The sequence below is a fragment of the Variovorax sp. P2_H12 genome, assembly GCF_056403395.1.
In genome coordinates, this window is record NZ_JBFUFO010000038.1 from 56,036 (window position 1) to 109,388 (window position 53,353).

Genomic DNA, 53,353 nt, shown 5'->3' on the forward strand with positions numbered 1-53,353 from the left:
TCCAGCTTTTCCGCGGCAAACGCCAATCCTTCCTGGCGCTTCACCGGGTCGCCCGTCAGCGCACCGCCGACCGCGTGCTGCACCACGTTCATGACGTGCAGGTCTAAAAAGCGGTCGAGAAAGCGCACGTCCAGCGCGGCCATCGGATCCGCAGGCAGCAGGCGCACCGGCCCGGGGTGCGCGAGCTGCAGGTACTCGATGATGATGCTGGTCTCGACGACGCTGCGATCTTCGTCCACCAGCAGCGGGAACTTGCGCAGCGGCCAACGGCGCAGCCACTCGGCCGCATGCTCCGGCGTATCCGGCCCGAGGCAGCGGAATTCGAAGGGCGTGCCGTTCTCATACAGCGCGATGAGCACTTTCTGCGTGTACGAGGAGAAGGGATGGCCGTAGAGCGCGAGCGACATGGTGGAATCTCCTTGTTCATACCACTTGTATTGTGCAAGTGGTCGAATCCTACGCATGCCGCTTGCATAATGCAAGTACTAATCCAAGGAGAGTCGCCGTGACGCAAACAGGACGATCAGGCTGCCCGATCAACCTGACGCTCGAACAGCTCGGCGACCGCTGGAGCCTGATCGTCATCCGCGACCTCATGTTCGGCAACAGGCGCAGCTATGGCGATCTGCTCACGCAGAGCGAGGAAGGCATCGCCTCGAACATCCTCGCAGACCGGCTCAAGCGCCTGACCGACTCCGGCCTGCTGACGCGACGCCCCGATCCGAACCACCGGCAGAAAGGGATCTACAGCCTCACGGAATCGTCCATTCAGCTCCTGCCCCTGCTCGCGCACATGGGCGCATGGGGCCGCCGACATACGCACCCGAGCAAGGAATTGTCGGTGCGCGCGGAGCTGCTGGAAAAGGGCGGCGCTCCTCTTTGGAATGCCTTCATGGACGAGCTGCGCCACCTGCACCTCGGCGCACCGCGTCCGGCGCGCTCGGTGTTCAGCGAATTGCAGGCCGCCTACGAGAAGGCACTCGCGCGCCCTGCTCCGATCGTCGGACTCAATTGACGGGTAGGCGATAAGCAAACTCGTAGCAGTGCGTGCCCTCTGCGATCACGATCTTGAACTCGCCCTCGATACCGGTCAGCGCTTGCGTTCCAGAGTCGGGAACGACGGTCACGGACAGGGAGGGTACGCCGCGGCTCATGATGCCCGTGTGCTGCAGCACGAACGAGCCGCGTTGTCCCGCCAGAACGCCGGTGACCCTCTCGATGGCCACGTAGCCAGCCGAACCCTTGATGCTCGTCCCTGCGCTCAGCATCTGTCCCTGGGTAGTGGCTTCAAGATCACCGGAGATCCGCTTGTTGATGGACATGCGGCCCAGCAGCTTCGGCTCGGCGTCCTCGCCTTCGAACGGCATGGATTGGAGTGAGACGACGAACGTGCCTTTGGCGATTTGGGTCATGGAGATTTCTTGAGCGCACGATTCACCCGGTTGGGCACGCAGGCCGCCGCTTCAGGTTCGCAAGAAACGATTAGAGCACCCTGCAGTTGCCGAACTCGCACCGGATCGCGATCGCGCGGCCGTCGCTGCAGGGCACGCTGTAGGTCTCGAAGCCGGGGCCCTTGGCAGTGAGGCTTGCCAGGGGCTGGGCGGCGCAGGCCCGGTTCTTGGCAAGCTTCTCGGCGTTGTAGGTGTCCCGGCCGGTGGGCCTGGATGCAGGCCTGTACGGAACCGGGGCAGCTTGCGTGGGCGCTTGCCCGGGCGCGGCGCCGGCCATGGCTTGCGGGCCGTAGTCGGCCTCCGGCGTGTTCGGTGCTGCGCAGCCTGCAAGCAGCGCGATCACGGCCAATGAACAAACGATCATGCGCATCGTCTACTCCTCGTTGCTTGGGCGCATCGTAGGGCAATGTTCGGAAACACGCGAGATCGAACCCTCGGCGGTATCTCGGCGAGCGCATGCGGCAGGAGCGGATCGCCTTGGCGCAAGATCGAGCGGGCGTGAAAAAAGACCGCGGTCAGCGCAGTGGCGCACGCGAGCGTCACGCAACCATCACAGTCAGGGTGTAGCCTGAGGGCAGATGGTCCGCTGGCGCTGGTAGAGGACGCTTCGGCACCCGCCCATGGAGGGCGGTTCCTCGATGCCGGCGGCCGTCGCCACTTTCCTTTCGCCAAGCATGCCGGAGCAGCGCCCGGACTTTGCCCTCAGCACCCGGGCACTTTGGGCTTGCGCCGCCGAGGGGCGCCGTGACCCGGCTCAAAAGCGGAACTAAGCCACGACCCTCCGGTTTTCCTTCGGCTGTCTCCGGGTAGCGCCTCCGTCCCGGCTACATTCGGCCAAAGGTCCCGCATCCCCGCAGCCGCCAACGATCGCGCGATGCCCGTTGAAGAAACCGCCTCGCGCGCGAACCAATGGGAGAAGCTGGCTGCAGATGCCAAGACCGCGGGGCGCGCCGCATACCGCACGGCGCTCGTACTTTCAGATCCTGCCCTAGAGGGTGAATGAGAAGGAAGGTGAGAACGGCCATGCAAACCCCAGACCTCGAGACAGTTGTGAGGGTCAGAGTCGCGCTACAGCAGGTCATCTCGGCGCGCGAGCATGGCGTCCAGGCTGTTCCGTACTTCGCTCCCACCAACATCGGCGTGCTTTCTCCCGACGAGCAGGAGAAAGAGTCGAACGTGAAGGAAGAGACCGACTACGGCAATCGCGTGCGCGCTGGCATCCATCTGACACTGTCTGCGGCGGTTGCAGCGCTGGATGTTGCAGAAGCGCTCATGAAGGATTTTGCGACTGTGGACCCAAGGGATCGGAAGCGCCAACTGGTTCGATGCTCGCTGGATGCCCGCGTTGCCAGGGACGCCGCAGCTGAAGCCGCCGCAGTCTTGTCGGGGCAGCAGGCCCCCAAATCGGATGCGATGGTGGAGATCAAGCGGCTGAAGACGGCACTCTTTCAGCGATTCGGGATGGGCAAGTAAGAAAGTGGCGCGCCATGGCTCACAGGCGCTCGTCGACTTGGTTCTGCCAGACGCGGAACGCCGGATCGCATGACGCCCGCAGGAGCCCCACTATCACCGAGCAGGAGGAATGACCATGACGGAGCCAGGAAATCTCGAAGATGAAGAGCTGCTCAACCGAGCCCATCAGCTGCGCCTGCTGGCTTTGCGCGGTCATTCCGAGTCGGGAAAGCGTGCCCGGCTTCACGAGGTCGAGGTGCGCCGACGCTTCGGTCTTGCCACCACGATGAGCGCCCCACTCGAATCGGCGCCGTCGCGCCGCCGTCCGTTCTGGCGAATCTGGTGAACCCCCTTGACTTGCCTTTATTGGTGGATTGCGGGCAACGCAAGACGATGTCCCGGCGGAGAGTGTGAGATTCGAACTCACGGACGGTTGCCCGTCGGCAGTTTTCAAGACTGCTGGTTTAAACCACTCACCCAACTCTCCTGGACTGCCTTCGTCGCGCGGGAAGGCAGGGTCGCAATTTTAGTCTGAGCCGTGGGCGGCCCCGGCCGCGGAAGCCGGCGCCCATCCCCGTAGCACCAGGTCCGCGATGCCTTCGGCCCACACCCGGCGCTCCTCCGGCCCCGCCAGGGGTTTCGAGATGAAGAAGCGCACCCCGCCGAAAGCCAGGTTCGACAGCTGCACCGCGGCCAGTTCGGGCGACGGCACGCGCAGCCGGCCCGCGCGGTGCGCCTCGGCCAGGTACTCGACCACCGGCGCGATCACGTAGCTGTTCTCCACGTAGAGCGACTTCGCCAGCTCGGGGAAGCGCATCGCCTCGGCGATCACCAGCCGCATCAGGGCCAGGGTCTTGGGCTCGGTGGCGCTCAGGTACAGCCGCTCGACCAGGTCGATCAGCGTCTGGCGGTCGTCGCTGCCGGGGTGCACCAGGGCGTTCTGCATGGTCTCGCGCGCATTGCTGACCGCACGGTGCGCCACTTCGCGGAACAGCGCCTCCTTGTTGTCGAACTGGCGGTAGATCGTGATCTTGGCCACGCCGGCCTCGCGCGCGATGGCCTCGATGCTGGTGGCCGAGTAGCCCTTCTCCAGGAAGGATTCCAGCGCCGCCGCCAGGAAGGCTTCGCGCAGCGCAGCCGCCTGCTCGGGGCTGGGCCGGCCGCGCGAGCGGCGCTTGGTTGTCTCTGTTGTCTCTGAGAGGTCGGTGTCGTTCTTGTCCATGGGCTGTTGCTCGTCGTCAGTCCGGCAGGAAGATGGACTGCAGATCGCTCAAGAAGTCGAAGCCACGCGTGGTCGGCCAGACGCGCGCCAAGTCTCTTTGTATCAAACCTTTGCGCTCGGCCTCTTCAAGACCGCGCTGGATGGAGGTAATGGCCAGGCCGGTGCGCTCGCCGAACTGCGCCAGCGTGAAGCCGTCTTTCAGCCGCAAGGCATTGAGCATGAATTCGAAGGGCAGCGCGCCGATGCCGACGTCGTCGCTCTGGGCGACGGCACGGCCGGCGAGCGCGTTGTCCATGTACAGCCGCGGCTCGCGAAAGCGCACCTGCCGCACCACCCGGTGCGCGAAGCTCAGCTTGCTGTGGGCGCCGGCGCCGATGCCCAGGTAGTCGCCGAACTGCCAGTAGTTCAGGTTGTGCGCACAGACGTGGCCGGCGCGCGCATAGGCCGAGATCTCGTAGCGCTGGAGGCCGCTGGAGGCCGTGCGCTCCGTGATGCGGTCGAGCATCTCGTAGGCCGCGTCGTCCTCGGGAATGACGGGCGGAAACTTGGCGAAGTAGGTGTTGGGCTCGATGGTCAGGTGATAGACCGACAGGTGCGGCGGCTGCAGCGCCAGCGCCTGGTCGAGGTCGGCGTCGAGGCCTTCCAGGGTCTGGCCCGGCAGCGCATACATGAGGTCGAGATTGAAGGTGTCGAAGGAGGCCGCGGCCTCCTCCACCGCGGCGATCGCCTGGGCGCGGTCGTGCACGCGGCCGAGCGCCTTCAGATGCTCGTCGTTGAAGCTCTGCACGCCGACCGACAGCCGCGTGACGCCGGCCGCCCGGTAGGCGCGGAAGCGGTCGCGCTCGAAGGTGCCGGGGTTGGCCTCCAGCGTGATCTCGCAGTCGGGCGTGAGCTTGAGCCGCGCGCGCAGGTCGCCGATCAGGCGGTCGATGGACGCCGGCGAGAACAGGCTGGGCGTGCCGCCGCCGATGAAGATGGTGTGCACGGTGCGGCCCCACACCAGCGGCAGCGCGGCGTCGAGGTCGGCCACCAGGGCGTCGAGGTAGCGCTGCTCGGGCAGGGCCTGGTCGGTGGCGTCGCCGCCGCCGCGCCATTCGTGCGAGTTGAAGTCGCAGTACGGGCACTTGCGCAGGCACCACGGCAGGTGCACGTAGAGCGACAGCGGCGGCAGTGCCGCGAGCTGCAGCGGGCCCGGCCGCATCAGGTGCAGCACGTCGTTGGCGCCGGCCGCGCCATCGGCCGCCTGCTCGGCGCCGGTGGCGATCGGGATGACGGCGGTCACGGCTGCAACCAGCGCTCGCGCATCAGGGCCAGCATGGCGCGCGCCGCCTGGCCGCGATGGCTGTTGGCGTTCTTCACGTCGGTCGGCAGCTGGGCGAAGGTCTTGCCGAACTGCGGCAGGAACATCACGGGGTCGAAGCCGAAACCGTTGTCGCCCACGGGCTCGCGGGTGATCTCGCCGGGGGCGCGGCCGACCGCGATCAGCGGCTCGGGGTCGTCGGCGCTGCGCAGCGCCGACGCCCGGCAGGCCACCGAAGGCGTCGACGCACAGGCCCGCATCGTCGGCGATGGCCGGCAGGCCGGTGGCGGCCGCGGCATGGCGGGCCTTGGCGAGCGCGTTCTCGACGAAGGTGCGAAAGGGTTCGTCGGCCTCGCCGACGCCGAGTTCGGACTGCCGCACCAGCTCGACGCCGAGCGGCGCGAACAGGGCCTGCAGCTCGGCGAGCTTGCCGGCGTTGTTGGAAGCCAGGACCAGTTTCATTGCCACGGGGCGCAGGTGCGCGGGGTCGTTTGCTTCAACTGGCGAGCGCCTGCGTCTGCAGCACGGTCAGCTCGACGATGCCCTTCTCGGCCAGGGCCAGCAGCGCGTTCATCTCCTCGCGAGAGAAGGCGGCGCCTTCGGCCGTGCCCTGCACTTCGACGAAATGGCCGGCGCCGGTCATGACGACGTTCATGTCGGTGTCGCAGGCCGAGTCTTCGGTGTATTCGAGGTCGAGCAGCGGCGTGCCCTGCACGATGCCGACCGAGATGGCCGCCACGTGGCCGAGGATCGGCGTCGCCTGGATCTTGCCGGCGGCCAGCAGCTTGTTGACCGCGTCCTGCGCGGCCACGAAGGCGCCCGTGATGGCCGCGGTGCGGGTGCCGCCGTCGGCCTGCAGCACGTCGCAGTCGAGGTGGATGGTGCGCTCGCCGAGCGCCGCCAGGTTGAACACCGCGCGCATCGAGCGGCCGATGAGGCGCTGGATCTCCTGCGTGCGGCCGCTCTGCTTGCCCCGGGCCGCTTCACGGTCGCTGCGGGTGTGGGTGGCGCGCGGGAGCATGCCGTATTCGGCCGTGACCCAGCCTTCGCCGCTGCCGCGCTTGTGCGGCGGCACCTTCTCTTCGACCGAGGCGGTGCACAGCACGCGCGTCTGGCCGAACTCGATCAGCACCGAGCCCTCGGCGTGGATGGTGTAGCCGCGGGTGATGCGCACGGGGCGCAGCTGGTCGGCCGCACGGCCGCCGCTTCGAACGAAAACTGTCATGGTGATCCGGGAGAAGAGGTAAGAAGGTTCAGGCTTTGCGGGCGGCCGAACGCTTGATCGCCTCGTTGATCTCGGCGATCGAGCGCTCGATGGCATCGTCGTCGAGGTCGTCGAGCTCGCTGTCGGACGGCATGCCGGCCTGGATGGTGGAGGCGAACACGCCGTCGCTGATGCTGTCGGTGGAAACACCGCGCTTCTGCCCCGCCTCGTCGGCGGTTTCCCATTCGAGCGCGATCAGGGTCACGTTGTCGCTGTGGGAGCCGCCGTTGCGCAGCGCCATCTCGGCCAGGTCGGGCGCGGCGTCGGACACCGGCTTGCCGGACGAGAGGATGTGCACGATGACGCTGTCGTCGAGCACGCCCCAGACGCCGTCGGAGCACAGCATGACGCGGTCGCCGCGCTCCAGCTGCAGCGGGGCCGAGATGTCGAACAGCGGCGTGGTGGGCGAGCCCAGGCAGGTCAGCAGCAGGTTGCGGTTGACCGGCTCGGGGCCGGCGTTGGCGCGCGGGCGCTCGGCATGCGAGTGGTCGCGGGTGCGGGTCAGCAGCTCGCCGTCGCGGATCACGTACAGGCGCGAATCGCCGCAGTGGATCCAGCTCGCGGTGTTGCCCTGGATGACGGCCGCCACGACGGTGGTGCGCGGCGTGTCGAGCATGCCCTTGTTGCCGGCGTAGCGCATGATCTGCTGGTGCGCGGCCATCACCGAGGCGGTGAGGAAGGCCTTGACGTCCTTGACGACCGGCCGCGCCTCGCGCTGGTAGAGCGCCGCGATGGTCTGCAGCGCCAGCTGGGCCGCCACTTCGCCTTCGGGATGCCCGCCCATGCCGTCGGCCAGCACGAAGAGGCCCGACTCCCGCGTGTAGCAATAGCCCATGCGGTCTTCGTTCTTGAGACGGCCGCCTTTGCGGCTGACTTGGAATACGGAGAATTTCATGCTGGGCGGGTCGTAGGAGCAGCGGCCTTAGGCAGGCCCTTCTTCTCGAAGGAGCGCATGTTGTCGATGGAAAGCCTGACTTTCTCGCCGACCGTGAGCTTGGTGTAGCGGCGCTCGCCTTCGCGGCTGAGCTCCTTCTGCAGCGCGAACACCGATTGCGGGCGCGACAGCGGGTCGAGCGACATGCACCACTCGACCACCTCGATCAGGTTGTCGGAGTAGACGCCGCGCAGCCGCGAGAGCGACAGGCCCAGGCGGTCTTTCTCGATGCGCTGCGGCGCGTCATTTGGGGGATAACCCTGCATGCAGGCGTAGATGCAGGCGCCGATGGCGTAGATGTCGGTCCAGGGGCCCATCGACGAATCGCGCCGGTACATCTCGGGAGCCGCGAAGCCGGGGGTGTACATCGGGCGGATGAAGTTGCCCTCCTTGGACAGCACCTCGCGCGCGGCGCCGAAGTCGATCATCACGGCGCGGTCGTCGTCGGTGACGAAGATGTTGGCGGGCTTGATGTCCAGGTGCAGCATCTTGTGCTGGTGCACGATGCGCAAGCCGCGCAGGATCTCGTCGAAGAGCGACCGGATGGTCGACTCTCTGAATACTTTCTGTTTCTTGAGGTCGCGCGCGGTAACGATGAAATCCTGCAGGGTCGCCCCCTCCAGGTAGTTCATGACCATGTAGACGGTCTCGTTTTCGCGGAAGAAATTGAGCACGCTGACCACCGATGCGTGCGAGATCTGGGCCAGCGAGCGCCCTTCCTCGAAGAAGCTCTTGAGGCCCAGCCGATAGAGCGACAGCTTTTCGGGCGGCACCTGGGGCGCCAGCTCGCCGGTGGCGCGGGTGGCCAGCGACGAGGGCAGGTACTCCTTGATGGCGACCTGCTGGCCGCTCGAGTCGACGGACAGGTAGACGACACCGAAGCCGCCCGCCGACAGCCGGCGCACGACGCGGTATCCCCCGATCACCGTATCGGGAAGCAAGGGCGAAGGTTTGACCTTTGACATAATCAGGGAGTTTCGCCCGAAGGCGATGGTGCGGCAAGCGAACGCTGTGCCGAGCCCTCGGTGAAAAGCAAACAAACCACAGCGAGGCGCGATGCCAGTTTACAGCATGACCGGCTATGCCAGCGGCCAGAACGGCCCCACGGGCAGCCACTCCGACGCCGAAGCGCGCCCCTCCACGGCGGGTCGTCTCGGGGTCGAGATCCGCTCGGTCAACAGCCGATTCCTCGACCTGAGCTTCAAGTTGCCCGAGGAACTGCGCCAGCACGAACCGGCGCTGCGCGAGCTGCTCACCGGCCAGCTCAAGCGCGGCAAGGTCGAGGTCCGGGCCGCGATCGAGACCACCGCCACCGCGGGCATCGGCGACCCCTCGCCCAAGCTGCTGCAGCGGCTCAACAGCGTGCAGGACAGCATCAAGGCGTGGCTGCCGGACGCCCGCGACCTCAGCGTGGCCGACGTGCTGCGGCTGGCGGCCGGGGATTCGGCGCCGCGCGGCGACTGGGGGCCCGAGCTGGCCGAGCTCACCGAAAAGACCCTGAAATCCCTGCTGGCCGCCCGCGAGCGCGAAGGCGCCCGGCTGGCGAAGATGCTGCTGGACCACCTCGCGCAGCTGCGCAAGCTGGCGGCCCAGGCCCTGCCGCTGGTGCCCCAGCTGGTGGAGCAGCAGCGCAACCGCTTCCTCGAACGCTGGCAGGACGCCATGGGCCTGGGCGGCGGCACCACCCCGCCCGAGGCGGCGCAGGACCGCGCCCTGTCGGAAGCCACGGCGTTCGCAATCCGCATCGACGTCGCCGAGGAACTGACCCGGCTCGACTCGCACCTCGACGAGATCGAGCGGCTGGTCAAGAAGGGCGGCGAGATCGGCAAGCGGCTCGATTTCCTGATCCAGGAGCTGCACCGCGAGGCCAACACCCTGGGCTCGAAGTCGGCGACGCTGGAGCTGACGCGCATCGGCGTGGACATGAAGGTGCTGGTGGAGCAGATGCGGGAGCAGGTGCAGAACATCGAGTGAGGGGGGCGCGTCGGGCTCCTGTCACAACACGAAGGCCTCGAACGTCTGAGTGCATATGACGACTGACGCCACCGCCACCTTCAACCGCCTCCGCCCCCGCCTGCAGGGCATTGCCTACCGCATGCTCGGCTCCGTGGCCGAAGCCGAGGACGTGGTCCAGGACGCCTGGCTGCGCTGGCACGAGGCCGAGCAGGCGAGCATCGACAACGCCGAGGCCTGGCTGGTGACCATCACCACGCGGATCTCGATCGACCGGCTGCGCGCCGCGAAGGTGCAGCGCGAGCATTACGTCGGCTACTGGCTGCCCGAGCCGGTGCTGACCGACGCGCCCAGCACGCCCGAGCAGACCAAGGAGCTGTCCGACGATGTCTCGGTGGCCTTCCTGTTCCTGCTGGAACGCCTGGCGCCCGAGGCGCGGGCCGCCTTCCTGCTGCGCGAGGTGTTCGACGCCGACTACGACGAGGTGGCCCAGGCGATCGGCAAGAGCGAAGCGGCCTGCCGCCAGATCGTGCACCGCGCCAAGACGCAGCTGCGCCAGGAGCGGCCGCGCTTCGCGGTCCCGCCCGACACGCACCGCCAGCTGATGCGCGGCTTCGCCGAAGCGCTGTCGCGCGGCGACTTCGCGGCCATGAACGGCATGCTGGCCGAAAACGCCGAGCTGATCGGCGACGGCGGCGGCATCGTGCCGAGCTTCGGCAAGCCGCTGCTGGGCGGCCGGCGCATCGCGCAGCTGTTCTATGCCACCCACCTGCGCTTCGGCAGCGGCGTGCGCGTGGAGCTCGCAATGGTCAACGGCGAATGGGCGTTGCTGCGCTTCATCGACGGGGTGCTCGAATCCGCAGGATCCTACGAGACCGATGGCGAACGCATCACGCGCATCCACGTGCAGCGCAATCCCGAGAAACTGGCGCGGCTGGCGGCGTCTTTCCAGGGCCATTGACGCGGGGTCTGTCACAAACCGGCGAGCTGGCGCGTCTTGTGGGTATGGATGCAAGAAAGCTGTCCATGCAGCGAAGTTTCGCGAAGCGGATGCCTCAGCCGTTCTGGGGCTCTCTAGGAAGTGACCATGACCCAACGCATCAACCCCATGCAGCAATCACCCGCGCTGTACAAGAAGTTCGTCGAATTCAGCATGCTGCAGAAAGACAGCGCCATCGAGCAGACGATCCAGGACCTCGTGCACATCCGCGCCTCGCAGATCAACGGCTGCGGCTTCTGCCTCGACATGCACGTGAAGGAAGCCAAGCTCCACGGCGAGCGCGAACTGCGCCTCTACCACCTGCCGATCTGGCGCGAGTCGGCCCTGTTCAGCCCGCGCGAGCGCGCCGCGCTGGCCTGGACCGAGATCCTGACCCGGCTGCCCGAGCACGGCGTGCCCGACGAGGTCTACGACCGGGTGCGCACCCAGCTGTCGGAGAAGGAACTGTCGGACCTGAGCTTCACCGTGATGACGATCAATGCCTGGAACCGCCTCAGCATCGGCTTCAGGAATGTGCCGGGCTCGGCCGACAAGGCCTATGGCCTCGACAAGGCAGGACTGGAGTGAACACCATGAAAATCGTCGTCATCGGCGGCTCCGGCCTAATTGGGAGCAAGCTCGTCGCCAACCTTCGCCAGCGCGGCCACGAGGTGCTCGCGGCCTCGCCGGCCTCGGGCGTCAACACGATCACGGGCGAAGGCCTGGCCGAGGCGCTGGCGGGCGCCCAGGTGGTGGTCGACGTGGCGAACTCGCCTTCGTTCGAAGACAAGGCGGTGCTGGAATTCTTCGAGACCGCGGGCCGCAACCTGCTGGCCGCGGAGGCCACAGCGGGCGTGAGGCACCATGTCGCGCTGTCGGTGGTCGGCACCGACCGGCTGGCCGAGAGCGGCTACTTCCGCGGGAAGATCGCGCAGGAGAAGCTGATCCGCGCGGGCTCGATCCCCTACACGATCGTCCATTCGACGCAGTTCTTCGAATTCCTCGGCGGCATCGCGCAGTCGGGCAGCGACGGCCAGACCGTGAGGCTGTCGCCGGCCTTCGTGCAGCCGATCGCCTCGGACGACGTGGCGGCGGCGATGGCCGAGTACACACTGGGCGCACCGGTCAACGGCGTGGTCGAGATCGCCGGGCCGGAGCGGGTGCGGATGCCCGAGCTGCTGCAGCGCTACCTGGCCGCGACGAAGGACCCGCGCCAGGTCGTGGCCGATCCACAGGCGCGCTACTTCGGCGCCTTGCTGGAAGACGACACGCTGGTGCCGGGCGGCAAGAACCCGTGGCTGGGCTCGGTGGGCTTCGAAGCCTGGTTCGGCAAGTCCGCCGCCTCGAAGTAGCCCGCTCACGGAGTGCGCAGGCCCAGCCCCCCGACCCGCTCCACCCGCTTGCGCACCGCGCCCTGCATCACCTCGGGCGCCGCCGCCAGCGTGAACCAGTGCCGGGCCCGCGTGATGCCGGTGTAGACCAGCTCGCGCGTCAGCACCGGGCTCGGGCGCTCGGGCAGCAGCAGCGCGGCGTGCGCGAACTCGGAGCCTTGCGACTTGTGGACCGTCATCGCGAACACGGTCTCGACCGCGCGCAGCCGGCTCGGCAGCACCCAGCGGATGCCGCCCTGGCCGTCGCCGGCGGCGAAGGCCACGCGCAGGGTCCAGCGCGGGCGCTGTTCGCCGGGCACCGAGGTCGGCAGCGCCAGCGTCACGCCGACGTCGCCGTTCATCAGGCCCAGGCCGTAGTCGTTGCGGGTGACCAGCACCGGGCGGCCCGGGTACCAGCCGCCGTGGTCGGCCTCGAGCAGGCCCTCGGCGCGCAGCAGGCCCGCGATGCGCAGGTTCAGGCCCTCGACGCCCTGCGGGCCGCTGCGCAGCGCGCACAGCAGCTGGAACTGGCCGTAGGCCGCGAGCACCTCGCGCGCCCAGGCGTCGAACCCGGCCTGCGATGCATCGATGCCCGGCTTGCCCGCGCGCATCAGCGCCAGGTAGTGGCGGTAGCCCGCCGGCGGCGGCACCGCCTTGCCGCCATCGACCCGCCCCTGGCCCTGTCCCGCGAAGCCCTCGGGCGCGCCGTCGATCACCAGCCGGCGCAGCGCCGCGTCGTCGAGGCTGCGCTGCTGCGACAGGTCGGCGTAGCCGCGCTCGAACACGCGCCGCACCTGGCCGCCATCGCCCGCGTTGACCGCCTCGGCCAGCTTGCCGATGCCGCTCGCGGCACTGAAGCGATGGCTGACGCGCAGCTTGACCACCGCCTGGTCGAGCGCGCTGCCGTCGGCGTCGCACAGCCCGGGCTCGAGCAGCTCGCCGGTGACGGCCTGCAGCCATGCGTCGGTGTCGATGCGGTAGTGGCCCGCGTCGGCGCGCTGGCAGAGGTCGCCCAGCACCGCGCCGGCCTCGACCGAGGCGAGCTGGTCCTTGTCGCCCAGCAGGATCAGCGGCGCGTGCGGCGGCAGCGCGGCGAAGACGGAGGCCATCATCTCGAGGTCGAGCATCGAGGCCTCGTCGATCACCAGCAGGTCGAGCGCCAGCGGATTGCGCGCGTCGTGGCGGAAGTGGCGCGTGTCGGGCCGGCTGCCCAGCAGCCGGTGCACCGTCGTCACGTCGGTCGGAATGGCCGCGCGCACGGCCTCGGGATCCGAGAGTCCTTCGAGCGGCAGGCGGGCGACCGCGCCGGCGATGGATTCGTTGAGCCGCGCCGCCGCCTTGCCGGTGGGCGCGGCCAGGCGGATGCGCAGGCGGCGGCCCTTGCCGCCCGCCAGCGCCAGGTGCTGCAGCACCGCGAGCAGGCGCACCACGGTGGTGGTCTTGCCGGTGCCCGGGCCGCCGGTGATGATGCCGAAGCCCTGCCGCGCGGCGAGCGCGCAGGCGATCTTCTGCCAGTCGACGGCGGCGCCGTCGCGGTGCGGGAACAGCACATCGAGCGCCGCGGCCAGGGTGGTTTGAGCCTCGGGCGCGGCCGCCGCGGTGGGCGTCGCCACCCGCCCGGCGATGGCTGCGCGCACCGATTGCTCGTACTGCCAGTAGCGGCGCAGGTACAGGCGGCTGCCGACCCGCACCAGCGGCGTGGCGCCCGGGCCATGGCCCACCAGCGCGGGATGCGCGAGGGCCTGGGTCCAGCGCGCCAGGCTCACGCCGGCCAGCAGGGCGGAGGGCGCGGTGATCGGCGCCGCGCCTTCGACCGCCGCCCGCGCCGCGCCTTCGGGCGGCATCGACAGGGCCAGGCCGGCATCGGCCAGTGCGGCCTGCAGGTCCAGGCAGGCGTGGCCGCGGCCCAGCTGGTGGCTGGCGAGCGCGGCGCCCAGGACCAGCAGCGGATCGGCATCGGGCGCCTTCTGCGCCAGGAAGGCGGCGAAGCTGCGGTCCAGCGCGCGCAGCCAGCCCTCGGCGACCCAGCGTTCGAGGTCGGCGAGCAGGGGCGCGTGGCGCGCCGGGAGCGGGCCGAGGAAGACGTCGGTGGTCACGGTCGGTGCTTTCATGCCGGCAGTTCCGCCGAAGGCTGCGCCGCGCCGCTGAAGAGCGCATCCAGCGCCTCGATCAGCGCCCGCGGCGGACGCTCGCAGTGCAGCCCCTGGCCCGGCGCCGCATGGCCGCGCAGGAACAGGTAGACGGCGCCGCCGACGTGGCGCTCGTAGTCGTAGTCGGGCAGCCGCGCGCGCAGCAGGCGGTGCAGGGCGAAGACGTAGAGCACGTACTGCAGCTCGTAGCGATGTGCCAGCACCGCGTCGCGCAGCGCCGCGGCCGTGTAGTCGGCATCGCGCGGGCCGAGCCAGTTGGACTTGTAGTCGGCCACGTAGTAGCGGCCCTCGTGCTCGAACACCAGGTCGATGAAGCCCTTGAGCATGCCGTTGAGCTGCTGCGGCAGCAGCGGCGCTCGCGGGGCGCCGCCCAGCGTGTGGCGGCAGACCAGGGCGTCGAGCGCGCGCAGGTCGACCTGCGTCACCGCGAACCAGAACTCCATCTCGATCTGGACCCGGCCCAGCGCCGAGGGCGCCACGGCGCCGCCCCCCAGGGCGCCCAATGCCAGCGGCGTGGCCAGCCAGTCCAGCATCCAGGCGCGCAGCGGCTCGGTCCAGGCGCTCCAGCCGCTCAGGTTGCAGCGCCGGGCGATCAGGTCGGCCAGGTCGGCCTGCGCCGCCGGATCGGACGGCACGCGCGCGAAGCCCTGGCGGCCCACCCACTCGAGCAGGCCGTGCAGGAAGCTGCCCGGGCCCGCGCCGCGCGGGAAGTCGTGCAGGCTGCCGGTTCGGGGCTCGGGCGCGGTCGACTCGTCTTCCGGCACCGCCGCATCGGCGCGGCTGTCGGCGTAGATGTCCTCGGCGGCGCTGGCGGGCGTCGGCGGCAGGGCCAGCCGCGTCGCGGGCTCGCCCTGGGCCAGCGCGGCCTCGTCGTCCAGCGTGTCGCCGGCCCGGCTCAGCGCCGAGTAGCTGGCGATCCACCAGCGCTCGCGCGGGCCGGAGGGCAGCGCGGGCTCGGGGGCGAGTTGCGGCGCGGCGGCGACCGGGCGATAGCGTTCGTCGCCGGCCGCCGGCGCGGCCTGCACCGAGATCGCCCGGGACTCCCGTGCCAGTTCACCCAGCGCGTCCGCCAGTGCCGCAGGGGGCAAGGATGCGCCGCCGCCCAGCAGGTAGCCCAGCGCGCTGCGCTCCACGCCGGCCAGCGGCGCCACGCCGACCCAGGTGGCGTAGCGGGCGCGGGTCAGCGCCACGTAGAGCTTGCGCAGGTCTTCGCCCAGCCGCTCGCGGTCGACGCGGGCCAGCGACTCGGGGTCGGCCTGCAGCGCCACCACGAGCCGGCCGGCGTCGTCGTGCCACTTGAGCGGCAGGTCCTCGGCCTTGGCGGCCCGGAAGGCGGTGGCGAAGGGCAGGAAGACCAGCGGGTACTCGAGGCCCTTGGACTTGTGCACCGTGACCACCTTGACCAGGTCGGCATCGCTTTCGAGGCGCAGCTTGCGCGCGTCGTTGTCGCTGCCGCCGTCCTGGCGCTGCTCGGCCAGCCAGCGGATCAGCGCGTGTTCGCCGTCGAGCTGCGCGCTGGCCTGCTGCAGCAGTTCGGCCAGGTGCAGCAGGTCGGTCAGCGTGCGTTCGTCTTCCGCGGCCAGCAGGCGCTGCGGGACGCCGAAGTCGTTCAGCAGGTGGCGCAGCATCGGCAGCACGCCCTGGCGGCGCCAGGCCTGCTGATAGCGGCGGAACTGCAGCACCCGCGCTTCCCATTGCAGCTCGTCGTGGTTGAGCCGGTCGAGCTCGGCCCAGCCCAGGGCCAGCGTGGCGCTGCCGAGCGCGGCGCGCAGCGGGCGGTCGTCGTCGGGCTCGGCGCAGGCGGCCAGCCAGCGCTGCAGCTCGGCCGCCACCGGGCTCTGGAAGACGGAATCCTTGTCCGAGAGATAGACGCTGCGGACGTCGCGCCGGGACAGCGCCTGGCGCACGGCGGCCGCCTCGCGCCCGCTGTTGACCAGCACCGCGATGTCGCCGGGCCGGACCGGGCGCAGCGCGTCGCCCTCTTTCGCGAAGCCGGTGCGGCCGGCCTGGCCGTCGTTGAGCAGGCGCACGATCTCGGTCGCGCAGGCGGCGGCCAGCAGGCGCTGGGCCTCGCCGTTGCCGGGCGGCGGATCGCCGTCGAGCGTCCAGCAGGTGAGCGCCGGGGCTTCCTCGCCCGCCACGCACCAGCGCTCGCTGCGGCCCCGGGCCTGCACCACAAGGAAGGGCAGCGGGTTCTCGCCGCGCTCGCGGAACAGGAAGGCGCCCTGCCCCGCCTCGCGCGCCTCGGCCTGCAAGAAGACGCGGTTGACCGCCTCGACCATCGCCGGCGTCGAACGGAAGTTGGTGCCGAGCGTGGCGTGGCGCGCCTCGGTGTCGCGCCGCGCCGCCAGGTAGGTGTGGATGTCGGCACCGCGAAAGGCGTAGATCGCCTGCTTGGGGTCGCCGATCAGCACCACTGCGGTGTCCTGCGCGTTGGCCGCGATGCCGTAGACGGCGTCGAAGATGCGGTACTGCAGCGGATCGGTGTCCTGGAACTCGTCGATCAGCGCGACCGGGAACTGGCGCCGGATCAGGGCCGCCAGACGCTCGCCGTTGGGGCCTTGCAGCGCGGCGTCGAGCCGGGTCAGCAGTTCGTCGAAACCCATCTGCGCGCGCCGGGCCTGCTCGCCGGCCAGGCGCTCGGCCGACCAGCGGGCGGCATGGCGCAGCAGGTCCTGGCGGCCGTCGGGCAAGGCCCGCGCGGCCTCCTGCAAGGTCGCGAGCGCCTGCAGCGCGGGGTGACGGAGCAGCGCGGTGTCGCCGCTCCAGCCCTCGGCCAGGCCGGTGGGCGTGAGCCGGTCCCAGGCGGTCTTGGTCAGCCCGGGCAGCCGCCCGTCGCCCTCGGCCCAGTCGCGCAGCTTCTGCAGCCACTCCTTGCGCTTGGGCAGCTTGCACTGCTTGGCGGCGGTGGCGACTTCGAGGCCGGCCAGCAGCTCGACGGCCCAGCCTTGGTCGCCGGCCCAGGGGGCCTTGAGGACGGCAAGCTCGCGGTCGGTGTGCTCGCGTGCCCGCTGCAGCGCGGCGGCGGGCGGCAGGCCCTCGCCCAGCGCCTCGCTCAGGCCCATCAGGCTCTCGACCGCCTTCAGCAGGGCCCCGGGCGTCGCCCACCAGCCGTGCACCCGCTTCGCGTCCGCGGGCGACAGCGGCGTGAAGAAGCTGCGCCAGTAGTCGCGCATGACTTCGGCCTGCAGCTCGCGCTGGTCGGTCTCCAGCGTCTGGTTGAACAGGCTGCCGCTGTCGAAGGCGTGCTCGCGCAGCATGCGGTTGCACCAGCCGTGGATGGTGGAGACCGCGGCCTCGTCCATCCACTCGGCCGCCAGGCGCAGCGTGCGGGCGCAGGCGTGCCATTGGGCCGGCGGATAGTCGGCGCGCAGGTCGTGCAGCAGGTCCTGGCCCGGCGGCTTCGCCGGCACCGCCGCGGGGTCGGCGAGGAAGGCTTCGGCCGCTTCGGCCAGGCGGGCGCGGATGCGGTCGCGCAGCTCCTTCGTCGCGGCATCGGTGAAGGTGACGACCAGGATCTCGGGCGGCGCCAGCGGGCGGCTGAACGCGGCCTCGCCGCCATGGCCCAGCACCAGGCGCAGGTACAGCGCGGCGATGGTGAAGGTCTTGCCGGTGCCGGCGCTGGCTTCGATCAGCCGGCTGCCGCGCAGCGGGAAGTGCAAGGGCTGGAGCAGGGACGGCAGCGTCATGCGGCTTCCTTGGCGGGGGCCCGGCCCACGGCATCGCCCAGCGGCTTGAGCAGCGCGAGGCCCCAGCGGGCGAATTCGCCCTCGGCCCACAGCGCATCGAAGTCGGGGTAGGCGCGTGCCAGATAGGCATTGCCGTCGCGCTCGCCGAACTTGCCGTACTGCGGATCGCTGTCCTCGTAGCAGGCGCGCGCGGCTTCCCGCGGTGCGCCGGCGGCCAGGTCGGCTGGCGAGCCGCCCCGGCCCAGCCAGGCCAGCCCACTGCGCAGCGCCAGCGGCAGGGGCCGGCCGAGGCCTTGCTGCCAGGCATCCAGCAGCACCGACCAGCAGGCCAGGGCGTGCCCCGGGTCCAGCGGCTGCAGCGTCACGCTGCCGGCCTTGCTGACGATGCGGCTGGTGATCGACCCGCCGTCCAGGTGCCCGGCCACGTGCGCGACCCAGAACGGCACCAGCTTGTCGAGGCGGTAGCGGCCTTCCTTGACCAGGCTGCCGCTGTCGAGCAGCACTCGGCATCGCTCGCCGCTCGCGTTCGCCCGCAGGCCGCCGAGCCAGTCGGCCAGGCGCAGCGCCTCGTCCAGGCCCTCGGGCAGGACGTCCAGCGCCGCATCCGGCAGCGCCTCGGGCCACTCGGCCAGGGCCTTGGCGTAGTCGTCGAACATCTTCTCCATCGGCTCGGCCAGCCGCTCCTGCGCCAGGTCGGCGAAGTGGCCGGCCGGCAGCTCGCCGCGGCGCGCCATGCGGGCGAGCTGCGCGCCCAGCGCCTCCTCGCGCGAGCCGCCGGCCTCGAGCGCCGCCTTCTGCGCCTGGATCAGCTCGTTCTGCAATTGCCAGTTCTCGAGCGCGTCGAGGGCGAAGGGCTCCTCGTCCTCGCCGACCGGATCGTCGGCCTCGAAATGGATGCCCAGGCGCTGGCGGAAGAAGCTGCGCACGGGGTCCTTGAGGAAGTCGGCCAGCAGCCGCAGCGTGAGCGGGCCGTCGAAGGTCCAGGCCGCCAGCTCGGCGGCCTCCGAGCCGACCGCCGGCTGCGCCAGCAGCCCGGCACGCCATTCGCGCGCATGGCTGAACAGGCGCTCGTCGCCGCCCCGCGTGAAGTAGGCCGGGTGGAAGGGCTGCAGCCGGTGCTCCAGCGTCAGCGCGTGCAGCAGGCGCTCGCCCGCTGCCGGCGGCGGCAGCGCCTCGTCGCCCGCCAGGCGCCAGCCGGCCGCCAGGTGGTCGCGCAGCTGGGCGACCAGCACCGAGGGCGGGCGCTCCGAATGGTCGTGGATGCTGCGGCCGACCCAGCTGATGTGCAGCAGCTCGCGCGCCGACAGCAGCGCCTCGAGGAACAGGTAGCGGTCGTCCTCGCGCCGCGAGCGGTCGCCGGGCCGGTAGTCCTGGCCCATCAGGTCGAAGTCCATCGGCACCCGGCTGCGCGGATAGTCGCCGTCGTTCATGCCGAGCAGCGCCACCACGCGGAACGGAATCGCGCGCATCGGCATCAAGGTCGCGAAGGTCACGGCGCCGGCGAAGAAGGGCTGGTTCAGGGTCGGCTGGTCGATCTGCGCCAGCCAGTGTTCGCGCACCACCGACAGCGGCACTTCCTCGGCCAGGCCGGCGTTGGCGCAGGCGTCCAGCCACTGCTGCAGCGCCGTCTCGAGCCGCTGCAGCGTGAAGCCGTCGCTGTCCTCGTCGGCGGCGAAGAAGTCGGCCAACAGCGCGCGCAGCCGCTCGCCCCAGACCGCAGGCGCGGCCGGCGTGGCCAGCGTGCGCCAGTGGGTTTCGAGCGTGGACAGCAGCTGCACCAGGGGGCCCAGCAGCGCGGCGTCCAGGCCGCCGACTTCGTCGAGCGGCTCGACCCCGGCCCAGGCCTCGCCCGTGCCCACGGCGTAGCCCAGCAGCATGCGCTGTAGGCCGAAGTCCCAGCTGTTCTGCGCCAGCGCGTCAGGCAGGTCGAGCCCGCGGCGCTGCTCGGCATGCAGGCCCCAGCGGATGTTGGCGGCCGAGATCCAGCGGTGCAGCAGCGGCTGCTGGTTCTCGTCGATGCCGAAGCGCGCGCGCAGCGCCGGCACTTCGAGCCAGTCGAGCAGGTCGCTCACGGCGATGCGCGACTGCGGCAGGGCCAGCAGCTTTTCGAGCGCGCCCAGCAGCGGATCGTGATGGCGCTGGCCCTGGTCGGCCAGGGTGTAGGGCACATGGCGCGGATCGTCCGCCGCGAGCAGGCCGAACACCGCCTGGATGTGCGGCGCATAGGCCGCGACGTCGGGCACCATCACGATCACGTCGCGCGGGCGCAGCGTGGCGTCGGCCGCGAAGGCGGACAGCAACTGGTCGTGCAGCACCTCGACCTCGCGCTGCGGGCCGTGCGTGGCATGGAAGCGGATCGAGCGGTCTGCGCCGGCATCGAGCGCCGGCCATTTCTCGCGGGTCTCGGCCAGCGGGCGCAGGTCGCGGATGTCGTCCTGCAGCTGGCGCAGCAGCGTGTCGCGCGGGTTGGGATCGAAGCAGTCGATGCGCTCGCCGATGGCCGCGAAGCGCTCGGCGTAGGCCTCGTGCGTATCGTGGGCGTCGAGCAGGCGGATGAAGTCGCGGCCCTGCTTGCCCCAGGCGGCCAGCAGCGGCTGGGCGTGCAGGTGGAGGCTCTCCTCGGCGATGGCGCCCTCGCCGCCGGGGCGCCGGCGCTGGCGCAGGCGCTCGGCGCGCAGCAGGTCCTTGTCGGCCACGATGTGGGACCAGTCGTGCTCGCAGGGGTTGTGCACGCACATCAGCACCTGCATCCAGCGCGCCAGCGCGGCCAGCACCTCGAGCGACTGCTGCGGCAGCGAGGAGACGCCGAACACCACCAGCCGCCGCGGCAGGCCGGCCGGGCGCTCGCCCTGCCAGGCCGAAGCCGCGGCCATGAAGCGCTGGTGCACGGAAGCGCGGCTGTGGGCCGCGCCGGCCGGGCCGACGTCGTCGAGCAGCGCGCGCCACAGGCGCGGCTGCCAGCTCAGTTCGTCGGCCACCGGCTGGGCACCGGCGCGGCCGGTGGCGATCAGGTCATGGCCTGCGGCCCAGCCGGCCAGCCAGTCGGCCCGGTAGACCTGGTACTGGTCGAACAGGTCGGCCAGGCGCTCGGCCAGCTGGTGGCGCTTGCGCAGGTCGGCATCGTCGGCGAGGAAGCGGCGCAGCGGCGCGAACACCTCCTCGGCCAGCAGCGCCGGCAACAGCCGCATCAGCCGCCAGACCAGCAAGGGCTTGTCGAAGGGCGAAGCCGCGGGCACCGCCTGCGCGCCCAGCACCGCGCGGTAGGCCTGCCAGATGAAGCCGGCCGGCAGCGCGGTCTGCAGCGCGGCGGCGATGCCGACGCCGCCCTGCCCGGCATCGCGCGCCAGCGAGAGCCTGAGCCACTGCGCCACGCCGTTGCTCTGCACCAGCACCCACTCGTCCTCCAGCGGCGCCAGCGGATGGCGGGCCATCCAGGCGACCATCAGGTCGCGCAGCGCCTCCGGGTGGTTGCTGTGCACGGCCATGAAGCCGGGGGAGAGAACGGGGTCGGTCATTGCGTGGCGGGTCAGGACAGGGGCCGCAGAGACACGCCCATGTCCTGCCAATTCTGCGGATGGCAGGTGAACAGCAGCACCTGGTGGCGCTGGGCGGCATCGAAGAGCACCCGCTTCATCTGCGCCAGGCGCGGGGCGTCGCTGTGCACCAGCGCATCGTCGAGGATCAGCAGCGTGGGCCGGCCGGCCTGCTGCAGCAGGTCGGCGTAGGCGAAGCGGCTGATCAGGCCGAGCTGCTCGCGGGCGCCGAAGCTCAGGTCCTGCACCTGACCCGACTCGGTCGCGCCGCCGGCCAGCGTGCGGCTCAGCATCCCGGGGGCGAGGCCGGCGTCGATCTGCACGCTGGCGCCCGGCAGCAGCAATGGCAGGTAGTGCTGCAGGCGCTCCTGCAGGGGCGCCTGCAGACGGGCCAGCGTGGCCTGGCGCTTGGCGTCGAGTTTGCTGCAGAGCAGGTCGAGCGCCTCGGCGCGGCGCTGCAGCTCGGCGTGGCGGCGCCGGGCCTGCGCGAGGCGGCCGGCCAGCGCGTCGCGCTGCTCCTCGAGGCCTTGCGCACCGGCCTGCTGCAGGGTGTTCTCCAGCAGCAGGATGTCCTCGCGGCGCTGCTGGTGGCTGCGCGTCATCTGCTCGATGCTGCGCTGCAGGCGGTCGATGTCCTGGGCCACGATGTCGGGCCGGGCTTCGCGCACCTGGGCGCTGGCCTGGTCGATCCGCGCGGCCAGCGCGGCGTGCTCGGCGCCGGTGGCCAGCAGTTGCTCCTGCGCCTCGGCCTGGCGCTGGGTGCGGGCCGGATCGGCCAGCGCCGCCTGGGCCACGGCATGCTCGTGCTGCGCGGTGCCGTGGAGGCTCTGCGCGGCGGCCTGCCGGCGTTGCGCCTGGGCCAGCGCGGTGGCGGTGGCCTGTTCGGTGGCGGCCGCCGCATCCTGCTCGGCCTCGGCCCGGTCCGGCGGCAGCACGGATTCGGCCGGGGCCTCGGGCAAGCGCACCAGGGCGTCCTGCGCCGTGCGGATGCGCGACTGCGCCTCGGCCTGCGCGCTGCGCAGCGGCTCCAACCCCTTCGGCGCGACGATGGCGAAGGCCTGCTCGGCCAGCCGCATCTGCGCGTCGCGTTCGACGGCCGCGCTCAGCCGCGCCTGCGCTTGCGCGAGGTCGGCCACGCCGAGCGCCAGCAGCGCGGCCTTCAACTCCTGCTGCGCCTCGGCATGGCCGCGGGCCAGCAGGGCCAGGTCTTCGCCGCCCGGCGTGATGGTCAGTTCACCGCCGCCGGGCAGCCGGAGCGTGGTCGGCGCATCGAGCAGCCGTTCGCCGCGGGCTTGCAGCGCCAGGCGGTCGCCGTGGGTTTGCAGGCCCAGGGTCTGGCCCTCGGGCAGGTTGAACTGCAGGCGCGTGGCCACGGCCTGGCGCCGCAGCGCGGCGTCGCGTTCGGCGCGGTCGAGTTCGAGCAGCCGCTGCACCTGGGCCTTGCCGATGTGGGGCGCCTCGGCGGCACCGGCGCGCAACGCGGCCAGGCGTTGCCGGGCCTCTTCGGCGCGCTGCAGCGCTTCGGCGCTGCGGACGAGCTCGGCCTGGGCCTGCTGCAGCTGCTGCCGCAGGCTGTCGCGCTGGCCCTCCTGGCGGGCGATGCGCGAAGCCTCCCGGGCCGCGTGGGCGCGCGAGCGGGCGGCTTCGGCGTGCTGGCGCGCCGCGGCCACCACCGCATCCGCGGCCTGCAGCTGCAGGGCGGCCTGATCCAGCGCCTGCCCGCGGGCGGCGGCGTCGGACTGCTGTCGGGCCAGCCCGTCGAGTTCCTTCGCGAGCAGGCCGCGCGTGCCCTCCAGTTGCTGCAGCCGGGTCCGATCGGCCTGGAGTTGCGCCTGGCTCGCCTGCAAGGCCTGCTGGCGCTGGCGGGCGGCCGCCAGATCCTGGCGCAGCGCCTCCCAGGGCTGGGCGGCTTCGTCGGACCGATGCTGCTGGCGCAGCGCGGCGAGCTGGTCGACCTGCTCGCGGTAGGTGGCGATCTGGGCGTCGAGCGCATCCGCTTGCGACTGCATGGCGCTGATCGACTCCGCGGCCTCGAGGTAGGCGGCACGCGGCTTGCCGGTGCCGGTCAGCAGCTCGTTGCGCTGGGCGCGCAGCTGCTCCAGCAGCTCATCGCCGCCGGTGGCGGCCAGCGTCCCGATGGCGGCGCCGACCTGCCCTTGCAACGCGTCGTGCAGATGGTCGCGGGCATGCCCCACGTCCAGCTCCTGGCCGGTGCCCTGCTCCACCCACAGCAGGCCGGGAATGCCCCAGTGCTCGGGCTTGCTGGCGCCCTTGCCGGCGAAGGCGAAACCGAAGCGCTGGGCGAGATGGTCTTCCGCCTCGGTGCCGTCCAGCGTGCGCACGCCGATGCGCAGCGTGCAGCGCTTCTTGCCGAGGAAGCTCTTGACCAGCTGGTGCGGCTGGCCGTCGAGCACGAAATCCAGCTCCACCTGCGGCGCCGCGCCGCTGCCCTCGCCCCAGGGACGCAGGTCGTCGACCGCGGTGGAACGGTGGCGCTCGAAGAAGGCGGCGCGGATGGCGCGCACCAGCGTGCTCTTGCCGGCCTCGTTGGGCGCGCTGAGGATGTTGAGCCCGGGCTCGAAGCCGCGCAGCTCCAGCGGCTTGCGGAATCGCCGCAGTTGCTCGACGCGCAGGCGGGTGATCTGCAGGTTCATGCCGGCGCTGCCTCCATCGCGATGATCGGCACGGCCGGCGCGCGCTGGACCAGCGCGGCGGTCAGCAGGGCGAGCGCGTCCTGCGCGACCCGGGCCTGCGGATCGGTGCCGCCTTGGGCCTCGCGCAGCTCGGCAATCACCTCGCCCAGATAGCCGTCGGCCTGCAGGCCGGCGATGTCCTCGTCCGTGGGCACCAGCTGGAGGGCCGACAGGTCGGACTGCAGATGGCGCGCCCGCGCTTCCGCGCTGCCGACCGCGGCCTGCAGCCGCTGCCGGCCCGCCAGGTCGATCCGGCCCTGGACGCGCAAATCGACCACGTCCTGCGCATCGAGCCCGGCCAGCTGCGCCAGCAACGCATCGAGGTCGCTCGCGACGTGCAGGTTGGCGCCCAGCAGTTGCCACCGGAATTGACCCACCGCGAGCGGCGTGACCCGCGCTTCGGCACCCGGCGCCGCGATCTCCACCAGCAGCGCCTGGCCGGCCTCATTGGCCTTGAAGCGATCGGGCTCCGGCGTACCGGCATACCAGGTGCGTCCGTCGATGCGCTTGCAGCCGTGCCAGTCGCCCAGCGCCAGGTAGTCGAGCCGGGCACTGGCGGCACGCTCGGGCGCCAGCGGATTCGCCGAATCGATGCCCTCGGCCAGGATGCCCTGCACGCTCCCGTGCGCGATGCCGATGCGCAGCAGGCCGGCGGGCGTCTCGGCGGCGTCGAACCAGGCCGTCAGGTCGTTGTAGGTGTGGCGCTGCGTCAGCGGCGCCGGCAGCACCGCGAAGCCCTGCGCTTCGAAGAGCCGAAGTTCGGGCGTCAGCAGCAGATGGGCGTTGGGCGGCACGGCGCCCAGGCGCTGGGCGCGGGTCCAGACGCTCTCGGCCAGGGCGGCGTCATGATTGCCGGGGATCATCAGCCAGGGACCGGCATAGCCCGCCAGCGCATTGAACAGGCGGCGCACGGTGCGCTCCGACACGGTCTGCGCATCGAACACGTCGCCGGCGACCAGCACCGCGTCGACCTGCTGCTCGGTGGCGAGCGCGGCCAGGCGCTCGACCGCGGCGATGCGCGCCTCGGCCAGGATGGGGGCGTGCTCGGGATCGAAGGTGGCGAACTGGCGCCCGATCTGCCAGTCGGCCGTATGAAGGAAGCGTGTCATGGTCCGTGGTGCCTTTGCGCCATTACATCATCATTTTGATGACATAAAACTATCTTTTTGATCTTTTATGGTGACGATCAGGTTACCATCTGCGCAATGCCGCCGATCCCCCGCGCCCAGCTCGAACGCCTGTCGTACATCGACTTCCGGCTGTACTTCCTGGGCCAGCTGCGGCGCTCCGACCTGGTCACCAAGTTCGGCATGGGTCCGGCCGGCGCGACCCGGGACATCGCGCAGTACCGCGAAGCGGCGCCCGGCAACCTCGATTTCGACGGCACCCGCAAGCTCTACCTGCCGAGCGCCTCGTTCACTCCGCTGTTCGACCACGCGCCCCAACGCGTGCTCAGCGCGCTGGCGCAGGGCTTCGGCCAGGGCGCCGCGGAAGAGCTCTCGCCGCTGCTGCGCTGCGAGACCCCGGCCGCGCTCAGCGTCCCCCGCATGGCGGTGCTGGCGCCCGTGACCCGCGCCATCCACTGCGGCAAGGCGCTGCGGCTGGTCTATCACTCCCTGTCCGGCGAACCCGGCGAGCGCGAGCTGGTGCCTTTCGCGCTGGTGGACTCCGGCGTCCGGTGGCACGTCAGGGCCTTCGACCGGAAGTCCGCCGAGTTCCGGGATTTCGTGCTGACGCGGATCGAGTCGCCGGTCGTGATCGAGGACAGCGGGGTCGGCCGCGAGGAAACCGCCGAGCACGACGTCCAGTGGAGCCGGATCGTCGAGCTCGAACTGGTGCCGCACCCCTCGCACCCGCGCCCCGAGGTCATCCGGCGCGACTACGACATGCCCGGCGGCGTGCTGCGCCTCAAGGTGCGGGCCGCCAACGTCGGCTACATGCTCAGGCGCTGGAACGTCGATTGCTCGCCGGACCACAGCCTGCGCGGCCCCGAGTACGCCCTGAGCCTCACGGACCCGCTGGTGCTGTACGGCGCCGCGAATGCGCTGCTGGCGCCGGGCTACCAGGCGCCCGGGCGCGCCGGCCCCGGCTGATAAACTTCAGGGTTCCCGCCAACGCGACCACACCCCAGAATCCAGCCGCTGAAAGCCCGCATCGCGCCTGGGCTGCCGGGCATCGAACACAGAATCCATGGACTACCCCGGCAACATCTTCGTGGTCGCGGCGCCCAGCGGCGCCGGCAAATCGAGCCTGGTCAAGGCCCTCATGGAGCTCGACTCGGCCGTGCAGCCCTCGGTGTCGCACACCACGCGCCCGCCCCGCGGCCAGGAAAAACACGGCCGCGAGTACTTCTTCGCCTCGCACCCCGAATTCGACGCCATGGTAGAGGCCGAGGCCTTCGTCGAATGGGCCCATGTGCACGGCCAGCGCTACGGCACCTCCAAGAAGGCGATCGAGGAACGCATCGCCCAGGGGGCGGACGTGATCCTCGAGATCGACTTCCAGGGCGCACTCCAGATCCGCAAGACCTTCGCCAATGCCGTGATGATCTTCATCCTGCCGCCGAGCTGGGAAGAGCTGCGCTCGCGGCTCGAGCGCCGCGGCGAGGACAGCGCCGCGATCATCGAACTGCGGCTCCAGAACGCCGCCGAAGAGATGGCGCGCGCAGGGGAATTCGACTTCGTTATAATCAACGAGGTATTTGAGCGCGCACTTTTCGACCTGAAAGCGATCGTCCACGCTCAGCGGCTGCGCTATTCCGCACAGCGCCGCGCACGCGCCGACACCTTCGCCGCGCTGAACATCCCCTGAAACGACCCCAAAGTCCGCCCACCGAAAGATCCTCATGGCCCGCATCACCGTCGAAGATTGCCTCGTTCACATCCCGAACCGCTTCCAGCTCGTGCTGGCCGCCACCTACCGTGCGCGCATGCTGAGCCAGGGCCACGCCCCGAAGATCGAAAGCAAGAACAAGCCGGCTGTGACCGCGCTGCGCGAAATCGCCGAAGGCAAGATCGGCCTCGAGATGCTGAAGAAGGTCCCCGGCTGAGAAGTTGATGCTCACATGCAACAAGGAAGCACCGTACGCGGTGCTTTTTTTGTGGGCGAATGCGTGGCACCGGCCGTCACGCTAAAGTGCACGCCATGAGCGCGGTCGTCAAGCCCCAGTCCGGGACACCTCCTGCCCTGCGGCCGAGCCCCGCGGCGCTGAATGCGGCCGCCGCCAGTTTCGCCGCGCTGACCGACCGGCTCGACTACCTGGTCCCCGAGGACATCGAGCAGGTCCGCCGCGCCTACCGCTTCGCCGACGAGGCCCACCTGGGGCAGCTGCGCAACAGCGGCGAGCCCTACATCACCCATCCGATCGCCGTGGCGGCGCAATGCGCCGAATGGAAGCTCGACGCCCAGGCGCTGATGGCGGCCCTGCTGCACGACGCGATCGAGGACTGCGGCGTCACCAAGTCCGAGCTGATCGAGCGCTTCGGCGCCCCGGTGGCCGAACTGGTCGACGGCCTCACCAAGCTGGACAAGCTGCGCTTCAACACCCGCGAGGAGAACCAGGCCGAGTCCTTCCGCAAGATGCTGCTGGCGATGGCGCGCGATGTGCGGGTGATCCTGGTCAAGCTGGCCGACCGCACCCACAACATGCGCACGCTGGACGATGCGCCGCGCGAGAAATGGGCCCGCATCTCGCGCGAGACGCTCGAGATCTACGCCCCGATCGCCCACCGCCTGGGCCTGAACCAGACCTACCGCGAACTGCAGGACCTGTCGTTCCGGCACCTGCGGCCCTGGCGCTACTCGGTGCTGTCCAAGGCGGTGGCGAAAGCGCGCGGACGGCGCCGCGACCTGATCCAGAAGGTGCAGCAGGAAGTCGAGACCGGCTTTGCCGCCGCCGGCATGAGCGTGCGCATCGCCGGGCGCGAGAAGACGCTCTATTCCATCTACCGCAAGATGGACGAGAAGCACCTGAGCTTCGCCCAGGTCACCGACATCTACGGTTTCCGGCTGATCGTGCCGACCGTGATCGCCTGCTACACCGGCCTGGGCATCCTGCACCAGATGTACAAGCCGCTGCCGGGCAAGTTCAAGGACCACATCGCGATCGCCAAGCTCAACGGCTACCAGTCGCTGCACACCACGCTGGTGGGTCCGTCGGGCGTCAACGTCGAGTTCCAGCTGCGTACCGAGGCGATGCACGTGGTGGCCGAGTCGGGCGTCGCGGCCCACTGGCTCTACAAGGCGGCCGAGCCGGCCGCGGCGACCAGCGAGCGGCTGGGCGCCAAGTGGCTGCAGTCGCTGCTCGACATCCAGGACGAGACCCGCGACGCCGCCGAGTTCTGGGACCACGTCAAGGTCGACCTGTTCCCCGACGCGGTCTACGTCTTCACGCCCAAGAGCCAGATCATGGCGCTGCCGCGCGGCGCCACCGTGGTCGATTTCGCCTACGCGATCCACAGCAACATCGGCGACCACACCTCGGCGGCGCGCATCAACGGCGACCAGGTGCCGCTGCGCACCGAGCTCAAGAACGGCGACGTGGTGGAGATCATCACGGCGCCGGTGTCGACGCCCAACCCGGCCTGGCTCGGCTTCGTGCGCACCGGCCGCGCCCGTTCCAAGATCCGCCACTACCTCAAGACCCTGGCGCACGCCGAATCCGAAGGCCTGGGCGAGAAGCTGCTGGCGCAGGCGCTGCGCGCCGAAGGCCTGGGCAAGCTGCCCGACGACGACGCCGAGCACCAGGCGCTGTGGGAGAAGCTGCTGCGCTTCACCGGCAACCGCACCCGCTCCGAGCTCCTGACCGACATCGGACTGGGCAAGCGCATCGCGAGCATCGTGGCCAAGCGGCTGATGGCGCTCCTGGCCGAGCGCGGCGAGAAGCCCGACGCACTGATGCTGAGCCGCGAACGATTCACCGCGCACGAGGGGGTGTCGCAGGGCGCGGTCACGCTCGACGGCAGCGAGAACTCCTCCGTGCGCTTCGCGCTGTGTTGCCGGCCGATCCCGGGCGACGCCATCGTCGGCTACCTCGGGCACGGCGAGGGCCTGGTGGTGCACACCGACGAATGCGGCGTCGGCCAGCGGCTGCGCTACAAGGACAGCGAGCGCTTCTTCGCGGTCGAATGGGCCGACGAGCCGGTGCGCACCTTCGAGACCGGCGTGGTGATCACGGTGCGCAACGACAAGGGCGTGCTGGCGCGGGTCGCGGCCACGCTGGCGGACGCCGAAGCCGACATCACGCACGTCGAGATGGCCGACGAGACGCCCCAGGATTCGACCGACCTGCGCTTCGTGATCGCTGTGCGCGACCGCACGCACCTCGATGCGGTGCTGCGCGCGGCGCGGCGCACGTCGTCCGTGCTCGCGGCGGCGCGGACCGTGCCGGCGCCCTGAATATTCAGGTCAGGCCGGCGCCGGGCCGCCAGCGCGGCGAAGTCCGCGCTTCGCTGACGGGCGGCCTGCTGACTCCCCCTCGGGGGGCAGCGACCCACACGAAGTGGGGGAGCGTGAGGGCCCTAGTTCTCGGGGTAGCTGACCGACAGCACCTCGATCTCGTGCACGCCGCCGGGCGTCGCCAGCTTCACCACGTCGCCCTCCCTGGCCTTGAGCAGCGCCCGCGCGATCGGCGAGATCCAGCTGACCTGCGCCTGGGCGCTGTCGGCCTCGTCGATGCCGAGGATGGTGACCTCGCGCTCCTCGCCGTTCTCGTCCGCATAGCGCACGGTCGAGCCGAAGAACACCTGGTCGCTGCCATGGTGCACCGAGGGGTCGGTGACCTCCGCCACCTCGAGCCGCTTGGTCAGGAAGCGGATGCGGCGATCGATCTCGCGCAGCCGCTTCTTGCCGTAGAGGTAGTCGCCGTTCTCGGAGCGATCGCCGTTCTTGGCCGCCCAATGCACCGCCTCGACCACCTTCGGCCGCTCGTTGTCCATGAGGTCGAGCAACTCCGCGCGCAGCCGCGCATAGCCGGCCGGCGTCATGTAGTTCTTGCCGCCCGCGGGCAACGGCGGCAGCGCTGCGCCCTCGTCGTCGTCCGCGTCGCTTTCCTTCGTGAATGCCTTGCTCATGCTCCGATGGTTGTATCACAGCGAAAAGCTCAGTCGGTGGTACTCAGCACCTCGCCGAAGCCCTGCCATTGCGTGCCCGTGAAGCGCGCCAGCTGCCCCTGCTTGACCAGGAAGAAGTCGGTCGGCGTGGTGTTCAGCGACATGCCCGTCAGGAGCAGCGGCAGCTTCAGGTTCTTGATGTTGGCGGCCTGCTTCATCACGTTCTCGCGCGTGAGATCGTTGCCGCACTGCTTGAGGATCTGGACCATGATCTGCGCCGCCAGGTAGGCGTAGAGATTGGCGGCGTCCTTCGGGTCGCCCTCCTTGTAGTAGCGGCCCATGAAGGCGCGCCATTCGAGCATCGCCGGGTCGTCCTTCCACTGCGGGTCGTTCGGGTCCTTGTAGTACTGCAGCGTGAGCAGGCCGGTCGACTTGTCGAGTCCGGCCGGCGCCAGCACCGAGCCCACCGAGGCGCCGACGTTGTTGATGATGTGCAGCGGCTTCCAGCCCGAGTCGAAGGACTTGCGGATGGCCTGGGCGGAGAACTTCGGCGTCGTGATGTCGATGAAGGTGTCGGCGCCGGAGTTCTGCAGCGTGAGGATCTGCGAGTCGACCGTCGGGTCGGTCACTTCATAGCTGGCTTCGGCGACCACCATCTTGGCGCCCTTCGCGCCCAGGCCGTCCTTCACGCCCTTGAGCAGGTCCTTGCCGTAGTCGTCGTTCTGATAAAGGATCGCGATCTTCGCGTTGGGCTTCTCCTTCATCAGGTACTTGGCGTAGATCTGGCCTTCGGACTGGTAGCTCAGGTTGAAACCCAGCGTCCACGGAAAGTTCTTGGGATCGGCCCATTTGGTGGCGCCGGTGGCCAGCAGCAGGTGCGGCACCTTCTTCGCGTTCACGTACTTGTGGATCGCCGAGTTGCTCGGCGTGCCCAACGTCTGGAACAGCGCCAGCACCTCGTCCTGTTCGACCAGCCGGCGCACCTGCTCCACCGCTTTCGGCGGGCTGTAGCCGTCGTCGAGGCTGATCAGGTTGATCTTGCGGCCGTTGATGCCGCCCTGCTCGTTGATCATCCCGAAATAGGCCTGCTGGAGCTTGCCGATGGTGCCGTAGGCCGAGGCCGGTCCGCTGTAGGGCATGGTCTGGCCGAGCTTGATCTCGGTGTCGGTGACACCGGGCCCGTATTTCTTCTGCGCCAGCGCCGGTGCGGCAATGACGGCCAGGGCCGCGGCGAGCAGGGTTGCGCGACGGTAGGGACTGAATTTCATGATGTCTCCTTCTGTGTCAACGATGAACTCTCTGCGCGCTCGCGCCGCTGCCTGAAGCGGCCGGCGAGGATGCGGACCAGCCCGGCCACTCCGGTGGGCATCACGTACATGAAGACGATCAGGAAAACGCCGTAGATCGCCCACGGTGCGGCCTTCGAAATCTGGTCGGCGACATTCGGTATGAACTGGATGAACAGCGCGCCGTAGATCGCGCCCTGGATCGATGCCAGGCCGCCGATCACCACACCCACCACCAGCGTGATCGAGAGGAAGATGCTGAACGAGTCCGGCGCGACGAACTGAACCACGATCGCCCCCAGCGCCCCCGCAACACCGGTGTACATCGCGGAGACGCCGAAAGTCAACGACTTGACCATGGCGGTGTCGACCCCCATCGCCTGGGCCGCGATCGGCTGGTCGCGGATCGCCACCATCGCGCGTCCGATGCGGCCGCGCAGCAGGTTCCAGGCGAGGACGAACATCACGACCAGCACCCCCAGCACCACGAAGTAGAGCCACTGGTCCTGGGTCAGCCCGGTCCACTCGGGCGCCTCGGGCTTGACGATCACGATGCCTTGCGCGCCGCCGGTCCAGTGCTCCAGATGCTTGTACTTGAGGATCTGCGGCATCGCCACGCCGAGCGCGAAGGTCGCCAGCGCCAGGTAGAGCCCTTCGAGCCGCAGCGCCGGCAGGCCGAACAGGAAACCGGCCAGCAGGCACACCGCGCCGGCGGCCGGCAGCGTGAGCCAGTAGGGCACGCCGAACTGGTCCATCAGGATCGCCGCGACATAGGCGCCGATGGCGTAGAAGGCGCCGTGGCCGAGCGAGATCTGGCCGTTGTAGCCGGTGAGCATGTTGAGCCCGAGCAGCGCGATGGCATAGACCAGTGCCAGCGTGAACTGGAACACCCGGTAATTGCTGACCAGGAAGGGCAGCGCGCAGGCCACCACGGCCAGCAGCAGCAGGCCGACCAGGCGAAGCCTGGTCGATGGCTTGCGGGTGGGCGCGTGCGGCTCGGTCATGGTTCAGACCCGCGTGACGTTGACTTTGCCGAACAGCCCCGACGGCCGGATCACCAGCACGCCGACGATCAGCACCAGCGCCACCGTCAGCTTGAGCTCGGTGCCCAGCACGGCGCCGACCAGGTTCTCGAGCACGCCGACGATGAAGCCGCCGAGCACCGCGCCGCCCGGGCTGTCGATGCCGCCGAGCAGGGCGGCGGCGAAGGCATACAGCAGGATGCCGGCCATCATGTTCGGCTCGAGGAACACGGCGGGCGCGACCATGATGCCGGCGATGGCGCCGATCGCCGCCGCCAGGCCCCAGCCCAGGGCCAGCATCCAGCCGACGCGGATGCCCACCAGCCGGCTCGAGTCCGGGTTCTGCGCCGCCGCGCGCATCGCCAGGCCGAGCGGCGTGTAGCGGAAGAACACGAACACCAGCGCCAGCACCGCCAGCGTGATGCCGATCGAACCCAGCTCGTGCGAGGACATGAAGCGATTGCCGAACAACGGCTCGGTCGGGAACGGGCTCGGGAAGGGCTTGATCGTGTAGCTGAAGATCCAGCCCGCGAGGCTGTTGAGGATCACCAGCAGGCCGATGAAGACGATCACGACCGAAAGAATCGGCGCGCTCTCGACCGGCCGCACGACGATGCGCTCGATCAGCACGCCGAGCACGAAGGCAATCGCGACCGTGACGAAGAACGCCACCCAGTAGGGCATGCCGGCCTGTATCAGGCTCCAGGCGATGTAGGTGGAGAACATCGCGAGTTCGCCCTGGGCGAAGTTCACCAGATGCGTGGCCTGGTAGATCATCACCAGCGCCAGCGCCACGCTGGCATAGATGCCGCCGGTGGCGAGTCCGGAGAGCACCTGGTGCAGCAGCAGGTTCATTTCAATATCCGAGGTAGGAGCGCCGCACCGCTTCGTCGTTGCGCACGGTTTCGGCGCTGCCCGAGACCACGACGCGGCCGGTTTCGAGCAGGTAGGCATGGTCGGCCAGCCGCAGCGCCAGCGCCGCGTTCTGCTCCACCAGCAGCATGCTCACGCGTTCCCTGGCATTGATTTCGCGCAGGATCTCGAACAGCTCCTGCACGATGCGCGGCGCCAGGCCGAACGAGGGCTCGTCCAGCAGCAGCAGCCGGGGCCGCAGCATCAGGGCGCGCGAGACGGCGAGCATCTGCTGCTCGCCGCCCGAGAGGGTGCCGGCCTGCTGGAGGCGGCGCTCCTTGAGCCGCGGGAAGTGGTTGTAGATGCGTTCGAAATCGGCCGCCACCTCGGCCTTGTCGCGGCGTGTGTAGGCGCCCAGGCGCAGGTTCTCCTCGACGCTCAGCGCGACGAAGGTGCCGCGCCCGTCGGGCACGTGGGCCACGCCCAGGCGCACGATGGACTCGGTCGCGCGGCCTTCGATGCGGTGGCCGGCGAAGTGGATCTCGCCTTCGGTCTTGACCATGCCGCAGACCGCGCGCAAGGTGGTCGTCTTGCCGGCGCCGTTGGCGCCGAGGATGGTCGTGATGCCGCCCTCCTCGACGTCGAAGTCGATGCCGTGCAGCACCTGGCTCGCGCCGTACTGCGCGCGCAGTCCATGGACTTCGAGCAGGCGGGCCATCAACCGGCGTCCCCCAGGTAGGCGCGGATCACCTCGGCGTTGGCCTGCACCTCGGCCGGCGAACCGTCGGCGATGATGCGGCCGAAATCGAGCGCCACCACCTTGTCGGACACCCGCATCACGAGGTTCATGTGGTGCTCCACCAGCAGCATCGTGAGCTGGAGCCGCGCGCGCACCTCGCGCAGCAACGCCATCAGCCTGCCGACCTCCTCGTGGTTCAGGCCGCCGGCCGGCTCGTCGAGCAGCAGCAGCTTGGGCTGGCTCGCCAGCGCCCGGGCCAGCTCGACGCGCTTCTGGGTGCCGAAGGGCAGGTCCATCACGCGCGTGCCGGCCACGGCGCCCAGATCGAGCATGCCGACCAGCTGGTCGGCATGGGCTTCGAGCACCTGTTCCTCGCGCCGCACCCCCGGCAGCCGCAAGGCGTTGGCGAAGAAGCCGCTGCGGGTGCGGCAGTGGCCGCCCAGCAGGATGTTCTGCCGCACGGTCATGGTCCGGAACAGCGCGAGGTTCTGGAAGGTGCGGCCGATGCCCATCGCCGCGATGCCGTGCGCCGGCGTCTCGACCAGCGAGCGGCCCTCGAACGAGATGCTGCCCTCGCTGAAGGCGTAGAGCCGCGACAGGCAGTTGAAGAGCGTGGTCTTGCCGGCGCCGTTCGGGCCGATCAGGCCGACGATGTGGCCCTCCGGCACTGAGAACGACACCTTGTCGAGCGCCGTAATGCCACCGAAACGCACGGTGACACCTTCGACGCGCAACAGATCGGCACGGTGGGCAGGCGAGGCGATGGCCGACTCCTTGCACGGTGGGGCCGCGGCCGACCTCGGCGCAGCCTGCACCCGGACTTGTGTCTGGATGCCACTGGATACAAAAGATACCGGCGTTTGAAGGATCGGAAAGCCCGGCTTTACCCTTGCCCGTGCGCAGGCGCCGCCCGCGGCTGCGCCATCGCGGGGGTCGCGACGGCGCGGGACCGGGTCGGAGGTCGGATCAGGTGCGGCGCTCAGCCGACCTGCGGTTCCGACGGCGATTCGCCCTGCGGGACGATTTCCTGTTGCTGGTCTTGCTGAACTGCCGACGCCTGCTTGCCGAAGGTGCCGCGTGCGACGCCCCGCACGAGATGGCGCGGCGCATGGTGAGTCTTCTTCAGCAGGGCCAGGGCCTCGCTGCGTGCGGGCTCGGAGGCCGGCAGGAACTTTTGCAATGAACTCATCGTGGTTGCCCCAATGAACGCCAGGCATATGAAAGCGGCCTCTGGCTTGGCCGAGGGCCGGATTATGGGCGCCCGGCAGCCCGCAGTCACAGGGCGCCCACGGCGGCGGTAATGTTGCTGGCGGCGCGCGGTTACACCCTGCCGCATCACCGACTCTGGGTCAGCGGCGCGCCAGCGCGTGGCCCTGAGCACTTTTGATCAGGTCATCCCTTGAAGTTTCGCAAGCGGATCCCAGTTTCCATTCCGGAAGCGCTGGAGACGCCTCCAGCGCTCACCTCAACCCTGAATGGAGGTATGCGCCATGTATCGATCCCTGTTTCCACGCGACATGTTCGCGGAGATGGATCGCCTGCAGCGCGAGATGCAGCAGGCCTTCGACCTCTCTCCCACCATCCGCGGCTTCGGCCGCAGCGCTTTCCCTGCCCTCAACGTCGGCGGCACGGCCAAGACGGTCGAAATCTATGTCCTGGCGCCGGGCGTCGATCCCGCGACGCTCGAGATCAGCCTCGACCGAGGCATCCTCAGCATCGCCGGCGAGCGCCAGAGTGCGGCGCCGCAACCCGGCGGCAAGGAGACGCTGCACATCAACGAGCGTTTCGAGGGCACCTTCCGCCGGGTGCTGAGCCTGCCCGACGACGTCGACCCCGAGGCGGTCGAAGCCAAGGCGCGGGACGGCGTGGTCCACATCACCGTCCAGCGCCGCGCCTCCGCCTTGCCGCGACGCATCGCCATCCAATGATCGGGAGAACAGCCATGAACGACATCCAGAAGAGAGACAAGTCCTCCGACGTGGTCGCGCGCAAGGACGAGCGGAGCTACGGCGAGGCCGCCCTGACGCCCCCCGTGGACGTGATCGAGGACAGCGCCGGCATCACGCTGTACGCCGACCTGCCCGGCGTGCCGCGCGACAAGCTGCACCTGAACGTCGAATCCGATTCGCTGACGATCGAAGGGGAGATCGACATGGCGGTGCCCGACGGGCTGCAGTCCAGCCACACCGAAGTCGGCCTCGGCCGCTTTCATCGGGTCTTCACGCTGAGCAAGGAACTCGACACCGAGAAGATCTCGGCGGAGCTGGTGCAGGGCGTGCTCAAGCTGCGGATTCCAAAGATGGAACACGCTCAACCGCGACGCATCAATGTCGACGTGAGCTGAGCGCCCCGGCCGCGACGAGTCGAAGGACAGGTCGTGGCCACGCAAGAAAGCGCGCCAAAAAAAATGGCCTAGAAGAGGTAAATCTTCTAGGCCATTCGAGAGAGTGGTGCGGCTGGCAGGAATTGAACCCACGACCCCTTGGTTCGTAGCCAAGTACTCTATCCAACTGAGCTACAGCCGCACAGCTTGCGATTATAGCATCCATTTTTGCGATCTGTCCACGCATCGGTTTTTGTTTAGCAAAAGACCGAGCGCGGGAGCAGACCTGAACTTCAATGAATGCCTGGTAGGCCGTCCTGGGCTTGAACCAGGGACCAACGGATTATGAGTCCGCTGCTCTAACCAACTGAGCTAACGGCCCACGCGCCCCGGATTCTAGTGGGCCGCGACGCCCTGCCCTACTTGCGGTGGCTCAGCGCGTTGGTGACCAGCTTCGAGGTGATGTCGACAATCTGGATCATGCGCTCATACGGCATCCGCGTGGGACCGATGACGCCCAGCGTGCCGACCACCTGTCCGTCGACCTCGTAGTTCGCGCTGACGATCGACAGGTCGTCGAACGGCACCACCTGGCTTTCGCCGCCGATGAAGATGCGCACGCCCTCCGCCTGGCTCGAGACATCCAGCAGGCGCATCAGCTGGGTCTTGTGCTCGAACAGCTCGAAGGCGCGCCGCAGGTGGCTCATGTCGCTGGAGAAGTCGGTCACCGCCAGCAGGTTGCGCTCGCCCGCGATCACGACTTCGTCCTGCGCCTCGGTCATGACCTCGGAGCTGACCTGCACGGCGGCCTGCATCAGCGCCGCGATCTCGCCGCGCAATTGCTCGACCTCGGACTGAAGGCGGTCGCGCACCTGCTCGATCGTCAAGCCGGCAAAGTGGGCATTGATGTAGTTCGACGCCTCGACCAGCTGCGACTGCGAGTAGTCGACCTCGGGGAAGATCACCCGGTTCTGAACGTCGCCGTCGGGCGCGACGATGATCACCAGCAGCCGGCGGTCGGCCAGCCGCAGGAACTCGATCTGCCGGAACACCGAGGCACGCCGCGGCGCCATCACCACGCCGACGAACTGCGACATGCTCGACAGCAAGTGGGCGGCGTTCGTGATCACCTTCTGCGGCTGGTCGGGTGCCAGGCTCGGCGCCGAGGCCGAGGTGAACTGCTCGTGCTGCGCGGTCAGCATGGTGTCGACGAACAGCCGATAGCCGCGGGCGGTCGGAATGCGACCCGCAGAAGTGTGGGGGCTTGCGATCAGCCCGAGCACCTCGAGGTCGGACATCACGTTGCGGATGGTCGCCGGCGACAGGTCCAGCCCCGGCGCACGGGAAAGCGTGCGCGATCCCACGGGCTGCCCGTCGGCGATGTAGCGCTCGACGAGAGTCTTCAGCAGCAACTTGGCACGGTCGTCCAGCATCGAATGATTTTAATGTTGTAATTTGTGAATGAGCTCCCGCTTTCGGCATGTCGCACTGATCGGTAAATACCAGGCCTCCGGCGCCCGGGCGCAATGCGGCGCGCAGGACGACATCATGGAAGGCATCGGCGCCTTCCTCGAATCGCAGGGCTGCAAGGTGTTCGTCGAGAAGTCGCAATCCGACGCCGTCGAAACCGGCCCCTATCCCGCGCTGACGGTGGAAGAAATCGGCCAGCAGTGCGAGCTCGGCCTGGTGGTCGGCGGCGACGGCACCATGCTCGGCATCGGTCGCCAGCTCGCGCCGCACGACGTGCCGCTGATCGGCATCAACCGCGGCCGGCTCGGCTTCATCACCGACATCTCGCTCGACAACTACCAGGCCACGCTGATCCCGATGCTGGCCGGCGACTACGAGGAAGACCTGCGCACGCTGATGAAGGCGCGGGTGATGCGCGGCGACGAATCGGTGTTCGACACCCTCGCAATGAACGACGTGGTGGTCAACCGCGGCGCCACCTCGGGCATGGTCGAGCTGCGGGTCACCGTGGGCGCCCATTTCGTCGCCAACCAGCGCGCCGACGGCATGATCATCGCGACCCCCACCGGATCGACCGCCTATGCGCTGTCGGCCGGCGGGCCGCTGCTGCATCCCGCGGTGCGGGGCTGGGTGCTGGTGCCGATCGCGCCGCACACGCTGTCGAACCGGCCGCTGCTGCTGCCGGACGCGGACGAGGTCACGATCGAACTGGTCGGCGGGCGCGACGCCAGCGCCAATTTCGACATGCAATCGCTGGCCACGCTGGCCATCGGCGACAAGGTGATGGTGCGCCGCTCCGACTACCGGGTGCGCTTCCTGCATCCCAAGGGCTGGAGCTACTTCGACACCTTGCGCCGCAAACTGCACTGGAACGAAGGGGGATCTTGAGATGGCGTTGAGGCGCATTGCGCTGCGGGATTTCGTGATCGTGCGAGCGCTCGAGCTCGATCTGGCCGGCGGCTTCACGGTGCTCACCGGCGAGACCGGTGCCGGCAAGTCCATCCTGATCGACGCGCTGCAGCTGGCGCTCGGCAACCGGGCCGATGCCGGCGCGGTGCGCGAAGGCGCCGAGCGGCTGGACGTGAGCGTCGAGTTCGACACCGACCCGGGCCTGGCCGACTGGCTGGAGGAAGGCGGCTTCGAGGGCGGTGATGTCCTGCTGCTGCGCCGCACGGTCGACCTCCAGGGCCGCAGCCGCGGCTGGATCAACGGCAGCCCGGCCACCGCCACCCAGTTGCGCGAGCTCGGCGACCGCCTGCTCGACATCCACGGGCAGCACGCCTGGCAAAGCCTGACGCGGCCGGACGCCGTGCGCGGCCTGCTCGACGCCTATGCCGGCGTCGACACCGGCGCGCTCGAGACGGCCTGGCAAGGCTGGCGCCAGGCGATCGCCGCGCTCGAGAATGCCCGCTCGGCCCAGGATTCGCTGCAGCGCGAACGGGAGCGCCTCCAATGGCAGGTGGCCGAGGTCGCCAAGCTGGCGCCGGGCGAGGACGAGTGGGAAGAACTCACCGCCAGCCACAGCCGCATCTCCAACGCCCAGGCACTGATCGATGCTGCCGAGGGCGCCAGCAGCGCGCTCGAGGACGACGACAGCGGCGCCCTGGCGGCGCTGGCCCGCGCCCTCGCGCTGCTGCAGAACTGCGAGCACATCGAGCCGGAATTCAAGGCGTTGGGCGAGGTGCTCGCTTCCAGCGTTGCTCAGGCGTCGGACGCCGCGCATTCGCTGCACAGCTACCTGCGCCAGGCCGACACCGACCCCGAGCGGCTGGCCGAGTTGGACGAACGCATGGGCCTGTGGATGTCGCTCGCCCGCCGCTACCGGCGCACACCGGCCGAGCTGCCGGCGCTGTTCACCGGCTGGCAGGCCGAGCTGAAGGCGCTCGATGCCCAGAGCGATCTCGAGGCGCTCGAACGCGCCGAGCAATCGGCGCAGCAGATCTACCTGAAAGAGGCCAAGGCGCTCGCCAAGGCCCGCAAGCAGGCCGCGCCCAAGCTCGCGCAGGCGGTCACGCAGGCCATGCAGGAACTCGGCATGAAGGGCGGCCGCTTCGAGGTCGCGCTGCAGCCCTTCGCACAACCGAGCCGTTCGGGCCTCGAAGACATCGCCTTCCTGGTCAGCGGACATGCCGGCAGCACGCCGCGCTCGATCGGCAAGGTGGCCTCCGGCGGCGAACTGTCGCGCATCGCCCTGGCCATCGCGGTGACGACCAGCGAACTCGGCGCCGCCCAGACCCTGATCTTCGACGAGGTCGATGCCGGCGTCGGCGGCGCCGTGGCCGAAACCGTCGGCCGGCTCATGAAACAGCTCGGCCGCGACCGCCAGGTGCTGGCCGTGACCCACCTGCCGCAGGTGGCGGCCTGCGCCGACCACCACCTCGTGGTCGCCAAGCGCCAGACCGCCGCCAAGGGCCAGGACGCCGCGCGCACCGAGAGCAGCGTCGCGGCAATCGACGACGAAGGCCGGGCGCAAGAAATCGCCCGCATGCTGGGCGGCGAACGCGTGTCCCGCACTTCGCTGGCGCATGCGCGCGAGATGCTGGGGCAGAAGGCGACGGCGGCGGCGTCATGAGCCTTGAACTCGTACTGATCACCGGCATGTCGGGCTCCGGCAAGTCCGTCGCCCTGCACGCGCTCGAAGACGCCGGCTACTACTGCGTCGACAACCTGCCGCCCGAGCTGCTCTCGCCTTTCATCGCGCTGCAGCAGCAACAGCAGGCGGCCAAGGTCGCGATCGCGATGGACGTGCGAAGCGGCGTCTCTCTGCCGCTGGTGCCGCACCAGCTCGAAGGCCTGCGGCAGCAGGGCGTGTCGTTGCGCTCGCTGTTCCTCGACGCCACCACCGATGCGCTGGTGCGCCGCTATTCCGAGACCCGGCGCCGGCACCCGCTGTCGCGCCAGGAAGGCCGCACCGATGCGCCAGAGCAGCAGCGCGTCCTGATCCAGGCGATCGAACTCGAGCGCGAACTGCTGGCGGACCTGCGCGACGGCGCCGACGTCGTCGACACCAGCATCATTCGCCCGGCCCAGCTGCAGAGCTACGTCAAGGCGCTGATCTCGGCCCCCGAGAGCGCGCTCACGCTGGTGTTCGAGTCCTTCGCGTTCAAGCGCGGCGTGCCGCTCGACGCCGACTTCGTGTTCGACGTCCGCATGCTGCCCAACCCGCACTACGTGCCGGCGCTGCGGGCGCTGACCGGACGCGATGCGCCCGTGATCGAGTGGCTGCGCGAGGACGAGGACGTGGCCCGGATGTACGGCGACATCGAGCAGTTCCTGGGCCGCTGGCTCGACGCCCTCGCGCGCGACCATCGCAGCTACGTCACCGTGGCCATCGGCTGCACCGGCGGCCAGCACCGCTCGGTGTTCCTGGTGGAGCAGCTGGCGCGCGGCTTCGGCGCCCGCTGGGCCGCGCTCAAGCGGCACCGGGAGCTCGACGGAATCTAGCCCTCCTGGGCGATCAGCTTGCGCACCGGTGCGGGCAGCCCCAGCGCGGTCCACTCGCCGGTGGCGAACCAGTCGCCTGCTCCGGCCGTCGGCCTTGTGCCGCGGCTGTCGACGCCAACCGGATGCAGATGCAGATCCTTGTGCGTGAGCACGTGCAGGAAGGCGGCGTCGTCGCGGGCGTTGGCGCGGTCCCGGGCGACCAGCGTTTCCAGCAGCGCGGCACGGCTCTCGAAGATCGGCAGGCAGTAGAGCCCGGCCCAGATGCCGCGCGACGGCCGCTTCTCCAGCCACACGCGCCCCTGGGCGTCCCGGGCCAGCAACATCCACAGCGACTGGGAACTGCGCCGCAGCTTGCGCGTCTTGACCGGATAGCTTTCGGGCGCGCCCTGTTCGCGTGCCGCACACAGGTCGCTGACCGGGCAGATCATGCAACTGGGCTTGCGCGGCAGGCAAACCGTGGCGCCCAGGTCCATCAGCCCCTGCGTGTAGCGGGCGATGCCGGGTCGATCCTTCGCCGGCGGCAGCAGTTCGGTGGCCTCGTTCCACAGCAGGCGCTCCTGGGCGGCGGAAGACATGTCGCCGTCGAAGGCCAGCAATCGCGTGAGCACCCGCTTCACGTTGCCGTCGAGGATCGCCACCCGCTCGCCGAAGCAGAAGGCCGCGACCGCCGCGGCGGTCGAGCGGCCGATGCCGGGCAAGGTCTGGAGCTCGGCCGCCGTGCGCGGAAATTCGCCGCCGAAGCGCGAGACCACTTCCTGCGCGCAACGATGCATGTTGCGCGCACGGCTGTAGTAGCCCAGTCCGCTCCAGAGTCCGAACACCTCGTCCTCGGTGCCTGCCGCGAGCGCCGCCACCGACGGGAAGCGCGCCAGGAAGCGCGCGAAGTAGCCCAGCACGGTCGAGACCTGCGTCTGCTGCAGCATCACTTCGGACAGCCAGACGCGGTAGGGATCCTGGGTGTTCTGCCAGGGCAATTCGCTGCGCCCGTGGCTGCCCTGCCAGGCGACGACGCGCTCAGCGAAAACCGGCACCCGCGTGTGACCCACGCCGCATGAAACCGGCGCTGTCAAGGCCAGAAACACCGCGGAACCGGCTTCGCCGGGCCGCTGGTGTTGCCCCCGGTGAGGGGGTGGGCGGCTACACGAAGTGAGCCAACCTGGGGGAGAGCCATGTCAAGCCGCACTGAGTTCGACGCGCGCCGCCGGGGCGTTCGGCGCTTCGTTGCTGGCAAGCAAGGTGGTGAGTTCGAGCAGGCGCCGGTGCAGTTCCCCGAGGCTGCCTTCCTGCGCCGCCAGTTCCGACAGGCGCTCGTCGAGATTGCCTGCCGCGCCCTGGATGCGCTCGACGGCCTCGATCCGCTTGGTGAAATTGCGCCGTCTTTCCTTGAGCTGCGCGTCGAGCTGGGCGCCCGCCCCCTTGCTCCAGCGCTCCACCTCGGTCATCGCGGCCTCGTTGACCACGCGCAGCCGGCTCGCCAGCGCGCGCACCAGCTTGTCGCAGAAGTCCGGCTGGGCCAGCTTGAGCAGGTTGCCCACGCTCAGGTAGTGGAGGTGGCTGCGTTCGATCTGGCTGAGCTGCAGCTCGAAGTCCGACAGGTCGGGCTCGGGCGGCGCCTGCAGCGTGAAGCCGTGCTCGGCATTGAGCTGGCGGAAGGTCGCATGCAGCATCGCCTGGATCTCGGCGCTGGTCGCCTGCACCTCGCGCAGGTTGTTGCGCAGCGAATCGAAAGTCTCGCCGTAGACCTTGCGCACGCTGAACTTGAGGCCGCGCCGCTTGAGGGCCGCCGCGAGCCGCGCCATGTCGGCCTTCAGCGCGGTGCTGCCGAGCACCGCATAGACCTCGCGCAGCAGCTTTCCCTGCACCGAGCGCAGCGCCAGGATGCGGGCGTTGCTGCCCTCGAACTCGGTCTGCTCCTGCTCGATGCGCGAACGCATGTGGCGAATCACCGATCCGTTCTTGCCGCGCAGGCCCTGCAATTCGAGCGCCTGCTCGGAGAGGTCGCGCTGGCGCACGTTGAGGATGCGCGCCGCCTCGGCCCTGAGCGCGACGATGCCGGCGTCGACGGCCAGGCGCAGCATGAGCTCGCGCTTGCCGAGCAGGCCCTCGCCGAGCACGGCCTCCAGCGCCGGCAGCCGGCTGGCCTGCAACAGCGGCGCGTCGCGGCGGATCTTGGCCTGCAGCCCTTTCTGCGCCGACACCGGCAGCACCTGCGGCAGCGGCACGCCGAGCAGCTCGGCGGCGCCCTTGCGCTGGCGCTGGATCTGGGCATCGACCTGGGCCGGCGTGCTCAGGATGTCCCACATGGTGTCGATCTTGTTGAGCACCACGATCCGGGTGTCGCCGAGATCGCCTTCGGTGACCAGGTGCTCGCGCCAGATGGAAAGGTCCGACCGCGTCACGCCGGTGTCCGCGCCCAGGATGAAGACCACCGCATGGGCCTGCGGAATCAGGCTCACGGTGAGCTCCGGCTCGGCGCCGATGGCGTTGAGGCCGGGCGTGTCCAGGATCACCAACCCCTGCTCCAGCAACGGATGCGGCATGTTCAGCACCGCATGGCGCCAGCGCGGAATCTCGACCCGCCCGTCCGAATCGGGCACCGGGTTGTCGTCGGGAACGTCGTCGCTCCAGAAGCCCAGCGCACGGGCTTCGGCCAGCGGCACCCAGCGGACTTCCGCGACCATGCTCATCGCCTCCGACAGCTGTTCGGCGTTCTCGACATCGATCGCGATCTCGGTCCAGCGTTCGGGCTCGTCGCGCCAGTGCGCCAGCGAATGGGCCTCGAGCCGGGTTTCGATCGGCAGCAGCCGCAGGCTCGGCGGCAACGCGGCGTCATAGCCCAGCTCGGTCGGGCACATGGTCGTGCGGCCCGCGCTGGCCGGCATGATCCGCCGGCCGTAGCCGGCAAAGAAGATCGCGTTGATCAGCTCGGACTTGCCGCGCGAGAACTCGGCCACGAAAGCCACCATGACCTTGCTGGTTCGCAACTGCGATTCCAGATCCCGCAGCCGCTCGGCCACGCTCTGGTTCAGTAGTTCGTTTTCATTCAGCCAGCGGGACAGCCACTTGAGCCGGTGCGCGAAATTGCGCCGCCAAGCGCCGTGCTTGTCGAATTGCTGATTGAATGAATCGGTCAAGGCAGGATTTGTAAAGACGACTTACAAAATATAGCATCGGCACGCGCAACGGAAGTCATTCGCCCGCGCGATTCAGTGCTTTTGGCACACAGGACAGAAATAGGTTGCGCGCTGGCCCTGCCGGATCGCCCGCACCGGTGTCGCGCAGACCCGGCACGGCTCGCCCTTGCGGCCGTAGACAGTGGCTTCGAGCTGGAAGTAGCCGCTCTGGCCGTCCACGTTCGAGAAGTCGCGCAAGGTGCTGCCGCCGCGCTCGACCGCACGCGCCAGGATGTCGCGCACCGCGGCATGCAGCCGCAACGCACGCGGCCGGCTGATCCGCGCAGCCGACAGCGTCGGCCGGATGCCGGCCAGAAAGAGCGCCTCGGAGGCATAGATGTTGCCCACGCCCACCACCACGTCGCCGGCCAGCAGCACCTGCTTGATCGGCGCCCGGCGCCGGCGCAGGCCGGCGTGGAAGGCCTCGAAATCGAAATCATCGCCGAGCGGCTCCATGCCCAGGCCGCCGAGCAGCTTGCGTGCGAGCGGAGAACCCTCGTCCTCCACGTAGACCACGGCGCCGAAGCGGCGCGGATCGTTGAGCCGCAGCGTGCCGCGGCTCGTGACCAGGTCGAAGTGATCGTGCGCACCCGGCGCGGGCAACACGGCGTCGAAGCGCAGGCTGCCCGACATGCCCAGGTGCAGCAGCAGGAGACCGGCGTCGAGGTCGACCAGCAGGTACTTGCCGCGCCGGCGCACGGCGCGCACCGTGCGCCCGACGAGTGCGCCAGGCTCGACCGCCAGCGCCCAGCGCAGGGGCTTCCCGAGGCGCACCGCATCGATGCGGGCGCCCGCGATGCGATCGGCGATTCCGCGGCGGGTGACTTCGACTTCGGGGAGTTCAGGCATGTGAGAAGGCTGACATGAAAATCACGCCGGCGTTGAAGCCCCACGCGACATGGCGCAAAAGCCTTGGATTATTATGGCTTCGATGACCTTCCTGCCTCGCCGATCCCGCCTTGCGGCGGCCGCTTTCCTGGCTCTGATCGCGCTCGCAGCGCAGGGCCAGACCGAAGCGCCTGCCGCAGCGCCCACAAGCCCCGCACCGCTCGTCGACCCTGCTGGGCAGCCCGCGGCGGCCAAGGCGACCTCGCCGGCCCAACCCTCGGCCATGTCCGCCGAGCTGTTCTACGAAGTGCTGCTGGGCGAGCTCAACGCGCGCTCCGACCCCGGCACCGCCTACGGTCTGGTGCTCGACGCGGCGCGGCGCGCGCGTGACGGCAAGCTGTTCCAGCGCGCGGTCGAGATCGCGCTGCAGGCGCGCTCGGGCGACTCCGCCCTGGCAGCAGCCCGAGCCTGGAAGGAAACGCTGCCCGACTCGAGGGAGGCTCGCCGCTTCGAACTCCAGATCCTGATCGCGATGAACCGCATCGCCGACACGGTCGAACCGCTGCGCGCGGAGATCGCCGCCACGCCGCAGGTCGAGCGGCCGTTCCTGATGGCCGTCATTGCGCGCAACTATTCGAGGGCGACGGACAAAAAGCTCGCGGCCTCGGTGGTCGAACAGGCGCTGGCCGACGAACTTGCGAGCCCCGCGACCGGCGGCGCCGCCTGGGCCACGGTCGGCCGCCTGCGCCTCGGCGCCGGCGACACGTCCGGCGCGCTCGAAGCCGCCATCAAGGGACAGCAGCTGGACCCCTCCGCGGAAGGGCCCGCCCTGGTCGCGCTGGACCTGATCGACCCCAGCCAGCCGCTGGCCGAACCGATCGTCAAGCGCTACCTCGCCGGTCCGAAGGCGCAGCCCGAGATGCGTGTCGCCTACGCCCGGGTGCTGGTCGAAGGCCGTCGTTACGCGGAAGCCTCGGCCGAACTCTCGGCCCTCACGGCGGCCCGACCCGAATTGCCCGAACCCTGGTTGCTGCTCGGCAGCCTCCAGACCCAGGCGCGCCAGGACAAGGCGGCCGAGGCCTCGATCAAGCGCTTCATCGCGCTCGCGCCCACGCTGCGCGACCCCGAAGGCCGCGAGCGCGGCTTGACCCAGGCCTACCTGCTGATGGCGCAGCTGTCGGAGCGGCGCAAGGACTTCACCGGCGCCGAAAGCTGGCTGGCCCGCATCGACAGCACCGACGACCTGATCGGCGCGCAGGCGCGGCGGGCCGCGCTGCTCGCGCGCCAGGGCAAGCTCGCGGAGGCGCGCGAACTGGTGCGCAGCCTGCCCGAACGCACCGCGGACGAGAAGAAGCAGAAGTTCCTGACCGAAGTGCAGCTGCTGCGCGATGCCAAGCAGCACCAGGCCGCGTTCGACATGCTGGCCCAGGCCAGCACGGCAGCGCCGACCGACACCGACCTGATCTACGACCAGGCCATGGTGGCCGAGAAGCTGAACCGGCTCGACGAGATGGAGCGCCTGCTGCGCCGCGTGATCGAACTCAAGCCGGACAACCAGAACGCCTACAACGCGCTCGGCTATTCGCTGGCCGATCGCAAGGTGCGGCTGGAGGAGGCCCGCACGCTGATCCAGAAGGCCGTGCAGCTGGCGCCCGACGATCCGTTCATCGCCGACAGCCTGGGATGGGTCGAGTACCGGCTGGGCAACACGGCCGAGGCGCTGCGCGTCCTCGAGGACGCCTACAAGCGACGGCCCGACCCCGAAATCGGCGCCCATCTCGGCGAGGTGCTGTGGGCCGCCGGCCAGCGCGACCGCGCGGTGGTCATCTGGAAAGAGGCGTCGCTCGCAGATGCGGACAACGAGACGCTGCAGGAAACGCTCAAGCGCCTGCACGTGAAACTTTGAACCGGCGCGGGGCGCTGCTGGCCGGCTGGGCCGGCCTGCTGCTGGCCGGCTGCGCAAGCCCCGGTGGCCCGGCCGGCGGCGGCCGCGCGGCCTGGAGCGGCCGCCTGTCGCTGCGCGTCGACGGCGACCCCAACCAGAGCTTCTCGGCCCTGTTCGAGCTGCGCGGCGCGCCGCAGGCCGGCGAGCTGATCCTCACGAGCCCGATCGGCAGCACCCTGGCCCAGCTCCACTGGGCGCCCGGCGAGGCGCTGCTCAGGAACGGCGGCGAGACGCGCCGCTACGACTCGGTCGATGCGCTGATCGAGGCCGCGACCGGCGCGGTGATCCCGGTCGGCGCCCTCTTCGCCTGGCTGGCCGGCCGCGACGAACAGGTGCCCGGCTGGCGGCCCGACCTGTCGCAGGTCTCCGCCGGACGCTTGCAGGCCACGCGCGAGTCGCCGCAGCCCCGTGCCGACCTGCGCATCGTGTTCGAGCGCGCATGAAGGCGATCTACGACCTCCCGGCGCCAGCCAAGCTCAATCTCTTCCTGCACATCACGGGAAGGCGTGCCGACGGCTACCACCTGCTGCAGTCCGTCTTCATGCTGATCGACTGGTGCGACACGCTGCATGTCGAAAGGCGCGACGACGGCGCGATCACGCGCGAAGACCTCACCACGGCGCTGCCGGCCGACGACCTGATCGTGCGCGCCGCCAGAGCCTTGCAATCGGCTGCGCAAACGCCGCTCGGCGCCCACATCGGCGTCGCCAAGCAGGTGCCGGCGCAGGCGGGCATGGGCGGCGGTTCTTCCGACGCCGCCACCTGCCTGCTGGCCCTGAACCGGCTCTGGGGCCTGAACCTGCCGCTCTCGACACTGGAGCAGATCGGTCTCGGACTGGGTGCCGACGTGCCCTTCTTCCTGCGTGGACGCAATGCCTGGGTCGAGGGGATCGGGGAAATCATCACCCCTGTCACCCTGCCGCCAGGGCGCTTCGCGGTGGTCAAACCGCCCGAAGGAATCGATACCCGTCAAATTTTTACTGCACCGGACCTGCAACGCGCCACACCGACTGCTATAATCTCTGGCTTTGCTGCACACAGCGAATCGCATCAAGGCCAAGTTGATGAAAACGGTAAATCCGGTTTTCTTGGTTTTGCTGGATTTGGTCGAAACGATCTGCAGCCGGTTGCCCAGCGGCTTTGCCCCGCGGTCACCGAAGCCATCGAATGGCTCGGTCGCCAAGGACTCAAGGCCCGGATGACCGGTTCGGGAAGTTCGGTGTTTGCGACAATGCCGCATGACGCGGAACTCGCCGAGGCGCCCCAGGGCTGGCAGGTTCGCAAATGCAGCAACTTGGCCGTTCATCCCCTCGTGGGCTGGGCAGCCTGAAGTTAAACTCGGATTGTTCACACGGTTCGATGAGACAGGTCAGTTCGTTCACGCGGGCTGGCAAGGTAGGTCAGTTCGCTCACGCGGATTGGTGAAGTAGATCAACCCGCTCACGCGGGCTGATGCGACATATATCGGTTGGCGACATTGGTCGTCGACCCGTGTAGGGGAGTCGCCAAGCTGGTTAAGGCACTGGATTTTGATTCCAGCATGCAAAGGTTCGAATCCTTTCTCCCCTGCCAAATTCATTCACGAGAATTTTGGCGGCTCTCCCGAAAGAGCCACTTCGCATTGCCGGGACGCACTCATGCAGGCTCAACACCCTGATTTCATGGTTTTCACCGGCAACGCCAATCCGGGCCTTGCCGCCGAGATCTCGCACAACCTGGGCACCTCGCTGGGGGCCGCCCGGGTCGGCCGCTTCTCCGACGGGGAAGTCACGGTTGAGATCAATCAGAACGTGCGTGCACGCGACGTGTTCGTGGTGCAGTCGACCTGTGCGCCGACCAACGAGAACCTGATGGAACTGCTCATCATGGTCGACGCGCTCAAGCGCGCATCGGCCGAGCGCATCAGTGCCGTGATCCCGTACTTCGGCTATGCGCGCCAGGACCGCCGTCCGCGTTCGAGCCGGGTGCCGATCTCGGCCAAGGTGGTGGCCAACCTGCTCGAGACCGTGGGCGTGGCCCGCGTGCTGACCATGGACCTGCACGCCGACCAGATCCAGGGCTTCTTCGATATCCCGGTCGACAACATCTATGCCTCGCCGGTGCTCTTGGGTGACCTGCGGCAGAAGAACTACGAAGACCTGATCGTGGTCTCGCCCGACGTCGGCGGCGTGGTCCGCGCCCGGGCGCTGGCCAAGCAGCTCAATTGCGACCTCGCGATCATCGACAAGCGCCGTCCGCGCGCCAACGTGAGCGAGGTCATGCATGTGATCGGCGAGATCGACGGCCGCAACTGCGTGATCATGGACGACATGATCGACACCGCCGGCACGCTCGTGAAGGCCGCCGAGGTGCTGAAGGAGCGCGGTGCCAAGAAGGTGTATGCGTATTGCACGCACCCGATCTTCTCGGGTCCCGCCATCGAGCGCATCGCCCAGGGCTCGGCGCTCGACGAAGTGGTCGTGACGAACACCATCCCGCTGTCCGACGCTGCGTTGGGCTGCACCAAGATCCGCCAACTGTCCGTGGCGCCGCTGATCGCCGAGACGATCCAGCGCATCGCCAAGGGCGAGTCGGTGATGAGTTTGTTCTCGGACCAGGAAAATCTCTTTTGAGATTTGGACAAAGCCTCTTCTGAGGTTTTGACGAACCTGTTCCGAGAAAAAAGCCGGGCTTCCCGCAGCGGAAGCCCTTTTTGAAACCGGAGTCGCACTGGTCGCGGTCGACTTCCACAGGAGTTAACTATGAAATTCGTCGCTTTTGAGCGCGCCAAGCAGGGCACGGGTGCGAGCCGCCGTCTCCGCATCACGGGCAAGACGCCCGGCATCGTCTACGGTGGCGAAAGCAAGCCCCAGCTGATCGAAATCGATCACAACGCGCTGTGGCATGCCCTCAAGAAGGAAGCCTTTCACGCCTCGATCCTCGAGATGGAACTCGCCGGCACCACCACCAAGGTGCTGCTGCGCGACGTGCAATACCACCCGTTCCGCCAGCTGGTGCAGCACATCGACTTCCAGCGCGTCGATGCCCGCACCCGCATGACGGTCAAGGTGCCGCTGCACTTCAAGGGTGAGGAAGAGTCGACCGCCGTCAAGCTCGACCACAACCTCGTGAACCACGTGATGAACGAACTCGAAGTCAGCTGCCTGCCGGCCGACCTGCCCGAGTTCATCGAAGTCGACCTCTCCGGCCTGACCAAGAACGCCACTGTCCACGTCAACGACATCAAGCTGCCCAAGGGCGTGAAGTTCGTGAGCCACGGCAAGATCAACCCGGTGGTGGTTTCCGCCGTGCCGCCGCTGGTCGCTGAAGAGCCCGCCGCCGGCACCGAAGGTGCCGAAGGCGCCGCAGCCGCACCCGCCGCCAAGGCCGACGCCAAGGCGCCCGCGAAGAAGAAGTAATTCTTCCCGCGCTCGCGCTTCGACGGCCCGCCCAGTGCGGGCCGTTTTCGTTTCCCGGGCGCAAGTCACAATCCGTTTTTATGATCAAGCTGTTTGTCGGCCTCGGTAACCCCGGCCCTGAATACGAAGCCACGCGCCATAACGCCGGCTTCTGGTGGATCGATGCGCTCGCCCGCGACCTCAAGCTCACGCTGTCCCCCGAGCGCAGCTACCACGGGCTGGTGGCGCGCACGCAGGTCGGCGGCAAGCCGCTCTGGCTGCTCGAGCCGCAGACCTTCATGAATCTCTCGGGCAAGTCGACAGCGGCGCTGGCGCGCTTCTTCAAGATCGAGCCGAACGAGATCCTGGTCGCCCACGACGAGCTCGATGTGGTCCCGGGACAGGCCAAGCTGAAGTTCGGCGGTAGCCACGCCGGCCACAACGGCCTGCGCGACATCCACGCCCAACTCGGCACCGGCGACTATTGGCGGCTGCGGCTCGGCATCGGCCACCCGGGCGTGAAGTCCGAGGTCGTGAACTGGGTGCTGAAGAAGCCGCTGAAGGAACAACGCGAGGCCATCGAGGACGCAATCGTGCGCACGCTGCACGCCTTCCCGGCGCTGGTGGCCGGCGAAATGGACAAGGCGACCCTGCTCATTCACACGAGCAAGCCGCCGCGCCCCAAACCACCGCGGCGCGAGCCCGGCGACGGGGGTGCACCCGCCGCGGGCTAGCGGAAGCGAGAGAGAGAGAGAAGAAGGAAAGGGAGACAAGAAAAATGAGACTGTCACATGCACGGATCGCGACCCGGGGCAGCTTGCTGCTGGCGGGCGCCTGCCTCCAATGGGGCGCCATCGCGGCGGAGGGCGGAACCTCCGTCTGGCGCTGCGGCAACACCTACACGGACCAGCCCTGCAAGGCGGGCCAGGCCCTCGAACTCGACGACGCACGCAGCGCGGTGCAGAAACACGACGCCGACCGGGCGACGCGCGAAGCCCGCGCCGAGGCGATGCGCATGGAGCGGGACCGGCTGCGCCTCGAAGCGACGCAAGGGCCCGGGCAAGCCGCCCTGATCGACAACGCGCCACGCCCGCGGGACGCCGCGCCGAATCCCGGCGAAAGCGCGATGAAAAAAGGCAAGGCCAGGAAAGACCCGCAGTACGTGGGCGCCCGGAAGCAGCCGGTACCGGGCAAGAAGAAGCGCTCCAACTCAAGCGCCGCGAACGACGCGGACAGCTAGGGTGCCGAGGCGGCAGCCGGGCCCGCCTGCGCCGCCGCGGCCTTGGCCGCCTTCGCTGCGGCGAGACGCTCGAACTTCTGCCACAGGGTCTCGCGCGTCTCGACGTGCTCCGGATGCGTCGGGATGCAGGCAACCGGGCACACCTGCACGCACTGCGGTTCGTCGAAGTGGCCCACGCATTCGGTGCACTTGTGCGGGTCGATCTCGTAGATCTCCACGCCCATGTAGATCGCGTCGTTGGGGCACTCCGGCTCGCAGACATCGCAATTGATGCATTCGTCGGTGATCATCAGGGCCATTCAACGATTATCGATCGACTCGGGCATGGACGTTGCGTGTCGGGTTATGCTGCGCCCCGCCCTATGAGTCTGTTTCTTTTCAAGCGTTTCCTGACCTTGATCGCCACCCTGATCGGTGCGTCGGTCATCGTCTTCCTGGTCCTCGAGATCCTGCCCGGCAACGCCGCGCAGATGCTCATGGGGCCGGACGCCTCGCCCGACGCGGTGGCCGCGCTGGCCGCCAAGCTCGGGCTCGACCAGCCGGCCTGGACGCGCTACTGGCACTGGATCGCCGGCCTGCTGACCGGCGAACTGGGCGACAGCTATGCCTACAGTTCGCCGGTGCTTGACCTGATCCTCGAGCGCCTCGCCCTGACCGTGCCGCTGGCCCTGCTCGCGATGGCCTTCACGACCGTGCTGGCGCTGGTGGTCGGCGTGACCGCGGCGGCCCGCCACAACAAGCTCGGCGACGTCGGGCTGATGGGCCTGACGCAGGTCGGCATCGCGATCCCCAACTTCTGGTTCGCGATCCTGCTGATCCTGGTGTTCTCGGTCCAGCTGCAATGGTTCTCGGCCGGCGGCTTCGAGGGCTGGGGCGAAGGCATCCTGCCCGGGCTCAAGGCGCTGCTGCTGCCGGCGCTGTCGCTGGCGGTGGTGCAGGCCGCGATCCTGGCGCGCATCACGCGTTCGGCGGTGCTCGAGGTGATGCGCGAGGACTTCGTGCGCACCGCGCGCGCCAAGGGCGTGTCGCAGCGCGCCGTGCTCTGGCGCCACGTGCTGCGCAATGCGCTGATCCCGGTGATCACGGTGATGGGCATGCAGTTCTCCGAGCTGCTCGCGGGCACCATCGTGGTCGAGAACGTGTTCTACCTGCCCGGCCTGGGCCGGCTGATCTTCCAGGCCATCAGCAACCGCGACCTGATCGTGGTGCGCAACTGCGTGATGCTGCTGGCCGCGATGGTCGTCATCGTCAATTTCGTGGTCGACGTGCTCTATGCCGTGATCGACCCGCGCATCAAGGCATCCGACATATGAGCGCAGCGCCGGGCCGCCCCCAAGCAAGCTCGCGCCCCCTCGGGGGCAGCGAGGACACGAAGTGCCGAGCGTGAGGGCTGAAATGAATACCGCTCCCGCCACCGTACCCAGCGCGGCCGCCTTCAAGGTGCCCGGCTTCTGGCGCCGCGCGCTGCAGCACCGCAGCTTCACGATCGGCGCCGTCCTGAGCCTGCTGCTGATCCTGGCCGCGTCCGTCTCGCTGGTCTGGACGCCCTGGTCGCCCTACGAGATGGACATGGCCAACAAGATGCAGGCGCCCTCGGCCAGGCACTGGCTGGGC

The 53,353-nt window shown here is 69.2% G+C and carries 49 protein-coding genes, 4 tRNA genes and 2 pseudogenes (1 of these 55 only partly in view); 26 read left to right on the top strand and 29 right to left on the bottom strand.

Annotation, left to right across the window (positions count from 1 at the left end):
- Positions 1-407, bottom strand: partial view of a glutathione S-transferase family protein gene (locus AC1DYK_RS26765; RefSeq protein WP_478169061.1) — the 5' portion only. 253 nt of this gene lie to the left of the window's left edge; 407 of the gene's 660 nt are visible here — the first part of the coding sequence; its start codon is at positions 405-407; the stop codon falls past the left edge of the window.
- Between the two features lie 98 nt (positions 408-505).
- Between AC1DYK_RS26765 and AC1DYK_RS26770 the strand changes: the two genes are divergently transcribed.
- A complete protein-coding gene (locus AC1DYK_RS26770) occupies positions 506-1,015 on the top strand; it encodes a winged helix-turn-helix transcriptional regulator (RefSeq protein WP_478169062.1) in 510 nt (169 codons plus the stop codon).
- On the opposite strand, the gene AC1DYK_RS26775 is transcribed toward AC1DYK_RS26770, so the two are convergent.
- Positions 1,008-1,412 (bottom strand): DUF3224 domain-containing protein, encoded by a 405-nt coding sequence (locus AC1DYK_RS26775; RefSeq protein ID WP_478169063.1) that lies wholly within the window; start codon positions 1,410-1,412, stop codon positions 1,008-1,010. The two genes, AC1DYK_RS26770 and AC1DYK_RS26775, sit on opposite strands and share 8 nt — an antisense overlap.
- 70 nt (positions 1,413-1,482) lie before the next feature.
- On the bottom strand, positions 1,483-1,821 hold the full coding sequence (locus AC1DYK_RS26780) for a hypothetical protein (protein WP_478169064.1): 339 nt from the start codon (positions 1,819-1,821) through the stop codon (positions 1,483-1,485).
- 653 nt (positions 1,822-2,474) lie between these two features.
- On the opposite strand from AC1DYK_RS26780, the gene AC1DYK_RS26785 reads away from it, so the two are divergent.
- On the top strand, positions 2,475-2,924 hold the full coding sequence (locus AC1DYK_RS26785; RefSeq protein WP_478091943.1) for a hypothetical protein: 450 nt from the start codon (positions 2,475-2,477) through the stop codon (positions 2,922-2,924).
- Between the two features lie 115 nt (positions 2,925-3,039).
- Positions 3,040-3,249 (top strand): hypothetical protein, encoded by a 210-nt coding sequence (locus AC1DYK_RS26790; RefSeq protein WP_478169065.1) that lies wholly within the window; start codon positions 3,040-3,042, stop codon positions 3,247-3,249.
- A 56-nt stretch (positions 3,250-3,305) separates the two neighbouring features.
- On the opposite strand, the gene AC1DYK_RS26795 is transcribed toward AC1DYK_RS26790, so the two are convergent.
- The 7 genes and pseudogenes from AC1DYK_RS26795 to AC1DYK_RS26825 all read right to left on the bottom strand — a co-directional run bounded on the left by AC1DYK_RS26795 (position 3,306) and on the right by AC1DYK_RS26825 (position 8,588).
- Positions 3,306-3,390: transfer RNA gene (locus AC1DYK_RS26795), tRNA-Ser, on the bottom strand.
- A gap of 39 nt (positions 3,391-3,429) precedes the next feature.
- Positions 3,430-4,125 (bottom strand): TetR/AcrR family transcriptional regulator, encoded by a 696-nt coding sequence (locus tag AC1DYK_RS26800; protein ID WP_478169066.1) that lies wholly within the window; start codon positions 4,123-4,125, stop codon positions 3,430-3,432.
- 16 nt (positions 4,126-4,141) lie between these two features.
- Positions 4,142-5,326, bottom strand: coding sequence for a radical SAM family heme chaperone HemW (gene hemW, locus AC1DYK_RS26805; protein WP_478169099.1), 1,185 nt, complete (start codon positions 5,324-5,326; stop codon positions 4,142-4,144).
- 77 nt (positions 5,327-5,403) lie between these two features.
- Positions 5,404-5,887 (bottom strand): annotated as a pseudogene (locus tag AC1DYK_RS26810) (non-canonical purine NTP pyrophosphatase).
- Between the two features lie 34 nt (positions 5,888-5,921).
- Complete coding sequence (rph, locus tag AC1DYK_RS26815; protein ID WP_478169067.1) at positions 5,922-6,650, bottom strand: ribonuclease PH; 729 nt, start codon at positions 6,648-6,650, stop codon at positions 5,922-5,924.
- Between the two features lie 28 nt (positions 6,651-6,678).
- Positions 6,679-7,584 carry a PP2C family protein-serine/threonine phosphatase gene (locus tag AC1DYK_RS26820; RefSeq protein WP_478169068.1) on the bottom strand — a complete coding sequence of 302 codons (906 nt, stop codon included), beginning with the start codon at positions 7,582-7,584 and terminating at the stop codon, positions 6,679-6,681.
- Positions 7,581-8,588 carry a serine/threonine protein kinase gene (locus AC1DYK_RS26825; RefSeq protein WP_478089682.1) on the bottom strand — a complete coding sequence of 336 codons (1,008 nt, stop codon included), beginning with the start codon at positions 8,586-8,588 and terminating at the stop codon, positions 7,581-7,583. The genes AC1DYK_RS26820 and AC1DYK_RS26825 overlap by 4 nt, the downstream gene beginning before the upstream one ends.
- Before the next feature lie 91 nt (positions 8,589-8,679).
- Here AC1DYK_RS26825 and AC1DYK_RS26830 point away from each other — a divergent pair, with 91 nt between their 5' ends.
- From AC1DYK_RS26830 to AC1DYK_RS26845, 4 genes are all read left to right on the top strand, one after another.
- Complete coding sequence (locus AC1DYK_RS26830; RefSeq protein ID WP_478089683.1) at positions 8,680-9,597, top strand: YicC/YloC family endoribonuclease; 918 nt, start codon at positions 8,680-8,682, stop codon at positions 9,595-9,597.
- A gap of 55 nt (positions 9,598-9,652) precedes the next feature.
- Positions 9,653-10,537 carry an RNA polymerase sigma-70 factor gene (locus tag AC1DYK_RS26835; RefSeq protein ID WP_478169069.1) on the top strand — a complete coding sequence of 295 codons (885 nt, stop codon included), beginning with the start codon at positions 9,653-9,655 and terminating at the stop codon, positions 10,535-10,537.
- A gap of 126 nt (positions 10,538-10,663) precedes the next feature.
- Positions 10,664-11,143 carry a carboxymuconolactone decarboxylase family protein gene (locus AC1DYK_RS26840; RefSeq protein ID WP_478169070.1) on the top strand — a complete coding sequence of 160 codons (480 nt, stop codon included), beginning with the start codon at positions 10,664-10,666 and terminating at the stop codon, positions 11,141-11,143.
- Positions 11,144-11,148: 5 nt separating this feature from the next.
- Complete coding sequence (locus AC1DYK_RS26845; protein WP_478169071.1) at positions 11,149-11,907, top strand: SDR family oxidoreductase; 759 nt, start codon at positions 11,149-11,151, stop codon at positions 11,905-11,907.
- Positions 11,908-11,912: 5 nt separating this feature from the next.
- Here the strand turns inward: AC1DYK_RS26845 and recD are convergent, their stop codons facing one another.
- From recD to AC1DYK_RS26870, 5 genes are read right to left on the bottom strand one after another with little or no spacing between them, the layout of a single operon-like run.
- Positions 11,913-14,036 (bottom strand): exodeoxyribonuclease V subunit alpha, encoded by a 2,124-nt coding sequence (gene recD, locus AC1DYK_RS26850; RefSeq protein WP_478169072.1) that lies wholly within the window; start codon positions 14,034-14,036, stop codon positions 11,913-11,915.
- Positions 14,033-17,764, bottom strand: a complete 3,732-nt coding sequence (gene recB, locus AC1DYK_RS26855) for an exodeoxyribonuclease V subunit beta (protein WP_478169073.1) — start codon at positions 17,762-17,764, stop codon at positions 14,033-14,035. Before recB ends, recD begins: the two co-directional genes overlap by 4 nt.
- Positions 17,761-21,279, bottom strand: a complete 3,519-nt coding sequence (gene recC, locus AC1DYK_RS26860) for an exodeoxyribonuclease V subunit gamma (protein WP_478169074.1) — start codon at positions 21,277-21,279, stop codon at positions 17,761-17,763. Before recC ends, recB begins: the two co-directional genes overlap by 4 nt.
- An 11-nt stretch (positions 21,280-21,290) precedes the next feature.
- The gene (locus AC1DYK_RS26865) at positions 21,291-23,951 is read right to left on the bottom strand and encodes an AAA family ATPase (RefSeq protein WP_478169075.1); all 2,661 of its coding nucleotides are present in this window, start codon (positions 23,949-23,951) and stop codon (positions 21,291-21,293) included.
- Positions 23,948-25,099 (bottom strand): metallophosphoesterase family protein, encoded by a 1,152-nt coding sequence (locus AC1DYK_RS26870; RefSeq protein WP_478169076.1) that lies wholly within the window; start codon positions 25,097-25,099, stop codon positions 23,948-23,950. Before AC1DYK_RS26870 ends, AC1DYK_RS26865 begins: the two co-directional genes overlap by 4 nt.
- Positions 25,100-25,195: 96 nt before the next feature.
- Between AC1DYK_RS26870 and AC1DYK_RS26875 the strand changes: the two genes are divergently transcribed.
- From AC1DYK_RS26875 to AC1DYK_RS26890, 4 genes are all read left to right on the top strand, one after another.
- Positions 25,196-26,083 carry a helix-turn-helix transcriptional regulator gene (locus tag AC1DYK_RS26875; RefSeq protein WP_478169077.1) on the top strand — a complete coding sequence of 296 codons (888 nt, stop codon included), beginning with the start codon at positions 25,196-25,198 and terminating at the stop codon, positions 26,081-26,083.
- A 97-nt stretch (positions 26,084-26,180) separates the two neighbouring features.
- Positions 26,181-26,801, top strand: coding sequence for a guanylate kinase (gene gmk / locus AC1DYK_RS26880; RefSeq protein ID WP_478090902.1), 621 nt, complete (start codon positions 26,181-26,183; stop codon positions 26,799-26,801).
- 34 nt (positions 26,802-26,835) lie between these two features.
- Complete coding sequence (rpoZ, locus tag AC1DYK_RS26885; RefSeq protein ID WP_019656435.1) at positions 26,836-27,039, top strand: DNA-directed RNA polymerase subunit omega; 204 nt, start codon at positions 26,836-26,838, stop codon at positions 27,037-27,039.
- Between the two features lie 95 nt (positions 27,040-27,134).
- A complete protein-coding gene (locus AC1DYK_RS26890; RefSeq protein WP_478158270.1) occupies positions 27,135-29,387 on the top strand; it encodes a RelA/SpoT family protein in 2,253 nt (750 codons plus the stop codon).
- Positions 29,388-29,509: 122 nt separating this feature from the next.
- On the opposite strand, the gene greB is transcribed toward AC1DYK_RS26890, so the two are convergent.
- The 7 genes from greB to AC1DYK_RS26925 all read right to left on the bottom strand — a co-directional run bounded on the left by greB (position 29,510) and on the right by AC1DYK_RS26925 (position 35,128).
- Complete coding sequence (greB, locus tag AC1DYK_RS26895) at positions 29,510-30,061, bottom strand: transcription elongation factor GreB (protein ID WP_478169078.1); 552 nt, start codon at positions 30,059-30,061, stop codon at positions 29,510-29,512.
- Positions 30,062-30,090: 29 nt separating this feature from the next.
- Positions 30,091-31,308 (bottom strand): ABC transporter substrate-binding protein, encoded by a 1,218-nt coding sequence (locus tag AC1DYK_RS26900; protein WP_478169079.1) that lies wholly within the window; start codon positions 31,306-31,308, stop codon positions 30,091-30,093.
- A complete protein-coding gene (locus tag AC1DYK_RS26905; protein ID WP_478169080.1) occupies positions 31,305-32,330 on the bottom strand; it encodes a branched-chain amino acid ABC transporter permease in 1,026 nt (341 codons plus the stop codon). Before AC1DYK_RS26905 ends, AC1DYK_RS26900 begins: the two co-directional genes overlap by 4 nt.
- A gap of 3 nt (positions 32,331-32,333) precedes the next feature.
- On the bottom strand, positions 32,334-33,203 hold the full coding sequence (locus AC1DYK_RS26910) for a branched-chain amino acid ABC transporter permease (RefSeq protein ID WP_478169081.1): 870 nt from the start codon (positions 33,201-33,203) through the stop codon (positions 32,334-32,336).
- 1 nt (position 33,204) lies between these two features.
- Positions 33,205-33,918, bottom strand: coding sequence for an ABC transporter ATP-binding protein (locus AC1DYK_RS26915; RefSeq protein WP_478169082.1), 714 nt, complete (start codon positions 33,916-33,918; stop codon positions 33,205-33,207).
- Positions 33,918-34,652, bottom strand: a complete 735-nt coding sequence (locus AC1DYK_RS26920; RefSeq protein WP_478169083.1) for an ABC transporter ATP-binding protein — start codon at positions 34,650-34,652, stop codon at positions 33,918-33,920. The genes AC1DYK_RS26915 and AC1DYK_RS26920 overlap by 1 nt, the downstream gene beginning before the upstream one ends.
- Positions 34,653-34,918: 266 nt before the next feature.
- Positions 34,919-35,128: a hypothetical protein gene (locus AC1DYK_RS26925; protein WP_478169084.1), complete on the bottom strand. Its 210-nt coding sequence runs from the start codon at positions 35,126-35,128 to the stop codon at positions 34,919-34,921.
- A gap of 301 nt (positions 35,129-35,429) precedes the next feature.
- On the opposite strand from AC1DYK_RS26925, the gene AC1DYK_RS26930 reads away from it, so the two are divergent.
- Both AC1DYK_RS26930 and AC1DYK_RS26935 read left to right on the top strand, forming a co-directional pair.
- A complete protein-coding gene (locus AC1DYK_RS26930) occupies positions 35,430-35,867 on the top strand; it encodes an Hsp20/alpha crystallin family protein (RefSeq protein ID WP_478169085.1) in 438 nt (145 codons plus the stop codon).
- A gap of 14 nt (positions 35,868-35,881) precedes the next feature.
- Positions 35,882-36,283, top strand: a complete 402-nt coding sequence (locus tag AC1DYK_RS26935; RefSeq protein ID WP_478169086.1) for an Hsp20/alpha crystallin family protein — start codon at positions 35,882-35,884, stop codon at positions 36,281-36,283.
- A gap of 104 nt (positions 36,284-36,387) precedes the next feature.
- Here AC1DYK_RS26935 and AC1DYK_RS26940 read toward each other — a convergent pair.
- From AC1DYK_RS26940 to hrcA, 3 genes are all read right to left on the bottom strand, one after another.
- Positions 36,388-36,464 (bottom strand) — tRNA-Arg (locus tag AC1DYK_RS26940).
- Between the two features lie 103 nt (positions 36,465-36,567).
- A tRNA-Ile gene (locus tag AC1DYK_RS26945) sits at positions 36,568-36,644 on the bottom strand.
- A gap of 37 nt (positions 36,645-36,681) precedes the next feature.
- Complete coding sequence (gene hrcA / locus AC1DYK_RS26950; protein WP_478169087.1) at positions 36,682-37,695, bottom strand: heat-inducible transcriptional repressor HrcA; 1,014 nt, start codon at positions 37,693-37,695, stop codon at positions 36,682-36,684.
- A gap of 28 nt (positions 37,696-37,723) precedes the next feature.
- On the opposite strand from hrcA, the gene AC1DYK_RS26955 reads away from it, so the two are divergent.
- Genes AC1DYK_RS26955 through rapZ form a run of 3 tightly spaced genes read left to right on the top strand, consistent with a single transcriptional unit; the run spans position 37,724 to position 41,176 of the window.
- Positions 37,724-38,620, top strand: a complete 897-nt coding sequence (locus tag AC1DYK_RS26955) for an NAD kinase (RefSeq protein WP_478089372.1) — start codon at positions 37,724-37,726, stop codon at positions 38,618-38,620.
- Position 38,621: 1 nt separating this feature from the next.
- Positions 38,622-40,304: a DNA repair protein RecN gene (recN, locus tag AC1DYK_RS26960; protein ID WP_478169088.1), complete on the top strand. Its 1,683-nt coding sequence runs from the start codon at positions 38,622-38,624 to the stop codon at positions 40,302-40,304.
- Positions 40,301-41,176: an RNase adapter RapZ gene (gene rapZ, locus AC1DYK_RS26965; RefSeq protein WP_478169089.1), complete on the top strand. Its 876-nt coding sequence runs from the start codon at positions 40,301-40,303 to the stop codon at positions 41,174-41,176. The genes recN and rapZ overlap by 4 nt, the downstream gene beginning before the upstream one ends.
- Here rapZ and mutY read toward each other — a convergent pair.
- The 3 genes from mutY to mutM form a co-directional block, all read right to left on the bottom strand.
- Entirely contained in the window at positions 41,173-42,207 is a 1,035-nt protein-coding gene (gene mutY, locus AC1DYK_RS26970) for an A/G-specific adenine glycosylase (RefSeq protein WP_478169090.1), read from the bottom strand. The two genes, rapZ and mutY, sit on opposite strands and share 4 nt — an antisense overlap.
- Before the next feature lie 141 nt (positions 42,208-42,348).
- Positions 42,349-44,310, bottom strand: coding sequence for a dynamin family protein (locus AC1DYK_RS26975; protein ID WP_478169091.1), 1,962 nt, complete (start codon positions 44,308-44,310; stop codon positions 42,349-42,351).
- Positions 44,311-44,382: 72 nt separating this feature from the next.
- Positions 44,383-45,198, bottom strand: coding sequence for a bifunctional DNA-formamidopyrimidine glycosylase/DNA-(apurinic or apyrimidinic site) lyase (mutM, locus tag AC1DYK_RS26980; RefSeq protein ID WP_478169092.1), 816 nt, complete (start codon positions 45,196-45,198; stop codon positions 44,383-44,385).
- An 82-nt stretch (positions 45,199-45,280) separates the two neighbouring features.
- Between mutM and AC1DYK_RS26985 the strand changes: the two genes are divergently transcribed.
- The 8 genes from AC1DYK_RS26985 to AC1DYK_RS27020 all read left to right on the top strand — a co-directional run bounded on the left by AC1DYK_RS26985 (position 45,281) and on the right by AC1DYK_RS27020 (position 51,739).
- Positions 45,281-47,083, top strand: coding sequence for a tetratricopeptide repeat protein (locus AC1DYK_RS26985; RefSeq protein ID WP_478169093.1), 1,803 nt, complete (start codon positions 45,281-45,283; stop codon positions 47,081-47,083).
- The gene (locus AC1DYK_RS26990; RefSeq protein ID WP_478169094.1) at positions 47,080-47,565 is read left to right on the top strand and encodes a lipoprotein insertase outer membrane protein LolB; all 486 of its coding nucleotides are present in this window, start codon (positions 47,080-47,082) and stop codon (positions 47,563-47,565) included. The genes AC1DYK_RS26985 and AC1DYK_RS26990 overlap by 4 nt, the downstream gene beginning before the upstream one ends.
- Positions 47,562-48,452, top strand: a complete 891-nt coding sequence (gene ispE, locus AC1DYK_RS26995) for a 4-(cytidine 5'-diphospho)-2-C-methyl-D-erythritol kinase (RefSeq protein WP_478158277.1) — start codon at positions 47,562-47,564, stop codon at positions 48,450-48,452. Before AC1DYK_RS26990 ends, ispE begins: the two co-directional genes overlap by 4 nt.
- A gap of 165 nt (positions 48,453-48,617) precedes the next feature.
- A tRNA-Gln gene (locus tag AC1DYK_RS27000) sits at positions 48,618-48,694 on the top strand.
- 65 nt (positions 48,695-48,759) lie between these two features.
- A complete protein-coding gene (locus tag AC1DYK_RS27005) occupies positions 48,760-49,734 on the top strand; it encodes a ribose-phosphate pyrophosphokinase (protein WP_286534710.1) in 975 nt (324 codons plus the stop codon).
- Positions 49,735-49,863: 129 nt separating this feature from the next.
- Positions 49,864-50,520, top strand: coding sequence for a 50S ribosomal protein L25/general stress protein Ctc (locus AC1DYK_RS27010; RefSeq protein WP_478169095.1), 657 nt, complete (start codon positions 49,864-49,866; stop codon positions 50,518-50,520).
- A gap of 80 nt (positions 50,521-50,600) precedes the next feature.
- Positions 50,601-51,233 (top strand): aminoacyl-tRNA hydrolase, encoded by a 633-nt coding sequence (pth, locus tag AC1DYK_RS27015; protein ID WP_478093578.1) that lies wholly within the window; start codon positions 50,601-50,603, stop codon positions 51,231-51,233.
- Positions 51,234-51,277: 44 nt separating this feature from the next.
- Positions 51,278-51,739, top strand: coding sequence for a hypothetical protein (locus AC1DYK_RS27020; protein WP_478169096.1), 462 nt, complete (start codon positions 51,278-51,280; stop codon positions 51,737-51,739).
- On the opposite strand, the gene AC1DYK_RS27025 is transcribed toward AC1DYK_RS27020, so the two are convergent.
- Positions 51,736-52,038, bottom strand: a complete 303-nt coding sequence (locus AC1DYK_RS27025) for a YfhL family 4Fe-4S dicluster ferredoxin (RefSeq protein WP_478093582.1) — start codon at positions 52,036-52,038, stop codon at positions 51,736-51,738. The genes AC1DYK_RS27020 and AC1DYK_RS27025 overlap by 4 nt on opposite strands.
- A gap of 63 nt (positions 52,039-52,101) precedes the next feature.
- Between AC1DYK_RS27025 and AC1DYK_RS27030 the strand changes: the two genes are divergently transcribed.
- On the top strand, positions 52,102-53,052 hold the full coding sequence (locus tag AC1DYK_RS27030) for an ABC transporter permease (protein WP_478169097.1): 951 nt from the start codon (positions 52,102-52,104) through the stop codon (positions 53,050-53,052).
- An 82-nt stretch (positions 53,053-53,134) separates the two neighbouring features.
- Positions 53,135-53,353 (top strand): annotated as a pseudogene (locus AC1DYK_RS27035) (ABC transporter permease); the annotation flags it as partial.

What these genes read in the sequence shown, in the direction of transcription:
- AC1DYK_RS26775 (WP_478169063.1), bottom strand. Translation starts at nt 1,412, where the DNA reads ATGACCCAAATCGCCAAAGGCACGTTCGTCGTCTCACTCCAATCCATG.
- AC1DYK_RS26780 (WP_478169064.1), bottom strand. Translation starts at nt 1,821, where the DNA reads ATGCGCATGATCGTTTGTTCATTGGCCGTGATCGCGCTGCTTGCAGGC.
- AC1DYK_RS26785 (WP_478091943.1), top strand. Translation starts at nt 2,475, where the DNA reads ATGCAAACCCCAGACCTCGAGACAGTTGTGAGGGTCAGAGTCGCGCTA.
- AC1DYK_RS26790 (WP_478169065.1), top strand. Translation starts at nt 3,040, where the DNA reads ATGACGGAGCCAGGAAATCTCGAAGATGAAGAGCTGCTCAACCGAGCC.
- AC1DYK_RS26800 (WP_478169066.1), bottom strand. Translation starts at nt 4,125, where the DNA reads ATGGACAAGAACGACACCGACCTCTCAGAGACAACAGAGACAACCAAG.
- hemW (WP_478169099.1), bottom strand. Translation starts at nt 5,326, where the DNA reads ATGCGGCCGGGCCCGCTGCAGCTCGCGGCACTGCCGCCGCTGTCGCTC.
- rph (WP_478169067.1), bottom strand. Translation starts at nt 6,650, where the DNA reads ATGACAGTTTTCGTTCGAAGCGGCGGCCGTGCGGCCGACCAGCTGCGC.
- AC1DYK_RS26820 (WP_478169068.1), bottom strand. Translation starts at nt 7,584, where the DNA reads ATGAAATTCTCCGTATTCCAAGTCAGCCGCAAAGGCGGCCGTCTCAAG.
- AC1DYK_RS26825 (WP_478089682.1), bottom strand. Translation starts at nt 8,588, where the DNA reads ATGTCAAAGGTCAAACCTTCGCCCTTGCTTCCCGATACGGTGATCGGG.
- AC1DYK_RS26830 (WP_478089683.1), top strand. Translation starts at nt 8,680, where the DNA reads ATGCCAGTTTACAGCATGACCGGCTATGCCAGCGGCCAGAACGGCCCC.
- AC1DYK_RS26835 (WP_478169069.1), top strand. Translation starts at nt 9,653, where the DNA reads ATGACGACTGACGCCACCGCCACCTTCAACCGCCTCCGCCCCCGCCTG.
- AC1DYK_RS26840 (WP_478169070.1), top strand. Translation starts at nt 10,664, where the DNA reads ATGACCCAACGCATCAACCCCATGCAGCAATCACCCGCGCTGTACAAG.
- AC1DYK_RS26845 (WP_478169071.1), top strand. Translation starts at nt 11,149, where the DNA reads ATGAAAATCGTCGTCATCGGCGGCTCCGGCCTAATTGGGAGCAAGCTC.
- recD (WP_478169072.1), bottom strand. Translation starts at nt 14,036, where the DNA reads ATGAAAGCACCGACCGTGACCACCGACGTCTTCCTCGGCCCGCTCCCG.
- recB (WP_478169073.1), bottom strand. Translation starts at nt 17,764, where the DNA reads ATGACGCTGCCGTCCCTGCTCCAGCCCTTGCACTTCCCGCTGCGCGGC.
- recC (WP_478169074.1), bottom strand. Translation starts at nt 21,279, where the DNA reads ATGACCGACCCCGTTCTCTCCCCCGGCTTCATGGCCGTGCACAGCAAC.
- AC1DYK_RS26865 (WP_478169075.1), bottom strand. Translation starts at nt 23,951, where the DNA reads ATGAACCTGCAGATCACCCGCCTGCGCGTCGAGCAACTGCGGCGATTC.
- AC1DYK_RS26870 (WP_478169076.1), bottom strand. Translation starts at nt 25,099, where the DNA reads ATGACACGCTTCCTTCATACGGCCGACTGGCAGATCGGGCGCCAGTTC.
- AC1DYK_RS26875 (WP_478169077.1), top strand. Translation starts at nt 25,196, where the DNA reads ATGCCGCCGATCCCCCGCGCCCAGCTCGAACGCCTGTCGTACATCGAC.
- gmk (WP_478090902.1), top strand. Translation starts at nt 26,181, where the DNA reads ATGGACTACCCCGGCAACATCTTCGTGGTCGCGGCGCCCAGCGGCGCC.
- rpoZ (WP_019656435.1), top strand. Translation starts at nt 26,836, where the DNA reads ATGGCCCGCATCACCGTCGAAGATTGCCTCGTTCACATCCCGAACCGC.
- AC1DYK_RS26890 (WP_478158270.1), top strand. Translation starts at nt 27,135, where the DNA reads ATGAGCGCGGTCGTCAAGCCCCAGTCCGGGACACCTCCTGCCCTGCGG.
- greB (WP_478169078.1), bottom strand. Translation starts at nt 30,061, where the DNA reads ATGAGCAAGGCATTCACGAAGGAAAGCGACGCGGACGACGACGAGGGC.
- AC1DYK_RS26900 (WP_478169079.1), bottom strand. Translation starts at nt 31,308, where the DNA reads ATGAAATTCAGTCCCTACCGTCGCGCAACCCTGCTCGCCGCGGCCCTG.
- AC1DYK_RS26905 (WP_478169080.1), bottom strand. Translation starts at nt 32,330, where the DNA reads ATGACCGAGCCGCACGCGCCCACCCGCAAGCCATCGACCAGGCTTCGC.
- AC1DYK_RS26910 (WP_478169081.1), bottom strand. Translation starts at nt 33,203, where the DNA reads ATGAACCTGCTGCTGCACCAGGTGCTCTCCGGACTCGCCACCGGCGGC.
- AC1DYK_RS26915 (WP_478169082.1), bottom strand. Translation starts at nt 33,918, where the DNA reads ATGGCCCGCCTGCTCGAAGTCCATGGACTGCGCGCGCAGTACGGCGCG.
- AC1DYK_RS26925 (WP_478169084.1), bottom strand. Translation starts at nt 35,128, where the DNA reads ATGAGTTCATTGCAAAAGTTCCTGCCGGCCTCCGAGCCCGCACGCAGC.
- AC1DYK_RS26930 (WP_478169085.1), top strand. Translation starts at nt 35,430, where the DNA reads ATGTATCGATCCCTGTTTCCACGCGACATGTTCGCGGAGATGGATCGC.
- AC1DYK_RS26935 (WP_478169086.1), top strand. Translation starts at nt 35,882, where the DNA reads ATGAACGACATCCAGAAGAGAGACAAGTCCTCCGACGTGGTCGCGCGC.
- hrcA (WP_478169087.1), bottom strand. Translation starts at nt 37,695, where the DNA reads ATGCTGGACGACCGTGCCAAGTTGCTGCTGAAGACTCTCGTCGAGCGC.
- AC1DYK_RS26955 (WP_478089372.1), top strand. Translation starts at nt 37,724, where the DNA reads ATGAGCTCCCGCTTTCGGCATGTCGCACTGATCGGTAAATACCAGGCC.
- recN (WP_478169088.1), top strand. Translation starts at nt 38,622, where the DNA reads ATGGCGTTGAGGCGCATTGCGCTGCGGGATTTCGTGATCGTGCGAGCG.
- rapZ (WP_478169089.1), top strand. Translation starts at nt 40,301, where the DNA reads ATGAGCCTTGAACTCGTACTGATCACCGGCATGTCGGGCTCCGGCAAG.
- mutM (WP_478169092.1), bottom strand. Translation starts at nt 45,198, where the DNA reads ATGCCTGAACTCCCCGAAGTCGAAGTCACCCGCCGCGGAATCGCCGAT.
- AC1DYK_RS26985 (WP_478169093.1), top strand. Translation starts at nt 45,281, where the DNA reads ATGACCTTCCTGCCTCGCCGATCCCGCCTTGCGGCGGCCGCTTTCCTG.
- ispE (WP_478158277.1), top strand. Translation starts at nt 47,562, where the DNA reads ATGAAGGCGATCTACGACCTCCCGGCGCCAGCCAAGCTCAATCTCTTC.
- AC1DYK_RS27005 (WP_286534710.1), top strand. Translation starts at nt 48,760, where the DNA reads ATGCAGGCTCAACACCCTGATTTCATGGTTTTCACCGGCAACGCCAAT.
- AC1DYK_RS27010 (WP_478169095.1), top strand. Translation starts at nt 49,864, where the DNA reads ATGAAATTCGTCGCTTTTGAGCGCGCCAAGCAGGGCACGGGTGCGAGC.
- pth (WP_478093578.1), top strand. Translation starts at nt 50,601, where the DNA reads ATGATCAAGCTGTTTGTCGGCCTCGGTAACCCCGGCCCTGAATACGAA.
- AC1DYK_RS27020 (WP_478169096.1), top strand. Translation starts at nt 51,278, where the DNA reads ATGAGACTGTCACATGCACGGATCGCGACCCGGGGCAGCTTGCTGCTG.
- AC1DYK_RS27025 (WP_478093582.1), bottom strand. Translation starts at nt 52,038, where the DNA reads ATGGCCCTGATGATCACCGACGAATGCATCAATTGCGATGTCTGCGAG.
- AC1DYK_RS27030 (WP_478169097.1), top strand. Translation starts at nt 52,102, where the DNA reads ATGAGTCTGTTTCTTTTCAAGCGTTTCCTGACCTTGATCGCCACCCTG.